General features: G+C 26.3%; 57 protein-coding genes, 3 tRNA genes and 1 other RNA gene (1 of these 61 running past the window's edge). 48 read left to right on the top strand and 13 right to left on the bottom strand.

Features of this window, described 5'->3' with window-relative positions:
• The first annotated feature begins 36 nt into the window (after positions 1–36).
• The 13 genes from ACLGL0_RS06190 to ACLGL0_RS06130 all read left to right on the top strand — a co-directional run bounded on the left by ACLGL0_RS06190 (position 37) and on the right by ACLGL0_RS06130 (position 8,580).
• A tRNA-Leu gene (locus tag ACLGL0_RS06190) sits at positions 37–125 on the top strand.
• Between the two features lie 16 nt (positions 126–141).
• Positions 142–218 (top strand) — tRNA-Met (locus ACLGL0_RS06185).
• 122 nt (positions 219–340) lie between these two features.
• Positions 341–982: an epoxyqueuosine reductase QueH gene (locus ACLGL0_RS06180; RefSeq protein ID WP_411014031.1), complete on the top strand. Its 642-nt coding sequence runs from the start codon at positions 341–343 to the stop codon at positions 980–982.
• Positions 983–996: 14 nt separating this feature from the next.
• Positions 997–1,071, top strand: a tRNA-Arg gene (locus tag ACLGL0_RS06175).
• A 59-nt stretch (positions 1,072–1,130) separates the two neighbouring features.
• Positions 1,131–2,675: a cardiolipin synthase gene (gene cls, locus ACLGL0_RS06170; RefSeq protein ID WP_411014030.1), complete on the top strand. Its 1,545-nt coding sequence runs from the start codon at positions 1,131–1,133 to the stop codon at positions 2,673–2,675.
• A gap of 116 nt (positions 2,676–2,791) precedes the next feature.
• Positions 2,792–3,535 carry a tRNA pseudouridine(38-40) synthase TruA gene (gene truA, locus ACLGL0_RS06165; RefSeq protein ID WP_411014029.1) on the top strand — a complete coding sequence of 248 codons (744 nt, stop codon included), beginning with the start codon at positions 2,792–2,794 and terminating at the stop codon, positions 3,533–3,535.
• Positions 3,522–4,031 (top strand): nucleoside-triphosphatase, encoded by a 510-nt coding sequence (locus tag ACLGL0_RS06160; RefSeq protein ID WP_411014028.1) that lies wholly within the window; start codon positions 3,522–3,524, stop codon positions 4,029–4,031. The genes truA and ACLGL0_RS06160 overlap by 14 nt, the downstream gene beginning before the upstream one ends.
• Positions 4,024–4,491, top strand: a complete 468-nt coding sequence (tadA, locus tag ACLGL0_RS06155) for a tRNA adenosine(34) deaminase TadA (protein WP_411014027.1) — start codon at positions 4,024–4,026, stop codon at positions 4,489–4,491. Before ACLGL0_RS06160 ends, tadA begins: the two co-directional genes overlap by 8 nt.
• Positions 4,488–4,898, top strand: coding sequence for a hypothetical protein (locus ACLGL0_RS06150; RefSeq protein WP_411014026.1), 411 nt, complete (start codon positions 4,488–4,490; stop codon positions 4,896–4,898). Before tadA ends, ACLGL0_RS06150 begins: the two co-directional genes overlap by 4 nt.
• A gap of 1 nt (position 4,899) precedes the next feature.
• Positions 4,900–5,628 (top strand): DNA/RNA non-specific endonuclease, encoded by a 729-nt coding sequence (locus tag ACLGL0_RS06145; RefSeq protein WP_411014025.1) that lies wholly within the window; start codon positions 4,900–4,902, stop codon positions 5,626–5,628.
• Positions 5,629–5,631: 3 nt separating this feature from the next.
• The gene (locus ACLGL0_RS06140; protein ID WP_411014024.1) at positions 5,632–6,066 is read left to right on the top strand and encodes a DUF5301 domain-containing protein; all 435 of its coding nucleotides are present in this window, start codon (positions 5,632–5,634) and stop codon (positions 6,064–6,066) included.
• Positions 6,067–6,161: 95 nt separating this feature from the next.
• A complete protein-coding gene (locus ACLGL0_RS06135) occupies positions 6,162–6,887 on the top strand; it encodes an ABC transporter ATP-binding protein (protein WP_314556992.1) in 726 nt (241 codons plus the stop codon).
• Complete coding sequence (locus ACLGL0_RS06130) at positions 6,880–8,580, top strand: hypothetical protein (protein WP_411014023.1); 1,701 nt, start codon at positions 6,880–6,882, stop codon at positions 8,578–8,580. The genes ACLGL0_RS06135 and ACLGL0_RS06130 overlap by 8 nt, the downstream gene beginning before the upstream one ends.
• Positions 8,581–8,603: 23 nt before the next feature.
• Here ACLGL0_RS06130 and ACLGL0_RS06125 read toward each other — a convergent pair whose 3' ends face one another.
• Together ACLGL0_RS06125 and ACLGL0_RS06120 are read right to left on the bottom strand one after the other, a co-directional pair.
• Positions 8,604–10,070: a nicotinate phosphoribosyltransferase gene (locus ACLGL0_RS06125; protein ID WP_411014022.1), complete on the bottom strand. Its 1,467-nt coding sequence runs from the start codon at positions 10,068–10,070 to the stop codon at positions 8,604–8,606.
• A gap of 17 nt (positions 10,071–10,087) precedes the next feature.
• Positions 10,088–10,867, bottom strand: coding sequence for a hypothetical protein (locus ACLGL0_RS06120; RefSeq protein WP_411014021.1), 780 nt, complete (start codon positions 10,865–10,867; stop codon positions 10,088–10,090).
• Positions 10,868–11,125: 258 nt separating this feature from the next.
• On the opposite strand from ACLGL0_RS06120, the gene ACLGL0_RS06115 reads away from it, so the two are divergent.
• The 16 genes from ACLGL0_RS06115 to ACLGL0_RS06040 all read left to right on the top strand — a co-directional run bounded on the left by ACLGL0_RS06115 (position 11,126) and on the right by ACLGL0_RS06040 (position 27,545).
• Positions 11,126–12,247 (top strand): metal ABC transporter substrate-binding protein, encoded by a 1,122-nt coding sequence (locus ACLGL0_RS06115; RefSeq protein WP_411014020.1) that lies wholly within the window; start codon positions 11,126–11,128, stop codon positions 12,245–12,247.
• Entirely contained in the window at positions 12,247–12,918 is a 672-nt protein-coding gene (locus ACLGL0_RS06110; protein WP_347714522.1) for a metal ABC transporter ATP-binding protein, read from the top strand. The genes ACLGL0_RS06115 and ACLGL0_RS06110 overlap by 1 nt, the downstream gene beginning before the upstream one ends.
• Positions 12,911–13,729, top strand: a complete 819-nt coding sequence (locus ACLGL0_RS06105; protein ID WP_411014019.1) for a metal ABC transporter permease — start codon at positions 12,911–12,913, stop codon at positions 13,727–13,729. Before ACLGL0_RS06110 ends, ACLGL0_RS06105 begins: the two co-directional genes overlap by 8 nt.
• On the top strand, positions 13,722–14,372 hold the full coding sequence (locus ACLGL0_RS06100; RefSeq protein ID WP_411014018.1) for a TIGR03943 family putative permease subunit: 651 nt from the start codon (positions 13,722–13,724) through the stop codon (positions 14,370–14,372). Before ACLGL0_RS06105 ends, ACLGL0_RS06100 begins: the two co-directional genes overlap by 8 nt.
• Before the next feature lie 274 nt (positions 14,373–14,646).
• Positions 14,647–15,147, top strand: a complete 501-nt coding sequence (locus ACLGL0_RS06095) for a dihydrofolate reductase (protein WP_411014017.1) — start codon at positions 14,647–14,649, stop codon at positions 15,145–15,147.
• A 5-nt stretch (positions 15,148–15,152) separates the two neighbouring features.
• Complete coding sequence (gene srtB, locus ACLGL0_RS06090) at positions 15,153–15,935, top strand: class B sortase (protein ID WP_411014016.1); 783 nt, start codon at positions 15,153–15,155, stop codon at positions 15,933–15,935.
• 114 nt (positions 15,936–16,049) lie between these two features.
• The gene (locus ACLGL0_RS06085) at positions 16,050–17,027 is read left to right on the top strand and encodes a glycosyltransferase family 2 protein (RefSeq protein ID WP_411014015.1); all 978 of its coding nucleotides are present in this window, start codon (positions 16,050–16,052) and stop codon (positions 17,025–17,027) included.
• Complete coding sequence (locus ACLGL0_RS06080) at positions 17,027–17,836, top strand: LicD family protein (RefSeq protein WP_427189503.1); 810 nt, start codon at positions 17,027–17,029, stop codon at positions 17,834–17,836. The genes ACLGL0_RS06085 and ACLGL0_RS06080 overlap by 1 nt, the downstream gene beginning before the upstream one ends.
• 9 nt (positions 17,837–17,845) lie before the next feature.
• Entirely contained in the window at positions 17,846–18,658 is an 813-nt protein-coding gene (locus tag ACLGL0_RS06075; protein WP_411014014.1) for a LicD family protein, read from the top strand.
• 16 nt (positions 18,659–18,674) lie between these two features.
• Positions 18,675–20,189 carry an oligosaccharide flippase family protein gene (locus ACLGL0_RS06070; protein WP_411014013.1) on the top strand — a complete coding sequence of 505 codons (1,515 nt, stop codon included), beginning with the start codon at positions 18,675–18,677 and terminating at the stop codon, positions 20,187–20,189.
• A gap of 98 nt (positions 20,190–20,287) precedes the next feature.
• A complete protein-coding gene (locus ACLGL0_RS06065) occupies positions 20,288–22,066 on the top strand; it encodes an NTP transferase domain-containing protein (protein ID WP_411014012.1) in 1,779 nt (592 codons plus the stop codon).
• 189 nt (positions 22,067–22,255) lie between these two features.
• The gene (locus ACLGL0_RS06060) at positions 22,256–23,101 is read left to right on the top strand and encodes an energy-coupling factor transporter ATPase (RefSeq protein WP_313962558.1); all 846 of its coding nucleotides are present in this window, start codon (positions 22,256–22,258) and stop codon (positions 23,099–23,101) included.
• On the top strand, positions 23,101–23,955 hold the full coding sequence (locus ACLGL0_RS06055) for an energy-coupling factor transporter ATPase (protein ID WP_233055211.1): 855 nt from the start codon (positions 23,101–23,103) through the stop codon (positions 23,953–23,955). Before ACLGL0_RS06060 ends, ACLGL0_RS06055 begins: the two co-directional genes overlap by 1 nt.
• On the top strand, positions 23,955–24,773 hold the full coding sequence (locus ACLGL0_RS06050) for an energy-coupling factor transporter transmembrane component T family protein (protein WP_411014011.1): 819 nt from the start codon (positions 23,955–23,957) through the stop codon (positions 24,771–24,773). Before ACLGL0_RS06055 ends, ACLGL0_RS06050 begins: the two co-directional genes overlap by 1 nt.
• A gap of 17 nt (positions 24,774–24,790) precedes the next feature.
• On the top strand, positions 24,791–26,524 hold the full coding sequence (locus ACLGL0_RS06045) for an Rqc2 family fibronectin-binding protein (RefSeq protein WP_411014010.1): 1,734 nt from the start codon (positions 24,791–24,793) through the stop codon (positions 26,522–26,524).
• A gap of 64 nt (positions 26,525–26,588) precedes the next feature.
• Entirely contained in the window at positions 26,589–27,545 is a 957-nt protein-coding gene (locus ACLGL0_RS06040) for a heterodisulfide reductase-related iron-sulfur binding cluster (protein ID WP_411014009.1), read from the top strand.
• A 40-nt stretch (positions 27,546–27,585) separates the two neighbouring features.
• Here the strand turns inward: ACLGL0_RS06040 and ACLGL0_RS06035 are convergent, their stop codons facing one another.
• Genes ACLGL0_RS06035 through ACLGL0_RS06025 form a run of 3 tightly spaced genes read right to left on the bottom strand, consistent with a single transcriptional unit; the run spans position 27,586 to position 29,601 of the window.
• A complete protein-coding gene (locus tag ACLGL0_RS06035; protein ID WP_411014008.1) occupies positions 27,586–28,299 on the bottom strand; it encodes a TIGR04283 family arsenosugar biosynthesis glycosyltransferase in 714 nt (237 codons plus the stop codon).
• Positions 28,300–28,301: 2 nt separating this feature from the next.
• Positions 28,302–28,946: a TVP38/TMEM64 family protein gene (locus ACLGL0_RS06030; protein ID WP_411014007.1), complete on the bottom strand. Its 645-nt coding sequence runs from the start codon at positions 28,944–28,946 to the stop codon at positions 28,302–28,304.
• A complete protein-coding gene (locus ACLGL0_RS06025; protein ID WP_411014006.1) occupies positions 28,936–29,601 on the bottom strand; it encodes a TIGR04282 family arsenosugar biosynthesis glycosyltransferase in 666 nt (221 codons plus the stop codon). The genes ACLGL0_RS06030 and ACLGL0_RS06025 overlap by 11 nt, the downstream gene beginning before the upstream one ends.
• Before the next feature lie 173 nt (positions 29,602–29,774).
• On the opposite strand from ACLGL0_RS06025, the gene ACLGL0_RS06020 reads away from it, so the two are divergent.
• The 5 genes from ACLGL0_RS06020 to ACLGL0_RS06000 all read left to right on the top strand — a co-directional run bounded on the left by ACLGL0_RS06020 (position 29,775) and on the right by ACLGL0_RS06000 (position 33,823).
• Positions 29,775–30,116, top strand: a complete 342-nt coding sequence (locus ACLGL0_RS06020) for an arsenosugar biosynthesis-associated peroxidase-like protein (RefSeq protein ID WP_233055220.1) — start codon at positions 29,775–29,777, stop codon at positions 30,114–30,116.
• A 156-nt stretch (positions 30,117–30,272) separates the two neighbouring features.
• The gene (arsS, locus tag ACLGL0_RS06015) at positions 30,273–31,211 is read left to right on the top strand and encodes an arsenosugar biosynthesis radical SAM (seleno)protein ArsS (RefSeq protein WP_313962211.1); all 939 of its coding nucleotides are present in this window, start codon (positions 30,273–30,275) and stop codon (positions 31,209–31,211) included.
• A gap of 38 nt (positions 31,212–31,249) precedes the next feature.
• Positions 31,250–31,954, top strand: a complete 705-nt coding sequence (locus ACLGL0_RS06010) for a TVP38/TMEM64 family protein (RefSeq protein WP_411014005.1) — start codon at positions 31,250–31,252, stop codon at positions 31,952–31,954.
• 8 nt (positions 31,955–31,962) lie between these two features.
• Positions 31,963–32,928 carry a phosphotransferase gene (locus ACLGL0_RS06005; RefSeq protein ID WP_411014004.1) on the top strand — a complete coding sequence of 322 codons (966 nt, stop codon included), beginning with the start codon at positions 31,963–31,965 and terminating at the stop codon, positions 32,926–32,928.
• Between the two features lie 58 nt (positions 32,929–32,986).
• Complete coding sequence (locus tag ACLGL0_RS06000; protein ID WP_411014003.1) at positions 32,987–33,823, top strand: sulfurtransferase; 837 nt, start codon at positions 32,987–32,989, stop codon at positions 33,821–33,823.
• Between the two features lie 75 nt (positions 33,824–33,898).
• On the opposite strand, the gene ACLGL0_RS05995 is transcribed toward ACLGL0_RS06000, so the two are convergent.
• The 6 genes from ACLGL0_RS05995 to ACLGL0_RS05970 form a co-directional block, all read right to left on the bottom strand.
• Positions 33,899–34,408, bottom strand: coding sequence for a hypothetical protein (locus ACLGL0_RS05995; protein WP_347714285.1), 510 nt, complete (start codon positions 34,406–34,408; stop codon positions 33,899–33,901).
• Positions 34,409–34,505: 97 nt separating this feature from the next.
• Positions 34,506–35,069 (bottom strand): hypothetical protein, encoded by a 564-nt coding sequence (locus tag ACLGL0_RS05990; RefSeq protein ID WP_411014002.1) that lies wholly within the window; start codon positions 35,067–35,069, stop codon positions 34,506–34,508.
• A gap of 24 nt (positions 35,070–35,093) precedes the next feature.
• Positions 35,094–35,735 (bottom strand): DUF4352 domain-containing protein, encoded by a 642-nt coding sequence (locus tag ACLGL0_RS05985; RefSeq protein ID WP_411014001.1) that lies wholly within the window; start codon positions 35,733–35,735, stop codon positions 35,094–35,096.
• Positions 35,736–35,765: 30 nt separating this feature from the next.
• Positions 35,766–36,257, bottom strand: a complete 492-nt coding sequence (locus ACLGL0_RS05980) for a sunset domain-containing protein (protein WP_411014000.1) — start codon at positions 36,255–36,257, stop codon at positions 35,766–35,768.
• 178 nt (positions 36,258–36,435) lie between these two features.
• Positions 36,436–36,784: a transfer-messenger RNA gene (ssrA, locus tag ACLGL0_RS05975) on the bottom strand.
• 57 nt (positions 36,785–36,841) lie between these two features.
• On the bottom strand, positions 36,842–37,228 hold the full coding sequence (locus tag ACLGL0_RS05970) for a hypothetical protein (protein WP_411013999.1): 387 nt from the start codon (positions 37,226–37,228) through the stop codon (positions 36,842–36,844).
• A gap of 200 nt (positions 37,229–37,428) precedes the next feature.
• Between ACLGL0_RS05970 and ACLGL0_RS05965 the strand changes: the two genes are divergently transcribed.
• The 12 genes from ACLGL0_RS05965 to ACLGL0_RS05910 all read left to right on the top strand — a co-directional run bounded on the left by ACLGL0_RS05965 (position 37,429) and on the right by ACLGL0_RS05910 (position 47,908).
• Positions 37,429–38,313 carry a YicC/YloC family endoribonuclease gene (locus tag ACLGL0_RS05965; protein ID WP_411010564.1) on the top strand — a complete coding sequence of 295 codons (885 nt, stop codon included), beginning with the start codon at positions 37,429–37,431 and terminating at the stop codon, positions 38,311–38,313.
• A 13-nt stretch (positions 38,314–38,326) separates the two neighbouring features.
• Entirely contained in the window at positions 38,327–38,899 is a 573-nt protein-coding gene (gene gmk, locus ACLGL0_RS05960; protein WP_411013998.1) for a guanylate kinase, read from the top strand.
• Between the two features lie 12 nt (positions 38,900–38,911).
• Positions 38,912–39,109 (top strand): DNA-directed RNA polymerase subunit omega, encoded by a 198-nt coding sequence (rpoZ, locus tag ACLGL0_RS05955; RefSeq protein WP_068473103.1) that lies wholly within the window; start codon positions 38,912–38,914, stop codon positions 39,107–39,109.
• A 1-nt stretch (position 39,110) separates the two neighbouring features.
• Positions 39,111–40,292 carry a bifunctional phosphopantothenoylcysteine decarboxylase/phosphopantothenate--cysteine ligase CoaBC gene (gene coaBC / locus ACLGL0_RS05950; RefSeq protein ID WP_314557064.1) on the top strand — a complete coding sequence of 394 codons (1,182 nt, stop codon included), beginning with the start codon at positions 39,111–39,113 and terminating at the stop codon, positions 40,290–40,292.
• A complete protein-coding gene (priA, locus tag ACLGL0_RS05945) occupies positions 40,286–42,682 on the top strand; it encodes a primosomal protein N' (RefSeq protein ID WP_411013997.1) in 2,397 nt (798 codons plus the stop codon). The genes coaBC and priA overlap by 7 nt, the downstream gene beginning before the upstream one ends.
• Positions 42,683–42,691: 9 nt before the next feature.
• Positions 42,692–43,186, top strand: coding sequence for a peptide deformylase (gene def, locus ACLGL0_RS05940; RefSeq protein WP_314557068.1), 495 nt, complete (start codon positions 42,692–42,694; stop codon positions 43,184–43,186).
• Positions 43,186–44,109: a methionyl-tRNA formyltransferase gene (gene fmt / locus ACLGL0_RS05935; RefSeq protein ID WP_411013996.1), complete on the top strand. Its 924-nt coding sequence runs from the start codon at positions 43,186–43,188 to the stop codon at positions 44,107–44,109. Before def ends, fmt begins: the two co-directional genes overlap by 1 nt.
• Entirely contained in the window at positions 44,109–45,413 is a 1,305-nt protein-coding gene (gene rsmB, locus ACLGL0_RS05930) for a 16S rRNA (cytosine(967)-C(5))-methyltransferase RsmB (RefSeq protein ID WP_411013995.1), read from the top strand. The genes fmt and rsmB overlap by 1 nt, the downstream gene beginning before the upstream one ends.
• A gap of 261 nt (positions 45,414–45,674) precedes the next feature.
• A complete protein-coding gene (locus tag ACLGL0_RS05925; RefSeq protein ID WP_004832955.1) occupies positions 45,675–46,064 on the top strand; it encodes a bleomycin resistance protein in 390 nt (129 codons plus the stop codon).
• 128 nt (positions 46,065–46,192) lie between these two features.
• Positions 46,193–46,957 (top strand): class I SAM-dependent methyltransferase, encoded by a 765-nt coding sequence (locus ACLGL0_RS05920; protein WP_411013994.1) that lies wholly within the window; start codon positions 46,193–46,195, stop codon positions 46,955–46,957.
• 191 nt (positions 46,958–47,148) lie between these two features.
• Positions 47,149–47,412 (top strand): DUF2087 domain-containing protein, encoded by a 264-nt coding sequence (locus ACLGL0_RS05915; RefSeq protein WP_411013993.1) that lies wholly within the window; start codon positions 47,149–47,151, stop codon positions 47,410–47,412.
• Between the two features lie 16 nt (positions 47,413–47,428).
• Positions 47,429–47,908, top strand: coding sequence for a GNAT family N-acetyltransferase (locus ACLGL0_RS05910; RefSeq protein WP_411013992.1), 480 nt, complete (start codon positions 47,429–47,431; stop codon positions 47,906–47,908).
• Between the two features lie 53 nt (positions 47,909–47,961).
• Here ACLGL0_RS05910 and mnmL read toward each other — a convergent pair whose 3' ends face one another.
• Complete coding sequence (gene mnmL / locus ACLGL0_RS05905) at positions 47,962–48,876, bottom strand: tRNA modification radical SAM protein MnmL/YtqA (RefSeq protein WP_411013991.1); 915 nt, start codon at positions 48,874–48,876, stop codon at positions 47,962–47,964.
• A 1-nt stretch (position 48,877) separates the two neighbouring features.
• A complete protein-coding gene (locus ACLGL0_RS05900; RefSeq protein ID WP_233055249.1) occupies positions 48,878–49,936 on the bottom strand; it encodes a rod shape-determining protein in 1,059 nt (352 codons plus the stop codon).
• A gap of 252 nt (positions 49,937–50,188) precedes the next feature.
• Here ACLGL0_RS05900 and ACLGL0_RS05895 point away from each other — a divergent pair, with 252 nt between their 5' ends.
• The gene (locus tag ACLGL0_RS05895; RefSeq protein WP_233055250.1) at positions 50,189–51,481 is read left to right on the top strand and encodes an NAD(P)H-dependent oxidoreductase; all 1,293 of its coding nucleotides are present in this window, start codon (positions 50,189–50,191) and stop codon (positions 51,479–51,481) included.
• A gap of 8 nt (positions 51,482–51,489) precedes the next feature.
• On the top strand, positions 51,490–52,099 hold the 5' portion of the coding sequence (locus tag ACLGL0_RS05890) for a hypothetical protein (protein WP_411013990.1). Its footprint extends 407 nt past the window's final position; only the first 610 of its 1,017 coding nucleotides appear in the window; the start codon lies at positions 51,490–51,492; its stop codon lies beyond the right edge, outside the window.

Below are 52,099 nucleotides of genomic sequence, written 5' to 3'. Positions count from 1 at the left end.
GGTTGTGGGTTCGAGCCCCACCCTGGGAGCCAATGTGCCGGGGTGGCGGAACTGGCAGACGCACAGGACTTAAAATCCTGCGATGTTAACTCATCGTACCGGTTCGATTCCGGTCCTCGGCACCAGTCTTTTTTTTTATATCGCGGGATGGAGCAGTTTGGTAGCTCGTCGGGCTCATAACCCGAAGGTCGTAGGTTCAAATCCTGCTCCCGCAACCATAAGAATAATCGAAAGATTATTCTTTTTTTATTGTATAAATTAGTAAATAACTATATTTATGGAGTTTATAATTTGATTTTAGAGATTATTTATGGTAAAATTAAACAGTAAGGAGGCAGATATGAAAGAGAATTATCAGTTATTATTGGACAATATAATAAAAGAAAATGAAAAAAATAATTATGCACCAACTCTTCTACTACATTCTTGTTGTGGACCTTGTAGTAGCTATTGTCTTGAGTATTTGTCAAATTATTTTAGAATTACAATTTTTTACTATAATCCAAATATTTATCCAAAGGAAGAATATTTTTTCAGAGTTGAAGAACAAAGAAAACTTATAGAAAAAATTAACGGAAAGTATCCAATAGATATGGTTGTTGGTAAATATGATGTAGATAGATTTTATAAAACTGTTAAGGGAATGGAAAAGATGAAAGAAGGATCTGTTCGTTGCCATAATTGTTATGAACTTAGACTTAGAGAGGCTGCAATTTTAGCAAAAATAGAAAATTTTGATTATTTCACAACTACTTTAACTATAAGTCCTCATAAAAATTCACAAATTTTAAATGAAATTGGACAAAGAGTTGCTGATGAAGTTGGAGTGAAACATCTTCCATCTGACTTTAAGAAAAAGAATGGATACAAGAGAAGTGTTGAACTTTCATTAATGTTTGGAATGTATAGGCAAGATTATTGTGGTTGTATTTTCTCTAAGATGGAAAGAGAAGAATTTAAAAAGTTAAAAGAAAGCTCATAGCATTCTTTTCTTATGTTCTTGTAGTTAAATGGATATAACAGTCCCCTCCTAAGGGACCGTTGTGGGTTCGATTCCCGCCAGGAACGCCAAAAAAGTACATTTAAGAATGTACTTTTTCTTTATAAATTTATTTTACATAGGAGATATAATGAAAAAATTTTTTAATTTTATTTTTAGTAGGATTTTTTTCATATTTTGTATGGTATTACTCCAACTGGGTTTCTTAGCAGTATTCTTAATGTATTTTAGTAGATATTTTATTTACTTGTACAGTTTGAATTTAATAGTTGGAATGATTTTTACTTTTATGATAGTAAATGATAATATAAATCCTGCTTTTAAAATAACCTGGATATTAATTGTAATTGTAATACCATTTTTAGGTGGATTTATATATTTAACTTTTGGTGAGAAAAGACTTTTGAAATCTATTAAGAAGAGACTTTACGGATTTTCAATTAAGTTTAAAGATTCTATGGATTTGTCAAAAGATTATGATATTGAAAACTTAAATGATTCTGATATGAATGTTTATAGGCAAGCTAAATACATAAATAGTGCAACAGGTAGTCCTATATTTTTTAATACAGATACTAAGTACTATGGTTCTGGTGAAGAAAGTTTTGAAGATTATTTGAATGATTTAAGAACTGCTGAAAAATTTATTTTTATGGAATATTTTATAATATCAGAAGGTTTTTTCTTAGATTCAATTTTAGAAATTTTTAAAGAAAAAGTTGAAAAGGGTGTAGATGTAAGAATTATTTTAGATGATGTAGGAAGTATATTAACATTATCTAATAAAAAAATTGAAGAAATTAGAAGTTTTGGTATAAAAGTTGTAGAATTTAATCCTATAAAAGGAATTATTCTACCAAAACATAATAATAGAACTCATAGAAAAATGACAATAATTGATGGAAGAATTGGATATACGGGAGGAATTAATATTGCTGATGAGTATATTAATTTAATTGAAAAATATGGTTATTGGAAAGACTCAGTATTAAGAATTGAAGGTCATGCGGTTTGGCAATTTATAAATATGTTTATATCTCTTTGGGATTATTCAACAGGTGAGAATACAGATATTGCAACTTTGTATGATAAGAATAAAAGCGAAGAAACAGCTACTATAAAGAAAGAATTGGGAGTTGTTATTCCATTTACTGAAACACCTATACAAGAATCTATAGGTGAAAATATGTATATAAATATGATTAGACGTGCTAATAGATATATTTATATTACATCCCCATATTTAATCATAACTTGGGAAATGGAAAAAGCTTTAATAAGTGCTGCAAAATCTGGTGTTGATGTAAGAATCATAACTCCTCATATTCCTGATAAAAAATATGTTCATTTACTTACAAGGTCTTTTTATAAAAATCTTGTTGAAAATGGTGTTAAGATTTATGAATTCGAAAAAGGATTTATACATGCGAAAAACTGTATTTGTGATGATGAATTTGTAGTAATTGGTAGTATCAATCTTGATTATAGAAGTTTGTATCTTCACTTTGAATGCGCTGTTTGGACTTATGGAGCACCAATAATTACTGATGTAAAAGAAGATTTTGAAAATACATTAAAACAGTCATTAAAGATAACACCTGAGTGGGTTAAATCTAGAAATTTAATAACAAGAATCTTACAATCACTATTGAGGTTATTTGCACCACTTATGTAAATTTAGACTTTTACTTTTTAGTAAAAGTCTTTTTTTATTACAACTAAATAATTGTACTTATCAATAATATTATGATAAAATAATATTCTAGAAGAATATAGTAATGGAGTTGAATTATGAGAAATATAATGCTCACAGTTAGTTATGATGGAAGTTTGTTTTTCGGCTTTCAAAAGCAAGAAGATGTTGTAACTGTTCAAGGAGAGATTGAGAATGCCTTGAAAAAAATAACAGGCGAGGATATAAATATTATTTCAGCAGGACGAACTGATAGAGGAGTTCATTCTCTAAGACATATTATTAATTTTTATACTGATAGCAATGTTGGAGTTTTGAATTTTAAAACTGCATTAAATCACTTTTTACCAATTGGAGTAAGAGTACTGGATTCAAAAGAGGTTTCTGAAGAATTTCATTCAAGATTTGATGCAAAGATGAAGACATATAAATATATTTTAAATTTGGACGAAGTTATGGATCCAATATACTATAATTATAAAGCTAATTTTCCATATCCTTTAGATATTGAAAAAATGAAAAGAGCTAAAGAATATTTTATTGGTAAAAAGAGTTTTAAAGCATTTATGGGACCAAGAACTGGTAATACTAATCCTGTTAGGGAGATTAAGTCTTTTGAAATTTATAAAGAAAATAATGATTTAATATTTTTAATTAAAGGACAAAGCTTCATTAGAAATCAAGTTAGAATAATGGTAGGAACTTTGGTTGATATTGGTAGAGGATTGATTAGAGAAGATGAACTTGAAAGAATTTTAGATAGCGAAGATAGGACTAAAGCAGGAATAACGTTAAGTCCAAATGGTCTATATTTAATGGAGATTTTATATGATGAATTTTAAAGATTTAGATTTTCTTGTCGAAAAATTGAGAGAACTAGATAACGGAAAAAATCACATTTTAATAACAGGAAATATAAAGGTAGGTAAAAGTACTCTTTTAGATGCTTTTATCAAAAAATACTATAAAAATTCGAAAATAGACGGTATTATGACCGAACTTGTCATAACAGATAAATTTAGAATTGAACTTTTTAGATATGGAACTGATAAGAGATTTATTATTGGAGAAAGAGTAAGTAATATGAAATTTTATGATGATGTTTTCTTAAAAAAAAGTTATGAGTTCATGGAAGATTTCAAAAATAATGATATTTTAGTATTTGATGAAATAGGAAACAAGGAAGGACATTTAATTGATTATTGCAAAAAATTAATTTCTCTTTTTGAAGAGAATAGAATTTTTGCTGTATTAAAAAAAGCAGGTAATCCAATAGTTGATAATTTGGATAAACTTGAAAATTATGTAATTTTTGATTTGGATAAGTTTTATGAATAGAGATGAATATTTTATGAGTTTTGCTTTAAGAGAAGCAAAAAAAGCGTATGATAAGGGTGAAGTTCCAGTTGGTTGTGTTATTGTAAAGAATGATAAGATAATTTCAAGAGGACACAATCAAGTTTTAAGCAAAAAAAGTGGAGTATATCACGCAGAAATTATTGCAATTAATAAAGCGGGGAAAAAACTCGGTGATTTTAGACTTGAAGATACTGAAATTTTTGTAACTCTTGAGCCATGCTGTATGTGTGCAGGGGCAATTGTAAACAGTAGGATTAAGAGAGTGGTTATAGGTACAATGGATCCAAAAAGAGGTTTTTGTGGTTCTATAGAAAATGTACTTGATAGACAAGAAATGAATCATAAGTCAATTATAGAAACCAAAGTTTTAGAAAAAGAGTGTTTAGAAATACTGCAAGAATTTTTTAAGATTTTAAGGAGTGAGAAGAAAAATAAATGAAATTAGTAGTTTGTTTAGATAAAAATAACGGAATTAGTTTTTTTGGTAAAAGGCAAAGCCAAGACGAGTTACAAAGAAAAAATCTTTTTGAACTAATAGAAGATAAAAAACTTTATGTAGTTGAAAACAGCTATGATTTATATAAAGATTATGCATTTAATTTTGAAATAGTAAATGAAAATACTGAAATAGATAATGATGCAGTATTTTTATATGAAGGTGATTATTTAGATAAGTTTTTACCATATACTGACGAAATAATCTGTTATTTTTGGAATAGAGATTATCCTTTTGATGAAACTTTTGAAGAGCATTTAAAAAATATTTGGAAAGAAAAAGAAAAGGTTGAATTTAAAGGAAAAAGCCATGATGAAATTACAAGAATAAGATATGTAAAGGAAGATTGATATGAATTATACTATTAAAATTAATAATAAAAATTTAAGGATAATCCTAACTATACTATTAGCAATTATTACCGTTGTGGCTGGATATCTTTATTATAAAGAGATATCAAATAAGAATAAAACTACAAATAATATAGTTGGACTTGATGTAAATAATTTACCAGAATATACTGGGAAGCCTTATGTAGTTATAAATAATAATGAACCTAATTTTGATAAAAGTGAGTTAGTACCAAAATCTTTTGAAAAATATGCGGAATTAGATAACTTAAAGAGATGTGGTACTGCTGATTCTATAATTGGTCAAGATCTTATGCCAACTTCAAAAAGAGAAAATATTTCTTCAGTAAAGCCGACTGGATGGAAGTCTGTAAAGTATAATGGAATAGAAGGTGGAAATTTATATAATCGTTGCCATCTTATTGGATTTCAACTTGCAGGTGAAAATGCTAATAAAAGAAATTTAATAACTGGAACTAGATATTTGAATACAAAAGGCATGCTACCTTTTGAAAATATGGTTGCTGACTATGTAAAAGAAACAAATAATCATGTTAGATATAGAGTAACCCCAATCTTCGTTGGTAATGAATTAGTTGCTAGAGGTGTTCAGATTGAAGCAATGTCAATTGAAGATAACGGAAAAGCTATTAAGTTTAATGTTTATTGTTTCAATGTACAACCTAATATAGAAATAAATTACAAAACTGGAGATTCAAGGAGTAAGTAGTATATGAAAAAATTAAAAAAATATTCAATTTTTATTTTAATTTTGATAGGATTAACTGCCTGTAGTAAGGAAAAAATTGAATTGCCAAAATCAAAAGATTTAGAGAGTATTAAAGTAACTGAAGTAATAAAAGAAAAAAAAGAAGAACAAGATATTGTTAATATAAACAAAGAAGAAGATATAAATAATTTTATAGATTCAGTATCATCTGCAACAAAGACTAAGCAATCATCTATTTCAGATACTCCTACTAATGTAGATAAATATTTTATAATAAGTTTAAATCATAAAGACTCTAAAAATAACGATTCAAAATTTTATATTTATAAATCAAAAAAATATTCAGATGATAAATATGTATATTTGGAACAACCATATAGAGGAATTTTTAGAATAAAGAAAGAAAAATTAAAAAATATTAATTGGTTAAATGATTAAATTTGATTTTTTATTAAATAATATGATAGAATTATAACAGATAGTTTTTATTAAATAATGTAAAAAGTATTGAAATATAGAAGGAGGAAATTTAAATGATTGAGTTTAAAAACGTTACAAAAGTTTATTCTAAAGGTGTTAAAGCTGTTGATAATATTAGCTTTAAAATTGAAGAGGGAGAAATTTTTGGATTTTTAGGACCTAATGGTGCTGGTAAGAGTACTAGTTTAAAAATGCTAGTTGGTATTTTAGAACAATCTGAAGGAAAAATTACAGTTAATGGAGTTGATACTTTAGAAGATTCTATAAAAGTTAAAGAAATGATAAGCTATGTTCCTGATAATCCAGATATCTATACAAAAATGACAGGCATAAAGTATTTGAATTTCATAGCAGATATTTATGGAATAGATGAAAAAGTAAGAAAAGAAAAAATTGAAGAATACAATAGAAAATTAGAGTTAGGAGATGCAATTTACAGTACAATTGAAAGTTATTCACATGGTATGCGTCAAAAATTAGTTTTGATTGGAGCGTTAATTACTTCTCCTAAGGTATTAATTCTTGATGAACCAATGGTTGGTTTGGATGTTAAAACTTCTTTTAATTTAAAGACAATTTTAAGAGAATTTGCAGATGCAGGAAATACAGTAATTTTTTCAACACATGTAATGGAAGTTGCTGAAAAAATCTGTGATAAATTAGTAATCATTAATAAAGGAAAAATTGCGTTTTGTGGAAAATTATCTGAATTAAAAACTGAAGATAATTCAAATGAAGATTTAGAAAAAATATTCTTGGAGTTGACAGAAAATGAATAAATCTAAATTATTAACTTTAATAAAATATTTTGTTTCAATTGATTTTTTTGCAATTTTATCTATAAAACAAAATTTAAAAACAAAAGGTAAAAAAGCTGCAAGTTTTCAAGGAATTGCAGGCGTACTAGTATTTCTAGCATTATTTATTTATGGAGCTCCTAAAGTGGGAGAATTTATAGCTAGGAATTTTCAAAGTCCACTTGGAAGAGCTAGTATTACAAGTATATCAGTAGGTGTTTTTATATTTACATTATTTTTATCATTGGCAACAGCATTTGTTTTTATTGAAAAAAATAATGAAACAGAAATATTATTATCATTACCTATTTCAGGTAGTGACATCTTCTTAGCCAGAATATACTCATTAGCAATAACATTTTATGTATCATTTTTTATAATGTTCTCAATAGCTATTGGAGTAACTGGATATACTGTTGGAAAGGGATTAGACTTCTATATTTTTAGTTTCATAGGTTTAATGATTTTAGATTTAGAAACAATTTTAATAACAGGAGTTATAATAATATTTTTTGGAAAACTATTAAAAACAAGTAAATTATTTAATAGATTTTTAAAACTAATCTATGGTATATTTATGGTTGGTATATTTGTAATCTATATGATATTTACACAAGCTGCATCAAATCCAGCTTTAGGAATAAATATCAGTAAGTTTGTTGTAGATTTTGAAAATAAACTTTCATCAATTTTCTTCTTTGTAATCTGGATAAAGAAAATTATACTTTCAAATGATTTAATAACATCAATTACAAATTTATCAATAGGATTAGCTATTTGTATTGTATTAGCACTATTATTAAAATTCTTAGCTGAAAGAAATTATTTATCTATTTTAAGAAGTGTAAATGTTGTTTCAAAAGAAAGTAAATCAGTTATTGAAAAGAGAAAAAAACAAGGTGTTGCACAATCTAGACAATATAAATGGTTTGTGTTATTTAAAAAGGAGTTAAAAGAAATTATAACTACTCCAACATATTTTATGCAAATATTTTTAATTGATTTAATGTTAGTGATTTTTGGAGGAGTTGGAATTTATTATGGAATTCAATATAAATCACAATTAGTTTTAGCTATAAATGTATTTGTTTCAAATAATACATTAACTAACTTATTAGCTATTGCACTTGCTGCTGGTGCTGTTTTAGGATTGTTTTTTGGACTTTCTTCACTTACAACAAGCTCAGTTTCAAGAGAAGGAAAAGCGTTCTGGGTATTAGCATCTGCGCCAATAAGTGTGGATACACATTTAATATCAAGAATATTTGCTTGCCAAGTATTACATTTTTCAACAGCAACTATTGTAATATTACTTTCAATGATTATTTATGTTTTTAATCCTCTTGTTTATGTAGCGATTATATTAGGAATGATGTTAACTTTCTTTGTAAGTGGTAGTTTAAATATGATTTTAGGATTAGTGAATCCATATTTTGATTGGAAAACACCTAAGGAAGCATTAAATGGTGGTTCAGGTCAAATTAATATATTTGTTTCAATTTTAATAAATTATGGATTATATGGAATACTGATATTTTTAACTGTAAAAATGGTAAAGATGAACCAAAAATTGGTTCCAATAGTTTTAGCTAATTTAGGATTGATTATACTTACAGGAATAATTTCATATATCATAGATAGAATATTATTTAAGAAACTATTAAAAAGATTATAAAAAAATAGAGTGAATAAATCACTCTATTTTTTTTTAGATATTTTTACAGTTTCATTTAATAAATTATTTTTTAATTCCCAAAGATTTTTAGAAAGGTCAACTTTGTAAATATGAGGGTTATCAAATCTTTTAAACTCATCCCAAAGACTTTCAACTTCACTTTTACAATATTCTCTAATTTCTTCTATATCAGGTAATTCATAAACTAATTCTCCAGACTTGAAGATTTGTTTTGACATAGGTCTTAAAATATAGTCTTCATAAGTCGTTGTCTTCCATGTATAAATTGGATGGAAAATTGAAATAGGCTTACTTTCATCAATTTTTTCATTAAATAATGTAATTAAATCAGCTTCAGCTTTCATTGTTTTTTTATCATATATTCTATATAATTTTTTAACTCCAGGAGTTGTTATTTTATCAACATTTTCTGAAACTTTAATTTTTGGAATTATTTTTCCGTCTTCTTCAACTGCAACTAATTTATAAACACCACCAAAAACTGGATTAGTTTTTGATGTTATAAGTCTTTCTCCAATACCAAATGAATCAATCATTGCACCTTGATGTAATAGATCTCTAATAGTATATTCATCAAGTGAATTTGAAACTACAATTTGGACATCTTCATAACCAGCTTCATCTAGCATAATTCTAGCTTGTTTTGAAAGATATGCTAAATCACCACTATCAAGTCTAATACCTTTCGGTCTAATTCCCATAGGTTTTAAAACTTCATCAAAAGTTTTTATTGCGTTTGGAACACCGGATTGTAAAGTGTTATAAGTATCAACAAGTAAAACACAATTATTAGGGAATGATTTTGCAAATGCTTTAAATGCATCTAATTCGGTATCAAACATTTGAACCCATGAATGAGCCATTGTTCCAAGTACTGGAATATTAAATAATTTTCCTGTTAGAACATTCGAAGTTCCATCAACACCGGCAATATATGCAGCTTTTGCTCCATATACAGATGCATCAACTCCTTGTGCACGTCTTGCACCAAATTCCATAACAGCTCTACCTTTTGCGGCCCTTTTTATCCTATTTGATTTAGTAGCTATCAAACTTTCATGATTGATAACTAATAGTGCAATAGTTTCAATTAATTGTGCTTGTACAGATGTTCCTCTAATTGTCATAATTGGTTCGTTAGGGAAGATAACACTTCCTTCAGGAACAGACCAAATATCACAATTAAATTTAAAATTCTTTAAAAAATCTATAAATTTATCGTCAAATGTATTTAATGATTTGAAATATTCTATATCTTCTTCATTGAATTCCATTGATTTAAGAATTTTTACTAAATGCTCTAGTCCAGAAAAAATTGCATAACTTGCACGATCAGGATTATTTCTATAAAAAATATCAAAATATGTAATTTTATTTTCCAAATTTTCATTGAAATAACCTTGAGCCATTGTGTATTCGTAAAAATCTGCTAATATTGAAATATTGTATTCCTTAAAATTTCTATTCATAAAGTTCCTCCTTAAAATTAAAATTTTGATATATTTGTTAAGTCATAATAATATGACTTTATTCTTTCATAAACTTGCTTTTGCCATTCTTCAGAAAAAGTATCATCTTCATTTATAAAAATGCTAGAATCCATGTAACGTTTTATAATAAATTCAGAATTTTCTTGGTCAAAACCATTACCACGCGAAAAGTCAATTCCTTTTCCAGTATTTCTAGTAACGATACATTCAATCAAAGGCAATGTAACTTCATTACAAGGAATTTTCATATCAGGAAAATTCCAAAATGTCTTTTTCTCACTTTTATAAATTAAAAGGTCTGAAATTGTTCCATTTGTAAAACATTGTACTCTGCGAATTTCATTGATATTTATACTATGTTTCGCTCCGGAAATAACACCATTAGAAATATGAATAGTTTTTTCCCTTAATGTATGTGCTAAATCAATATCTAAGCTATCAATATTATTAGGGAAATTTTTTGTAAGCTTGCTTGCAGCATAAGCGATTAGTATTGATTTTGTCTCTAAAATATTATGGCGATCATTGATAATTGTAGGATCGGTTGTAAAGTCTATTTGTGGAGACTTATCCTTATTTACAAATATTAGGTTATAGCTTGAATTTGAATTACAATATCTAAGAGCCAATATGTACGAAATATTATCAAATGAAATATTAAGATTTTTATTTTCATTTTTTGAATCTTCATAGGAGAAACCATCTTTCTTAATAGTTAGAGTACTACCATTGTTACGAGTAAATCTCATGTGTTGTTTTTCAAATAAAGTTTTCATAAAACCTCCTTATTTTGGAAATGATATTTCCATGACTATTATATCACTTTTAATATTTTTTTGCTATTAGCATAAGAAATTATTAAAACTGTAAAATCATCAAGCTTACTATTTATATGCATTATAACAAAAAATATAAATGGAAATAAAAATTATTCTTATTTAGCTAGTTTTTTTTTATTTTTTGTGATACAATATAAAATAATTAGAGAAATTCTAATTTTTAAGGATATAAATTTTTCAAATAGGGGGTAAAATATGAAAAATATTTCAAAAAAAGTTTTTGGTTTAGTTTTAGCAGGAGCGGTATTTTTCACAGGCTGTAGTGCTAAAACTGAAAAAACAGATAAAGTAGAAAATAATAAAAATAAATTAAAAGTTGTTACAACAATTTTTCCAGAATATGATATAACAAGAGCAATTGCAAAAGATAAAATAGACTTAGAATTATTGATTAAACCAGGGGTTGATGTGCACTCTTTTAGTCCTACTCCTCAAGATATAAAAACTGTTGAAAGTTCAAATGTTTTTATTTATGGTGGAACAGACCATGATACATGGGTTGAAACTTTAACAAAAAGTATAGATATGACAGACAAAAAAGTTGTTAAATTAGTTGACGGAATTGAACAACTTAAGGAAGAAACAGTTGATGGTATGAAACATGAACATGACCATGATCATGACCATGACGATAAAGAAGAAAAAGACGACCACGATCACGACCATGATGAAAAAGATGAGAAACATGACCATGATCACGACCATGATAAAAAAGATGAGAAACATGATCATGATCATGATGAAAAAAATGAAAAAGAAGAAAAACATAATCATGACCATGATGACGATGAATTAGATCCTCATTATTGGACTTCACCTAAGAATGCTATAAAAATGGTTAATACTATAACTAATGCATTGGTAGAAAAAGACCCTGAAAATGCAGAATTCTATAAAGAAAATGCTAAAAATTATATAAAACAATTAGAAGAAGTAGATAAAGAACTTCATAATGTAGTTGATAATGCAAAGATAAAAAAAGTAGTAGTTGCTGATAGATTTCCATTTAGATATTTATTCGCAGACTTAGGATTAGAATATCGTGCACTATTTTCTGCGTGCAGTGTTGAATCAACAGCTAGTGCAGGACAAATCAAAAAAATGGTAGATTATGTAAAAACAAATAAAATTCCTGTGGTATATCGTATAGAAATGGGTAAAGGAGAAATGGCGGAAACTGTTGCAAAAGATTCGGGAGCAAAAGTTAAACTTTTACATTCAATTCACACAGTAACAAAGGATGAATTTGATAAGGTTGTAACTTATATAGATCTTATGAAGCAAAATATTGAGGCGCTAAAAGAAGGACTTAATTAATGAAAGACAAAATATTAGTTTGTGAAAATTTAGAAATTTTTTACAAAAATAATAGAATTATTGATAATCTTAGTTTTTCCGTAGATGAGGGAGATTTTTTCCTCATTCTAGGGAAAAATGGTGTTGGAAAGTCAACACTTTTAAAAGGAATTTTAGGTTTAAAAAATATTTCTTCGGGAGAAATAAAAAAGGACTTTAAAATTTGTGGATATATGTCTCAAGAGGTTTTATTAAAAAAAGAATTCCCATCAACAATATGGGAATTTGTTTTATCTTCTAGAGCAGTATATTCTAAATTTTTCTATAATTCAAAGGATAGAGAAATTGTTAAGGAAAATTTGAAAAAATTGGACCTTTGGGATATTAAAGACAAGAGTATAAGCTCACTGTCAATTGGACAAAGACAGAGGGTTTTACTTTGTAGATGTCTTTGTGTATCAGATAAAATTATATTTTTAGATGAACCAACAAATTCTTTGGATATTAAAGTTAGAAAAATGTTGTATGAAATTTTAGAAAAATTAAATAGAGAAGGACTTACTATTGTGATGATAAGTCATGATGAAGAGGCTTTTAAATATTCTAATAGAGCTTTAATTTTAGGAAAAGAAAATAAAGTTATTGAGAATGTTTTAGAAAACTTTGAAAAGGGGGAAATAAAATTTGATTAGTTTAATTTCAGAAATGTTAAGTTATCCCTTTATGGTAAAAGCCATCATAGTTGGACTTTTAATTTCAATAAGTTCTGCATTACTTGGAATAACTTTGGTTTTAAAGAGATACTCTATGATTGGAGTAGGACTTTCAAATGTTTCATTTGCAGCACTTTCGATAGCACTTTCTTTTGATATTTCTCCAATGGAATTTACAATGCCAATAGTAATTTTTGCAGGGGTTATACTATTAAAATATGGCGAAAAATATAATATAAGTAGTGATACATCTATTGCTATTTTAAGTTGCATTTCCGTTTCAATAGGAGTAACATTTACGGCAGTAACAAAAGGTCTAAATGTAGATGTTTGTAATTACTTATTTGGTAGCATATTGATAATGAAAAGAAGTGATATGTATATTAGTTTTGTATTAGGAATAGTTGTATTAATTTCATATATTTTATTGTATAATAAAATATATACTATTACTATTGATGAAGACTTTGCAAAAGCAAGTGGAGTAAATGTAAGTCTTTACAATACTTTAGTTACAATTTTAATATCTGTGACAATAGTTATTGGAATGAAATTTATGGGAAGTATGCTTATTTCATGCCTAATTATATTTCCAGCTTTGACTTCGATGAGAATTTTTAGAAGTTATAAAGTTGTTGTAATATCCTCAGTGATAGTTTCAGTAACAGCATTATTTATAGGGATAACTCTATCATATATCTATTCAACACCAACAGGTGCTAGTGTTGTATTAGTGAATTTAGTATTTTTTATTTTATCTTGTATAGTAAGGAGGTTTATTAGTGAATAAAAAATTATTGAGTTTAATTTTATCTTGTCTATTATTATGTTCTTGTGCGAAAACAGAAAATAATAATTTTGTAAAAAGCAAGGAAAATAAAAATGATTTAAAAACTGCTTTAAAAGAAGATCCAGAAAATGCAGGAACAAACAAAAATCAAAATCCAGATGATTATAAGATAGAAAGACATCAAAATAAAAACGATACAAATAACGAATATAAACAACCTGAAAAAAAAGAAGAACTAACTAAGGATGAATTGAATGAAAAAAGAGATTCAGAGTCAAAAGATGGTATAATTAATATCTCTGACGGAATATTTTTGGCTCTTGTAAATGATATATATGTAAATAAAGATGAGTATATCGGAAAAAAGGTTAGAATATCAGGTCAAAATGTTAGATTTGAAGATAAAGATACAGGAGAAGTTATATATGCTATATTAAGAGAAGGACCTGGATGCTGTTATAATGATAGTGTAATAGGTTTTGAATATATAACTGATGGCAAATATCCAGAAAAGGATAAATGGTATGAAATGGTTGGAGAAGTAATAACTGACAATTATAAAAGTGGAAAAGTTGTAAAACTAAAACTTATAGAGATAAAAGAAATAGAAGCAAAGGGAAAATTAATTCATATACCAAATTAAGAATTGGAGATTAAAATCTCCAATTTTTTTATAGTGAGATAGTAAAAAACTGGGGTATAAAATATCCATTATATCTTATATAAATTAGATAAAATAAAATAATTATGATATAATTAATATAACTTTATGCCTTGTGATAAAGTTGTATTAATTTCACCATAACAACCATAAAAAGATTATCAAAAGGTAGTTATGGTATAATTATATACAATTATGCCTTGTTATAAAGGTACAATAATTTTAAATAATAATAAAAAATAAAAAGGATAAAAATATGGTTTTAGATAATTTGTATTTAATAGTAGCAATTACAGAAAAGAGTAATGCGATTGGTAAAAATAATGATTTGTTGTATTTTCTAAAAGAAGATATGAACTTTTTTAAAGAAAAGACTTGTGGAAATTCTGTTATTTGTGGAAGAAAAACTTTTGATGGTTTTAAAATTAAGCCTCTTCCAAAGAGAAACAATATAGTTTTAACAACAAGTGATTTTTCTTTTGAAGGAGTTAAAGTATTCAATAACATAGAAGATTTAATTGAGTTTGTAAAAGAAAATCCAGATGAAAAGTTCTTTGTATGTGGTGGGATGAGTATTTACAAACAATTGATAGGTTATTGTTCTAAAATGTATATTACAAAATATGAGGAAAAAGAAATAATAGAAGCTGATAGTCATTTCCCAGAAATTGACGAAAAGTTATGGAAAGTAACTGAAAAAGTAGAAGGTAAAAATGAAAATCCTAAATTAACTTTCTATACTTATGAAAGGATTTAACATAGATGAAAAAAGAAGATATTGTAGTAAAGAAACGTAAGAAAAAACAAAGTAAAGCTAAAAATTGGTTTTGGAATATACTATTTGTAATATGTTTAGGAGTATTTATATATTCCTCTGCCAATATAATTAAAGACTATTATGGTTCATATAAAGCAGGTAAAGATTTAAGCAATCTTAAAGAGTCAGTATTCAATGTGAGTGAAAAGAGTGCTGATGCTAAAAAAGAAGTTAATTTAGAAGAATTAAAAAAATTAAATTCAGATTCAATAGGTTGGTTGGAAGTACCAGGGACTAATATTGACGAACCAGTAGTACAGGGAAAAGACAATGATTATTATCTATGGAGAGATTTTAAGAAAAACACTTATCCTGTAACTGGAACATTTTTCCTAGATATGTATAATAAAGCTGATTTTACTGATAGAATTAGTTATATATTTGGACATAATATTTGGGATAAAACAAAATTCTATGACTTAAGAAAATTTGAAGATAAAACATTTCTAGAAAATAATAAGACAGTTTATGTTTATACAGAAAAAGGAAAATTGGAATATGAAATTTTAGGAGTTGACTTAGTTGATCCAGATACTTCGCTGTATGAATTAACTTCTAAAAGAAACGAAGATGTAGAAGCGATGAAAAAAGAATTGACAAAACATATTCCAAAATCTGAAGTTGACAAAATAGACAAAAATTCAAAAATTCTAATGCTTGTAACTTGTAAAACACCTGATGATAATACAGCAAGAAGAATTTTATTTGCAAAATTAAAAGAGAAGTAAATTAACATGGAGATTTTACATCTCCATTATTTTTTTGAAAAATTGTAAATATTGTATATTTATAGTATAATTTACATTAACATTGAAATATAATTTTAATATATAAGGAGAGTTATGGACAAGATAAGTATTATAGTGCCCGTATACAATGTAGAAAAGTACGTAAAAAAATGTCTTGAATCTATTTCAAATCAGACATATAAAAATATAGAAATAATTATAGTAAATGACGGAGCTACAGATAGTAGTGAGAGTATATGTAAAGAATTTGTTGAATTAGAAGATAGGGCAAAACTTTATACAAAAGAAAATGGTGGACTTTCAAGTGCAAGAAATCATGGAATTAAATTTGCAACTGGAAAATATGTATTATTCATAGATTCAGATGATTATATTGATGAAGGCATGGTTGAAGAGCTTTATACGAATATAAAAAAAGAAGAAGCAGATGTTTCAGTTTGTGGCGTTATTAATGTTTATTCAGATAGGCAAGCTCCACAATGTAGCGAGGAACTTTATTTTTGCTGTGAAAAAGAAGAATTCTTAAAAGAATATTTTATTGGGCAGAAAATTCCAGGAACAATTTGTAATAAGCTTATTTCTTATGAGATTGCAAAGAATATTTCTTTCCCAGTTGGGAAGATTTACGAAGATGCATTTTACCATTTTGAACTTATAAAATATGCAAAAAAATATGTAGTTACGACAAAATCATATTATCATTATTTCCATAGAGAAAATAGTATTACAACAAAACCATATACTATTAAGAATATGGATTGTATTGAAATATATTCTAAATTCTATGAATATATTAAAGAGGAGATACCTTCTCTATTAGATTATGCATTTTTTAGAAAATCTTACTCATATTTTGTAGTATTTGATAAGATGTTAATTAGTGAAAATTATAAAAGAATTTCTGAATATGGACAAGTTTTATGTTTTCTTAAAAGAAATTTTTGGAGAATTTTCAAAAATACAAATTTTAGAAAAGGAAGAAGATTGGCAACCTTAGCATTAAAAATAAATGTTAAATTGTATAGATTTTTGCTTATAAAAGATTTAAATAAAAAAGGAGCAAATAAATAATGGAAATAAAATATCTTTCTATGGACGAAATAAAATCTGTAGAATTAGAAATTTTAAAATATGTACATGAATTTTGTGAAAAAAATGATATAAAATATTTTATAAATTATGGTACTTTAATTGGAGCGGTTAGACATAAAGGCTTCATTCCATGGGATGATGATATAGATATATGTATGTTTAGAAAAGATTATGAAAAATTTATTGAGCTTTTTTCAAAAGATGAAGGAAAATACAAGATATTGTCTTTAGAATCAAGCGATAAGTATTATAATAATTTTATAAAAGTTATTGACTCAAAAACAAAAATAGAAGATGAAAGAAATTATAAAACTTATGATTCAGGAATTTTTATAGATATTTTTCCTATGGACTTTTTTGATGATTTAAGTTTGGTTGAAAAAACATATAAATTGGAAAGTTTTAAACTTTTATCTTTTTCAAAAAAAGAGAATATTCAATATGGAGATAGCAAATTGAAAGATTTTATAAGATTGTTTTTCTGGGTAATATTAAAACCTGTATCTCCAAGATTTTTTGCAAAAAAAATTAAAAAAGCTGTTGAAAGTTATTCCAAAGAAAATGGAAAATATTTAGGACTTGTAGGTTGTTCAAAGTGGAAATATGATGATGTGTTTGACTATAATCCGTTTGAAGAATTAATAGAGCTTGATTTTGAAGATTGCAAATTCTTTGCTCCAAAGAATTATGATGAAATTTTAAGAAAATATTATGGAGATTATATGGAATTTCCACCTGAGGAAAAGAGAGTATATCCTCATGAAATCAAAGCTTATTATATAGACTAGGAGATTAAGATGAAAGAGAGACTTACGGTTGATGAGCTAAAAAATTATGAATTAAATATTTTAAAGTTTATAGACTATGTTTGTAAAAAGTATGATATAAAATATTTTGTAAGTTATGGAACATTACTTGGAGCAGTAAGACATAAAGGTTTTATTCCATGGGATGATGATATTGACGTTGCGATGTATAGGGAAGATTATGAAAAATTTCAAAGAGCTGTAATCGAAGAAAATAATGAAAGATATACAATTTTATCTAAGGACAACAGTGATTGGTATTTTCAAAACTTTTTTGTAGTTATAGATAAGCACACTTTATTGGAAGATAGTGTAAAGAGAAAGCGAATAGATAGTAATGTTTTTGTTGATGTATTTCCAATTGATAGATTTAATGACTTAAATTTTGTGAAAAAAGCACATTTGATGGTAACTTTGAAACATATTTGTTTCATAAAGAAAAAATATATAATTCATAAAGATAGTAGAATAAAAGACTTTTGTAGAGTTGTCTTTTGGTATTTATTGGCATTTGTAAATCCGAGATATTTTACAAAGAAAATTCAAAAACTTGTAGAAAGATATTCTAATGAAAATGGGATTTATGAAGCAGCTGTAGGAGTTGATAAAACAGGAATGAAAGAAGTTTTTGAAAAGGGAACTTATGAAGAATTAATAGAGTTGCCTTTTGAAGATATGATGGTACCAGCTCCTAAAAATTATGATAAGATTTTAACTCAATTTTATGGAGATTATATGCAAAAGCCTTCTGATGCAGAAATTGAGTATAAATCACATCTATTAGATGCTTATAGAATAAAATAAGGAGAATATTTTAGATATGGCAAAAAATATAAAAGTAAATGCTTTAGCCAGTATTTTAGTTAGAGTATTTAATATACTATTCCCACTAATTACAGGACCTTATCTTGCTAGAATTTTGAGCAAGGAGGCTTATGGGGAATTCAACATTGCGAACTCTATATTAAACTTATTTATTCCTTTTGCTGCTTTTGGAATTTACAGCTATGGGATACGTTCGATAAGTAGAGTTAAAAATAATATAAAAGAGATCAATAAGAATTTTACAGCACTTTTTACAATAAATTTAATTAGCTCGTTAAGTATTGGAATTATGTACATTGGATATATGCTTTTAAATGTAAATTCTAATATGTATATGCTATATATTGCACTTAGTATTCAAATTTTTACGCAATTCGTAACTATAGAATGGATGAATGAGGCTTTTGAAAATTACGGTTTTATACTTTTTAAGACATTATTTATCCGTGTACTAATGCTTGTTTCGATTTTTGTATTTGTAAAAAAAGCTGATGATATTGTTAATTATGCTTTTATACTATCAATTACAAATCTTATTAACTATTTAATAAGTTTTTATTTTATAAAAAGAAAAGTAAATTTTGTAAAAATAGAATTAAAGGACATTCTAATTCATATAAAACCATTATTAGGAATGTTATTATTGGCTAATTCATATATGTTCTATACGGCTTTGGATAGAGCTATGCTTTCATTATTAGATGCTAAAATTTCAGTTTCATATTATACATTTTCATTGTCGATTGCACAGCTTATAACAAGTGTAGTTTATTCAATAATTATGGTAAGTATTCCAAGACTTTCATATTATTATGGAAGTGGAGATGAAAATAATTATAGAGATTTATTAAATCAAGTTGCTAGGACATTTTTATTCCTAGTAATTCCAATGGGAATAGGATTGTGTTGTGTTTCTGATGAAGTAATGTTAATATATGCAGGTGAAAAATATTTAGAAGCTGGTTTTATTTTAAAACTGTTTTCTCTTAGAATAGTTATGTGGGCTTTGGATCAACTTCTTGCAAATCAAGTTTTATTTGTAAGAGGCTATGAAAAAAATATAACTGCATTCTATTTTATAGGTGGATTTATGAACTTAATTTTAAATATAGTTTTATTTAAATTGAAAGTTATTCAACCTGAATATTATGTATATACCACATTGATTTCAGAATTTGTAGTATTGGTAATTCAAATTTACTTTATTCTTAAAAAGAAGATTATTCCTATTGATGAAATATTAAAATCATATATGAAATATGTACTATGTGCATTACCATTCTTTGGAATAACTTATGGAATAAATCATTTATTAAAATATTCATTGGTCATAAATTTACAATTATTAATTAGACTATTCGCAATAATTGTATCTTGTGTACTATATTATTTTGTGATTATGTTAATTACAAAAGACAAGATTTTATTTGATACACTTAATGCTATGAAGAGTAAATTAAGATCTATTAAATATAAATTAAAAGCTAAAAAATATAAAGAACAACAATAGCAAACTGTAAAAAAGTTCTAAATAATATTTAGAACTTTTTTCTTGTTCGTTTGAATATTGTATGTTATAATTGAAGTCGAAGTATTAAGGAGGCATTTATGTTATCATTACAGGAATTTGATATTTTAAATTTTTTATTTAAAAATCAAGATAAAGAATATACTCAAGAGGAAATTTCAAATAATACAAAAATTTCTTTAGAAAAAGTTGAAGAAATTTTAGAAAAATTAAAAAATAATAAAATTATAGATAAAGATTTTAATATTACAGATAAAGGTTTTGTTGAATTAGAGCCATATAAGGTTGATAATGCAATTATAATGGCTGCAGGAATGAGTTCAAGATTTGCTCCTCTTTCTTATGAGAGTCCGAAAGGCCTTTTAAATGTAAAAGGAGAAAGATTAATCGAAAGAGAAATTTTACAATTAAAAGAAGCAGGAATTGAAGATATCACTTTAGTTGTAGGTTATATGAAAGAGAAGATGTTTTATTTGGCTGAAAAATTCGGTGTAGATATAGTAGTTAATGAAGATTATTACAGATTTAATAATACTTCTTCTCTAATTCTTGTTACTGAAAAATTAAAGAATACATATATTTGTTCTTCAGATAATTATTTTCCAAAAAATCCTTTTGAAAAATACGTTTATAGAGCATATTATTCCGCCGTATATCAAAAGGGAGAAAGTGATGAATACTTTGCAGAATGTGATAAAAAAGGAAGAATTAAAGGCATTACTATTGGTGGAAAAGATGATTGGATAATGCTTGGACATGTGTATTTTGATAGAGATTTTAGTGATAAATTTGTAAAACTTTTAAAAGCAGAATATCACGAACAGTCAGTTAAAGAAAATTTATGGGAAACTTTTTATATGCGTCATTTAAAAGAATTAGATAATATGTATATTAGAAGATATGATATAGAAGATATAAAAGAATTTGATTCTTTAGATGAATTAAGACTTTTTGATGAAAAATATGTTACTAACTCAGATTCTAAAATTTTCCAAAATATTTGCTCTGTACTAAAATGTAATGAAGAAGATATAAAAGAAATTAAACCTATAAAGATGGGAATGACTAACACTTCTTTCAAATTTAGTTATAATGGGAATTCCTATGTTTATAGACATCCGGGTCCCGGAACTGAATTAATTATAAATAGAAAAAGTGAGTTCGATTCAATGAAAATTGCAAAAGAATTGGGTTTAGACGACACTTATATCTATATGGATAAGGACAGTGGTTGGAAAATTTCCAAATTTATTGATGAAGTAAAAATTCTTGACTATGCTGATAAAAAGAATGTAAAAAGAGCTATTTCTATGTTAAAGAAATTGCATACAAGTGGTAAAAAAACAGATTTTAAATTTAATATCTTTGATGAGATTGAAAATTTTAAAATTAAAATAAAAAATTCACATAGAGACGATTTTGAAGATATGAATTTAATGAGTGATAAAATTTATAGATTAAAATCATTTATTGAAAAAGATAGTGTAAGCGAATGCCTTTGTCATCGTGATAGCTATGATATGAATTTTTTAATAGATAAAAAAGATAAAATGTATTTAATAGACTGGGAATATTCTGCAATGTCAGATCCCGCGGGAGATATTGGTTGTTTTATTACTTGCTCAAATTACTCTTTTGATGAAGCTATAGATGTAATTAAAGAATATTTTGACGGAAATCCTACAGATGAAGAATTAAGACATTACATTGCTTATCTTGCAGTAAGTTCGTTTTATTGGTTTTTATGGGCAATTAATCAAGAGATTCAAGGAAAGAGCATTGGTGAATATTTATATATTTGGTATAATAACACTAAAGTATATGGTGATTATGCTTTGAAACTTTATGAACTAAGATAAAATTATTAGAAATCCATAAATAAAAAGTTTATAATGAAATATAATGTGATTTGGAAATAGTATAGAATATTTTAAGACAACTTTATAATAAGTTGTCTTTTTTTGTTTGATTTTTGGGTATTCAATACTTGTTATTATTGAAAAAAAGTATTGTTTATGTTATCATAAGTTGTTAGTGGGTGATAAATTTTGAGTGAAAAAATAATAGATATAAAAGATTTAAGATATGAATATTCTGGAGAAGACGATAAGAAAAGTATCGCATTAGACGGAATAAGTTTTTCTGTGAATAAAGGTGAATTAATTTCTATTTTAGGACATAATGGAAGCGGAAAATCAACATTGGCAAAATTATTAAATGCACAGATTATTCCTACCGATGGAGAAATTGAAATATTTGGAATAAATACTAAGAATGAAGAAAGAGTATGGGATATAAGGCAAAAATGTGCTATGGTTTTTCAAAATCCTGATAATCAACTCGTTGCGACAGTTGTTGAAGAGGATGTTGCCTTTGGCCCTGAAAATTTAGGAGTTCCTTCAGAGGAAATAAGACAAAGGGTAGATGAAGCTTTAAAAATTGTAGAGATGGAAGAATATAAAAAACATTCACCTCATATGCTTTCAGGAGGACAAAAGCAAAGAGTTGCAATAGCAGGGATTCTTTCAATGAAACCTGAAGTAATCATTTTTGATGAATCAACTGCAATGCTTGATCCTATCGGAAGAAAAGACATTATGAATACTATTTTAAAATTAAATAGAGAAGAAAATAAAACTATAATGTATATAACTCATTATATGGAAGAAGCAGTTCTTGCTGACAGAGTTATTGTTTTAAATGAGGGAAAGATAGAGTTTGATAATTGTCCTAAAAAAGTTTTTTCAAATGTTGAAACTTTAAGAGAATTAGGACTTTCAGTGCCACAGGTTACAGAACTTGCATATCTTTTAAAAAAAGATGGAATAGAAATTCCTTCTGACATTTTAACTAATGATGAAATGATAGAATTTTTGGAGAGAATTTTAAAATAATGGATATAAATTTTAAAAATGTAAGTTTTATCTATGGAGAGAAAACTCCATTTGAAAAACTTGCTTTGGATAATATAGATTTAACTATAAAAAAGGGTGAATTTGTTGGGATTATAGGACATACTGGAAGTGGAAAATCAACATTGATTCAACATTTTAATGGTATATTAAAACCAACAAGTGGAGATGTTTTTATAGGGGATATGAATACAAAAGATAAGACACTAGCAAAAAGTGGTTTAAGATATAAGATTGGTCTTGTTTTTCAATATCCTGAATATCAACTTTTTGAAGAGACAATTGAAAAGGATATTGCTTTTGGACCTAGAAATATGGGGCTTAGTGAAGAAGAAGTTACTGAAAGAGTAAAAGAAGCGATGGAGCTTGTAGGACTTGATTACGAAACTAAAAAAGATAAATCTCCTTTTGAAATTTCTGGTGGTCAAAAAAGAAGAGTTGCAATAGCGGGAATATTAGCTATGAAACCTGATATTTTAATCCTTGATGAGCCAACTGCTGGACTAGACCCTAAGGGTAGGGATGAGTTGTTCTTTCAAATAAAAAATCTTTATGAAAAAAATAATATTACAATAGTTTTGATCTCTCATAGTATGGAAGATGTTGCAAAACTTGTAAATAGAATAATAATAATGAAAGACGGACATATTCATTTAGATAAAAAAACAAAAGAAGCTTTTAGTGATGTTGATGATTTAAAAAAGGTTGGACTTAATGTTCCACAAATTACAGAACTTATGGATGTTTTAAGAAAAAATGGACATAATTTTAGTAAGAATATTTTAACAGTTGATGAAGCTTTTAGTGAAATCAAAAGAGAATTGAGGAATAATTAATGGTAAAAAATATATCAATAGGTAGATTTTTTCCGGGAGATAGTTTAATTCACAAACTAGATCCTAGACTTAAACTATATTTTATTTTTATGTTTATACTTTCTATATTTTTTATAAAAAGTTTCCTTGTATTTATACCACTTGCAATATTTTTATTTGCAATTATAAAAATAGCAAAATTGCCAATTATGATGGTCTTAAAAGGATTAAAAGGAATTTTTTATATCGTATTATTTACAGTAATTTTAAATATAATATTAACACCTGGAGAGGTTTTATTTAGAATATGGATTATAAATATAACCAAAGAAGGTATTGAATTAAGTGCATTTATGAGTGTTAGAATAATTCTTTTAGTTATAGGAACAAATCTTTTAACTCTTACTACAAGTCCAATTGTACTTACTGACGCTTTAGAATATGTTATGAAACCATTTGAAAAGATTAAGTTTCCAGCACATTCTGTAGCAATGATGATGACAATTGCACTAAGATTTATTCCTACAATTTTAGATGAAATGGATAAAATTACAAAGGCTCAAACTTCAAGAGGAGCAGATTTTGAAACGGGAAGTATAGTAACAAGAGCTAAGAGCTTAATTCCACTACTTGTACCACTATTTGTAAATGCTTTAAAACGTGCAGATGAACTTGCAGTAGCGATGGAAGCTAGATGTTATAGAGGTGGAGACGGAAGAACTAGAATGAATGTTCTAAAATATTCAAGAACAGATTATCTAGTTATGGCATTTATAACAGTAGTTTTTGCACTTGTAATAGCATCCAGATTTTTTGTTAATATTTGGATTTTTAATTAGATAGAAAAGGAATAAAAATGAGTTTCGATGGAATTTTTACAAAAGCGGTTGTAGATGAAATATATCCGCTTTTATTAAATGGAAAAATAAATAAAATAAATCAACCAGATAAAAATGAAATAAATATACAGATATACAATAAAGAAAATTATAAATTATTAATGTCTTGTGCTAATAATCTTTCAAGAATTCATTTGAGCGAAAAAAACAAGAAAAATCCGATAACTGCATATAATTTTTGTATGTTACTTAGAAAACATTTAGTTGGGGGAACTATAAAAAATATATATCAACATAAAATGGATAGGGTTGTTTGCTTTGAAATTGAGAACTTAAATGAGTTAAAAGAACTTAGTAAAAAACTTTTAATTATTGAAATTATGGGAAAACACTCAAATATAATTCTTGTTGATAAAGAAAGCAATAAAATTATTGATTCTATAAAACATATAGACTCAAGACAAAGTAGCATTAGAGAGGTTTTTCCAAACAAAGATTATTTTTTTGTTAAAGATGAAAAAGAGAATATTTTAGAAGAAAACTATAAATTACCTTCTGAAATACTAAAAGTTTCTGAACCAATTTTAATGAAAAAGTTCTTTTATACAAATTATTTAGGATTTTCTCCAATTATTTCATACGAATTATTACATAATTCAAATGTTGATTCAGATACTAATTCTGCAAACTTAGATGCAGAGAGTATAAGAAGAATAGATGAAAATTTTGTAAAATTAGTAGATAAGATAAAAAGTGAAAATTATTTTCCGATTTTTATAAAAGATGATGCGAATAACAATAAAGATTTCTATTGTTTTGATTTGAGTTTATATGAAAATAAAGAAAAAGTTGAAAGCATTTCTAGTTTAGTAGAAAACTTTTATCATAATAATTCTCTAAGAGATAGAATAAATCAAAAAGCATCAGGATTTAAAAAGATTTTAACTACAAAGTTAAACAGACTTACCAATAAGTATTTGGCAATGAATGATGAACTATTGAATAATCAAAGCAAAGAGGATTTAAAGATTTTTGCCGATTTACTATCTATAAATATCTATAAACTTCAAAAAGGAATGGAAAAAGTAACAGTTGAAAATATTTATGATAATATGCAAGAAATAGAAATTTCACTTGATGAAAAGAAATCTCCAAGAGAAAATATTGAAGCATATTATAAAAAATATAAAAAATTAAAAACTGCTGACGAAATAATAAAGGCTGAATTACCAAAAATTGAAGAAGAAATGAAGTATATAAAACAAATTTTGGAAACTATTGAAATAATTACAGAATTAAATGAGCTTTCAGAAATTGAAGAAGAACTTATTTCCTTAGGTTATGTAAAGAAAAATAAAAAGAATAAACAAAAACTTGAAAAGTCAAAACCTTATGTTTTTGAGACTGATTCAGGAGCATTGATTTATGTAGGAAAGAACAATCTACAAAATGAAAATTTAACATTAAAATTTGCAAATAAAAATGACATATTTTTCCATGCTCAAGATGTACCTGGAAGCCATGTAATCTTAAGAGGATCAAACTTGACAGAAGATGATTATAAAATTGCAGGATTTTTAGCAGGATATTATAGCTATTTTAAAAATGAAGGATATGCAAATGTAGATTATACAGAAAAAAAACATATTAGAAAAGCAAAGGGAACAGGACTTGGAATGGTTTATTATGATAATTTTAAAACCTTATTTATAGACTTTAAAGATAAATTATTTGATAAGTATAAAAAGTAAGTATTGAGGGTATAACATTAAAATAAGTAGAATTATTTTGAAATTATAATAGTTAGGAGAAAATATGAAGGAATACCTAAACAAGGTTGGAGATGAGTGTATTCATTGTTCTGCCTGCACAAAAAAATGTCTCTTTTTAACTAAATATAAAATGGATTTAGGTGAGTTTGCAAAAAGACCTGAACTTGCAAAGGGTTGCTTTATGTGTGATAGCTGTTTAAGGGCTTGTCCAATTGATTTAGATGGTGCAAAAGTAGCAATTAATCATAGAGAAGACTTAAGTGGATATGGTGCTGTAAAATTTATGAAATCACCATATAAGTTTAGAAATAACTCAAAGATTAAAACAAAAGATATTTTAATGTTTGGTTGTGCTTTCCCTGGACATTATCCTGAAACAACAAAATATTTAATTGATATGTTTGAAGGGAAAATGGATTTTTCTATAGATTGTTGCGGTAAACCTTTAGAAGATAGTGGGCTAATCTCTGATTTTGAAAAAAATTTAGAAAGATTGAAAGAGATGTATAAAGAAAAAGGTGTAGAGAGAATTGTAACAATGTGTCCAAATTGTTTTTACTTTTTTAAAGAAAAGTTGGATATGGAAGTTATTTCAATATATCAAAAATTAGAAGAAGAAAATTTACTAAATGTAATAGAAGATGAAGCTGAAATTTTCATGCCTTGTCCTGATAAAAAATCTAAAGAATTATTAAATCAAATAAAACCTTATGTTCCAAATGGTAAAGTAAAATTTAAAAATGTAATGTGTTGCGGAATGGGTGGAGGAGCAAAGTCCAAAGAGCCTGAATTAGCTAAAGAAATGATGAATACAGTAAAATCTGAGATTAATGAAAATATTTATACATACTGTGCTAGTTGTTCTGCAAGTTTTGGAAAATCAGAAGTAAAAAATGTAAAGCACATTTTGAGTGAAATGCTAGGAGTTAAAGAAAAAGTAGATTTAGGATATTTTAAAAATTCTTTAAAACTTAAGTATTATAAGAGAAATAGAAAGTAATATTGAAATGTTAAAGATAGCCATCTAGTAAAATAGATGGCTATCGGTCTTTCATATTATTATAAATTTCATTTAATTTATCAGGACTTTCACCTTTAAAATACATTATTTTTAGTTTATGCATTTTAAATATAGTTCTTAAAGTACCATTTTGTTTAAATCTTCTTGATGAAGAAATTATTTTATCATTAAGTAATTTAAAGTATTTGGAATTATTTTTATGATTTTTTATATCTATAAAAAATTGCAAATCTTCCATTATTGGAATATCCCTAAAACCATTTATTTCATCAAAGAGTTTTTTTGTTACAAAAATGCTCTGATCACCAAAACATATTTTAAATATTTTAGCTCTAAAGTTAGATAAACAAGCTATTAAAGATAGTAATATAGAGTTTGGATAAAATTTTATTTTCAATCCACCACATTCGATATTTTCTTTTTCTATTAAATTTTTTATTTTTCCATCTACTGTATAATCTAAAAATTCAGAGTCAGAATGAATGAACCACAATATATCACAATCCGTATATTTAACAGCTGAATTCATTTGTTTACTTCTACCTTTTTCAGATATTAGTAGCTTATAATTGATATTGTTAAAAGACTTTTCAAATATTTCATTTTTTTTGAAATTATCAACTGCCTTAGAAATAATAATTTCATCAATGTTCGTAAAATTATTTAATTTTGTCAATAAATTTTCTATCATTTTATCATCATTGTAGATTGGTATTATAACAGCTAGTTTCATATTTATTCCTTATCATATTTTTTAATTAAAACAAATGATATTACAGTAAGTAATACAAATCCAATAAGTGAAATTATAAATTCTATACTATATACATTAATGGCTTTATCTCCAACATTCAAAAAAACAAATGTTCCTGGAATTATTCCTAAAAATGTAGCCATTGAATATTTTATAAAAGAAATTTCTGTAAGACCGGATAAATAATTTATTACATTGTAAGGAGCTATAGGTAATAGTCTCATTAAAAATATAATAAAAATACCATTGCTTTTTTCTGCATTAATAATCTTGTTATACCATTTTTCACTTATTTTTTTTCTAAAAATTTCTAAAACTTTATCTTTTGCAAATTTTTTAGCCATTAAAAACATTATTGAACTATTTATCATTGCACCAATCATCGTATATATGACTCCTTCGAACAGTCCAAAAGAAATTCCTGCAGCTAAAGCAAGAATTGGAACAGGGAAGAAAAAAATAGGTAGTATTGAAAATAACAATATATAAATTAAAGCAGCATTTTTTCCGTATCCTTGAATTATATTTCTTATTTTTTCTGGAGTAAATATTTTAAAGATAAAATACGTAATCACGACAAGAAGTATAATAGAAATAATAGTAATAATTTTCTTCTTATTTTTCATTGTAAAACTCCATTAATAATTTATTTAAATTTGAATATTCTGAATATTGCATTTCATTTTTCACATAAAAATCTAAATCACTTTTCTCATCAATATCCATCAATGTTCGTCCAGTTGAGTATTTTAAATTTTCGTTTTTAAATATTTCTACAGTATTTTCAAATACTTTTTCAGATTTAAAAATATTTTCATCAAAAACTTCATCAACTATATTTTTCAAACCTATTAAGTAATACCCTTTATCAAATGTTTTGTGAATACAAACATCAAAGTTATCTAAACTCTTTAAAGCAAAACTAATATCCTCTTTTCTCAAAGTAGGAATATCAGTGCCAATTAAAATCACTTTTTTGTATCCCATTTCAAAAGTTTTCTTAAAGGCATTTTTCATTTTTTCTCCAAAAGAAAAATCACCTTGTGGATATATTTTATTTTCAAAATTGAAAAATTCTCTGGTATTATCATTTAGTTTTTCATATTCTGTTATAAATAAAATAACATCAGCAAAGTCATTTTTACAAACATTAATAGTATCTTTAATCATTGCTTTATGTATTTCTAAAACTAAATTTGAATTTAAGTTTTTACTTAATCTTGTTTTTACCTTATTTATAGAAGGAAATCTTGTAAAAATTATTATTGCATTATCTCTCATATAAATCACCATAATAACTTTAACATAAAATGAATAATATTAAAAGCTATTTATCGACTTATTAGAAAATTCTATTAATAGGCGTTGATTTATAAGTTAATCTTATTTGATATAGACTTATTAATATTGTATAATTTATTTGTTAAAAAATATAAAAAATAAGGAGAAAAATTATGAGTAACAATTATTTTGAAAAGAAAGATTTAGGATGTTTTGCTAATGGAGAATTAGGAGAAGAAGCAAAAAAATTATGGGATGAATTTTTAACATATTATGGAGATAGCACTTCTGAAGGAGCTTTAACTAAAAAAGAAAAAGCACTTTGTGCATTAGCTGTAGCATTTGCTACTCGTTGTCCATACTGTGTAGATGCTTATACTCAAACATTAGTTTCTATGGGAGTAACTGAAGAACAACTTACAGAAGTATTACATGTTGCGTCTTCAATGCAAGCGGGTATAACATTAGTTAATGGATTTACAATGAAAAATACTGTAAAAGAAATTAAATTATAAAAAGTTTTCTTTAACTATTAAATTAAAGAAGCTTTAAAATTTTGTATAGAGGGTGATATTATCTTTAATTTAATAAAAAGAAATTTTGAAGAAGAAAAAGAAGAAAAGGAAGAGAAAATTTCCTTTTCTAACGGAATAGAATTTTCTAGAAAAGTTTTGGAATATATAAATTATATTCCAAAATTTTTTGAGAGAGTAGAAAATAAAAATAATCTATATACAACAAATATGGATATCATGCAACTTAATATCGGTAAAATTTGCAATTTAGCTTGTAAGCATTGTCATGTTGAAGCTGGTCCTCATAGAAAAGAATATATGAGTAAAGAAATTATGGATGATTGTTTATATGTTTTTAAGAAACACGGATTTAAAGTTATGGACATAACAGGAGGAGCTCCTGAGATGATGCCTAATTTTGAGTATCTTGTTGAAGAGTCAAGTAAGATAGCTAAAGAGGTTATAGTAAGAACTAATCTATGTATTTTATTAGACGAAAAATATAAGCATTTAATAGATTTTTATGCAAAAAATAAAGTAACTATATTTTGTTCATTACCTTTTTATACTAAAGAAATTACTGATGGTGTTAGAGGTGAAGGAGTATATGAAAGTTCCATCGAAGTTTTAAAAAAATTAAATGATGTTGGATATGGAAAAACTTTAACTTTGAATTTAGTTTATAATCCGGATGGAGCATTTTTACCTGATGCACAAGAAAGTTTAGAAAAAGAATATAGAACTAAGCTTCTTGAAGAATACGGCATTGTTTTTACAAATTTATTTGCAATTACTAATAATCCGATAGGCAGATTTGGTATGAGTTTATACAAAAAAGATAAATTAAAGGCATATATGACAAAGCTCTATAATGCCTATAATGAAGATACTGTTGAATTTTTGATGTGTAGAAATGAAATAAATGTATCTTATGATGGATATATTTATGACTGCGATTTTAATCAAGCACTTGATTTAAAGATTAATTCAAGTAGAGTTCATATTTCAGATTATAAAGAAAATAACTTTGAAAAAAGAAAAATTGCACTAGGAAACCATTGCTATGGATGCACAGCTGGAGCTGGCAGTTCCTGAGGTGGAGAAATCGGTTAGACGTGTTCTAAGGAGGAAAAATGAAATTAAAAAAATCTACGATTATTAAAATAGTAGCAGTTTTAGCTGTTGTTTTAATTTGTATTTTTGTAAAACCTGTAAATGATAAACTTAAAGAGTTTGTTGTGCTATTTAAAGGTTCTAGTACTGACGAGGTATTAGAAAATGTAAAGAAATATATTTTATCTTATGGAAAGTGGGCTATTGTTATTTCGTTTTTATTAATGGTATTTCAATCAATTGCTGCACCAATTCCAGCATTTTTTATTACTTTTGCAAATGCAGCTATTTTTGGATGGCAATTTGGAGCATTTTTATCTTGGGCAAGCGCAATGGCTGGAGCAATTTTATGTTTCTATATTGCTAGATTATTAGGAAGAGATGTTGCTGAAAAATTTGCAACTAAATTTGCTCTTAATGAAGTTGAAGTATTTTTTGATAGATATGGTAAATATACAATTTTGATAGCGAGACTTTTACCTTTTGTTCCTTTTGATCCAATAAGTTATGCAGCAGGACTTACATCTATGAGTGCTTGGAGTTTTATTTGGGCAACAGGATTAGGACAATTACCTGCAACTATAATTTATTCATATATTGGTGGAGCATTAACAGGAAGCTCAAAAACTTTTGTTACAGGATTATTTATTTTATTTGCAGTTTCAATTCTTGTATTTTTAATTAAAAAAGTTTATACAGAAAAACATAAGAATAGTGCTAAATAGGAGTTGTTTTGAAAGATATTTTAACATATATTGACAAAAATAAAGATATTTTAGGGATAGATGAATATAAGATTGATTTTTTACAACAAGGTGAATATAATATAAATTATTTAATTACAACTAAAGATAAAAAGTTTGTCTTAAGATTAAACTCTAAAAGTCAGATGAATTTACCTAATCAAATTAGATATGAATATGATACATTAAAATTTTTAGAAAAATCAGGTGTAACACCAAAAGTTTATTATGTTGATGACTCAGATAGTAAATTACTTAATGGTGTAATATTAATGGAATATCTAGATGGTAGATCATTAATCTATGAAGAAGATAGAGAAAAAGCGGCATATATTTTTTCAAAGATTCATTCAATAGATGCTTCAAAAGCTAATAATTTTATAGTTGAAAAGAATTTATTTCAAGACAGAATATCTGAAGCTAATTTTTGGCTAAAAGAGGTTTTTGAGAGTAAAAAGGTAAGCAAAGAGCATAAAGAATTTTTTGAAAAATTCTTAAACTATCTTGAAAATAATAAGTATAAAGAAAAATATTTTGAGGAAAATAGGATATTATGCTTAAATAATACAGAAGTTAACTCAGGAAATTTCATTATAGGAGAAAAACCTTACTTGATTGACTGGGAAAAAGCTGTAATCTCCGATCCTTGCCAAGATATAACACATTTTTTAGTTATTACAACTACAAAATGGAAAACAGATTTTATAGCAAGTAAAGAATATGAAGATAAATTTTTTGAAGAATATGAAAAGTTTTTAAATAAAAAAATAAATATTAAAGAAAGAGTGCATTTATATAAACCATATATGTATTCTAGAGCTTTAAGTTGGTGTATGAATGCATATTTAGAATATCTTAAAGAAGATAAACTAATAAAGAATGAAGATACATTTAAAAAAATTAAAGAATTTACTGATTTAGATTTTATGGAAAATTTAATTAGAGATTATTTTTAAAATAAGTGCTATTTTTAGCACTATTTTCTTATAAAATATTTTTAGGAGGAATTTATAAATGTTTGAAAATAAATTTATTGTAAGAAAAGAATTTATTCTTGAAAACAGAGATAATGAAAATTTTGTAGTTATTGACGCAAGGGGAGATATGCTAAAGGCTGGAGACTTTGTTTACGATAGAGCTATTGTTTTGGATTGGAAAGAATTTACTTTTTTAACTGGAAAAGATAATGAATATGTTGGATTACCATTTGCTAGGGAAGTTTTACTTGAAAAATTTTCAAAATATGGAATTACTCCTAATAAAAAGGTTCTAATATATATTAACACTTGTCCAGGATTTGGAATGGGTGAAGACGGAAGATTTAAGTTTTTATTAAATTTCTGTGGAATTGAAGCATATATTTTAGATGGTGGAATAAGTGAAATTTTAAAAATAGACTTTTATAAAAAAGTAGAAGATGATAAAGAGCTTAATAAAGCAAGTATAGATATTGATAATAAACCATTTTTATCTTATGAAAAATCAATCTTAACTGATAAATTAAAAAGTATATGTAAAGATGAATCTGTAAAGATTTTAGATGTAAGATATGAAGAAGAATACAATGGTAAAATTATTTTTGGAGAAAAATTTGGTGGACATATAAAGAGATCAAAAAGTTATCCTTATACAAAACTATATGACGAAAATGGTTATTTACTAAACAATTCTGATATAGAAAAAGATATATTAAATCTTGGTGTTTCAAAATCTGATTTGATAATTGTTTATTGTACAACAGGAATTAGAGCTTCAATAGTTTATGAAATACTTAGTATGTTAGGATTTAATGTAAAAGTTTATGATGAATCATTTGGAAGATGGTGTATTACTGAAGAATTTGAAGTATAATATATAATAAAAAAAGAACAGATTTCTGTTCTTTTTTGTTTGCTATTTTAAAACTAAATTATAAAATATGATTTATTATTTTAATTCGTTTTTAACTACTTCTCCACCTTTTACTTCAAGTATAATTTTATCATCAACTGGAGATTTTACTATTACTGTAATATCACTACTAACGTTTTTTGAAACTTTTACAGCAGGATCAAGAACGTATTTTTTCCAATTTTCACGGTCTTTATCAGTAACTTTGCCATCTTTTAGATTGCTAAGAGCTCCATTAATATCAGTTGCAGCAGGATTGTCAAGTTTAAATCTAATTCTTTTTTCATTTTTTTCATAAATAGCTTTACCAAAATCTTTTATAGTATTATTGAAACTTTCAAGGTATTTTTCAATTTTTTGTCCTGATTCATTACTAATAAGTTCCTTTTGATATTGACTAAGTTTTTCCTTTAATTCTTTATTTTCTTTTTCCAATTCTGCAATTCTTTCTTGTGCACCATTTTCAACATTTTTAGCTGTATCATTTTTTCCTGAACAACTAACTAGTGTAAATCCAACTAGTAACAAAGCAATAATTTTTTTCATAAAAATTCTCCTTAAATAAAAAATTTGTAAATGTTTAATTTACTTATTAGTATTATAAAACATAAATATATAATAATCAATAATTAAAGGTGAAATATTATTTATTATTAATAACATCTTTAATAACTTCTCCACCTTTTACTTCAACTATCGTTTTAGTTTTATCTGTTGGTTGTAAAATTTTTACTGTTATACTTTTATCAAGATTTTTTGAAATAGTTAAAGCGGTTCCGGTAACTTCTCTTTTCCATAAATCTCGAATATTCTCGTTAGCTCTACCTTCATTTTTAGCATCAATCATTCCTGACACATCAGAGGCAGCTTGTTCAACTAATTCAATATTAACTATATTATTTTTTTCATCTAATGTAGCCTTGGCAAAATGCTTATTAGAATTATTAAATTCTTGTAAATATTTATTAATTTTTGCAATAGATTCACTTGAAAGAGTTTCATTTCCTAAGCTTCCTTGTTTTTCTTTTAATTCTTTATTTTCTTTTTCCAAAGAATTAATTTTTTCTTGTAATTCATTATTTTTCTTTTCTAAAGAGTCTTTTTGTTCTTGTAATTCTCTGATAGCTTTATTCTCTTCGTTATTATTTTTACTAGAACAACTAACTAACATAATACTTATTAATAGCATAATAACAACTTTTTTCATAATTATTTTTCCTTAATATTGTTTTTAGTTAGGTATATCTATGGTAAATTTAATATCTTCTCCTAATTTATTAAAATTTTTATCAGTAGGAGCTGATATTCTGATTTCAACTGATTTTATATCTTCAGCTTTTGAATTTTTTAGTAGATATACATTAGTTCCATTTTTCTTAACAGCTCCTAAAAATTCTCCATCTATATATGTAGAAGCAATCATATCTGGTTCAACTTGCTCTTTTGTATTTGAAATTAATTTAGCTTGTGATATGTAAAAAGATACATCTTTATCAGAAGTGTTTTCAACCTCAATATCGAATACTACTATAGCGAACTCTTTTCCTTTTTCAACTTCAAACATTTGAGCTGTATCTTCAGTAGTAGCAGTTATCTTTGAAACTTGAATCTTTGTAAAATTATACTTTATAGATCCAGATTCTCCAGTTTTATTTAATTCCTTATTTGTAAATATAACTGTTTTCTTTAATCCATTTTGTTCTGTAGTTTCTCCTTCTTTCATTTCTTTCTTTTTATTTTCCTTTTTATCTTCCTTGTTTTCTTCTTTTTTTACTTCACTTGTATTAGTTTCTGTTGTGTTCTTTTCTTCTTTTTTTGATGAACAACTAACTAACATAAGACTCATTAATAGCATAATAACAATTTTTTTCATAATAAATTCTCCTTAATAAATATAATGATACTATTTTTTAGCTTTTCTATAACCTGCATTAATTGCTTCTTGTTCGCTATGAAATATAACTAAATTTTTACTTGAAATTCTATCATAGTGTGCTTGACCGGGCATGTGATAAATCTTAGATTTTCTATTTGCATGTATTTCTATTGACTCATTAGCTTCTTGTTCTTGTCTTTTCTGTTCTTCATTCTTTCTTTGCTCTTCTTGCTTTTTTTGTTCTTCCTCTCTTTTACGCTTTTCTTCTTCTAATTTTTTCTTTTCCTCTTCCTCTTTTTGTTTGGCTTCTTCTTCTAATTTTTTCTTTTCTTCTTCTTTTCGTTTAGTTTCTTCTTCCTCTAATTTTTTCTTTTCCTTTTCCTCTTTTTGTTTAGCTTCTTTTTCTAATTTAGCTTGTTGCTCAATTTTTTGCTGTTCTGATTCTTTTTTAGAACTACAACTTACTAAAATAAATGATGTTATAAGCAGTAGTAACAATCGTTTTTTCATAATTTTCATAAAAACTCCTCCTAAAAATAAGTATATTTTACTGTTTATAAGTCTATTATTATATAACTTTATACGTAAAATATCGTTTGCTTAAATTATACATTTAGCAAATATAAAAGTCAATAAATATTTTATAAGATATTATAATTAAAAAAACTCTTGTAAGCAAATTCTTTACAAGAGTTTTTGGTGGAGATGGTGGGTGTCGAACCCACGTCCGAAAAGGCATTCATATCACTTTCTCCGAATACAGTCAATTTTAAATTTCCCAATAACCTATAAATTAACAAAATCAGTTAAAGGTATCTTATAAATACAATTACAAATCTAAGAACTTTTGTAAAGGTTGCCCACGAATTTAATGATAGAGTTTAGTCTTTTGTGGGAAAAGAATAGACTCCAAATAGCTGTCTTAAGCAGCTAATGCAAAATTATTATTTTCTGCGTTTATATTTAATTTACCACTTTTTATGTTGATTGGATACAACAATTCGCTTATGATACTGCAACCTCCCCGTCGAAGCCAGTTCATCCCCATATCTTTTAATAGTATACCCATATTTTTATATCATGTCAAATTAAAAAAAGAAATATCAATTAGATTTTTTATAAATTCTTGAAATTAATATAAAAATTGTAGCTATTGAAATAATTGCAAGTAAAAATAAAATCATAGTTATTGTATCGTCAAATAATCTTCTATAAAATCTATAAAAGTTATAAATTCTTAATATAAAAAATAAAATTATTCCTACATTTATTGTTAAAAGATATTTTGTATTTTTAGTTACCGATAATAAAACAAAAATGAATATAAAAATTAGAGAAATACTCAATGGAATATTTTTAAATATTGTTAAACTATGCATATATGGTTCATCAGAAGGATAAGCTCCGGCTGATAATTCTAAGGTTATTAGATAAAATAAAAATATTAAAAAACTAAATATTGAGTAAATTTTTTCTTTTAGTATTGTCATAGACTCCTCCTTTTTATATGAACATTAGCAATTTACAACTTTATTATAAGATTTTAAAGCCTTTTTGTAAAGTATTTTTTATAGCAAATGTATTCTTAAAGAAAATTATTAAATTTTCGTAATAAAGTATTGTAAAAATTTTTTAATACAAATATAATAGATAAATATAAAAAATAATATAAATTTTTAAGGAGAAAAATATGTTAAAATCAATGACTGGTTATGGTAGAAGTGAGTTCGTTGATGAAAATTATGATTTGTCTTTTGAGATGAAAGCTGTAAATCATAAATTTTTGGATATTCAAGTTAAACTACCATATTTTTTAAATTTTTGTGAAGAAGATATTAAAAAAGTTGTAAGAAAAAAATTATCAAGAGGACGGGTTGATATTTTTATAAGAGGAAAACAAAAGTTTTCTGAAAATAACTCAGCTTTAGATGTTAATTACGAATTGGCTTCTGCATATTTTGAAGCATATAAAAGTATTTCAACTAAACTTGGAATAGATGCTTCTGTTGGTATTGGACATATTGTTAGAAATGACAATGTGGTTGAAGTTAAGACTTCCGAAATAGATGAAGAATATTTAAAAAATAATGTTCTTGAGTCAGTTGAAAAAGCTGTAGATGAACTTGTATCAATGAGAATAGTGGAAGGTGAAAATCTGAACAAAGATTTACTAGATAATCTTTCTGCTTTTGAAAATAATTTAGGGAACATTATTGAAAGAAAAGAAGATGTTTTAAATAATCAAATTGATAGATTAAAATTAAAACTTAATGAGTTTTGTGGCGAATTATCTGAAAGTGAAGTTAATAGATTAAATCTTGAAGTGATTTTTTATACTGATAAGCTTGATATAAGTGAAGAAATTACAAGACTTAATTCACATATTCAAAACTTTAAAAAGTTTTTAAATCTTGAAAGTCAAGTTGGTAAAAAAATTGAATTCTTATTACAAGAAATGAATAGAGAAATCAATACAATTGCAAGTAAATCAAATAATTATGCGATTTCAACTTATGTTATTGAAATGAAGGTCATTATAGAAAAGCTTAGAGAACAAATTCAAAACGTTGAGTAATTTTGGAGGCAATATGAAAAAGGGATTTTTGATGGTTGTTTCAGGCCCGTCAGGAGTTGGCAAAGGTACTATTTGTGATATTTTATTAAGAGATAATAAAGATATTAAGTATTCAATTTCTGCAACAAGTAGAAACAAGAGACCTAATGAAGAACATGGTAAGAATTATTTTTTCGTATCAAATGATGAGTTTGAAAAAATGATTGAAGATGGAAAACTTTTAGAGTATGCAAGAGTTCATGGAAATTACTATGGAACACCTAAGGATTTTGTTTTAAATTCTATTGATAACGGAGATGTTGTTATTTTAGAAATTGATGTTCAAGGTGCATTACAAGTAAAGAAAAATTACCCAGATGCAGTTTTAGTTTTTATTTTACCACCGGATTTTGAAGAGTTAAAAAGAAGACTTGTAGAACGTGGAACAGAAGATGAAGAAACTGTAAATTTAAGAATGAACAATGCAAAAAAAGAAGTTGAATTTTTAAATGAATATAATTATTCCATAGTGAATGATTTTATAGATGAAAGTGTTGATAAAATGAAGGCTATTATTGAAGCCGAAAGATTAAAGATTAAAAAATAGGAGGAATGAAAGATGATAAATCCATCATTTAAAGAATTAGAAAAAATTGATAAGAGTAGATATGCATTAGTAGTAATGACAAGTAAGAGAGCTAGAAGAATTGTAAACGGATCTAAAAATTTAATGGAAACAGATGCTCAAAAACCAATTACTCAAGCACTTCAAGAAATTGTAGCTGAAAAGGTAACTAAGAAAGAAAAGGAAGATTAAGATGAAAAAAAATATTTTAGTTGGAGTAACTTCTGGGATTGCGATTTACAAGTCTTTAGACTTAGTAAGCATGTTAGTTAAGGCTGGATATGAAGTTAATGTTGTTATGACTGAAAACGCAACTAAACTAATTAATCCTTTGATTTTTGAAACAATTAGTCAAAATAAGGTGTATAGTGATGTGTTTGAAAGAGATATGGACAGTGAAGTTAAGCATATAAAACTTGCAAAAGAAGCTGACTGTATTGTTCTTGCGCCACTTACAGCTAACACCATGGCTAAAATTGCCTACGGAATTGCAGACAATTTAATCACAAATATAGTACTTGCTCATACTAAAAAAATGATTTTAGTACCAACTATGAATGTTAATATGTATGAAAATCCAGCAACTCAAAAAAATATTGAGACTTTAAAAGAAAGACATATTGTTTTAAGTCCTGATTATGGTCGTCTTGCTTGTGGAGATTATGGTAAGGGAAAATTCCCAAAAGTTGAAAGAATTTTTGAAGAAATAGAAAGCTATTTTGTGCAAAAAGATTTGCAAGGAAAAAAGATTTTAATTGGAAATGGTGCTACAATTGAAGATATTGATCCTGTTAGATATATCTCAAATTACAGTAGTGGGAAAATGGGAAATGAGTTAGCTCTTTGTGCAAAAAGACGTGGAGCTGATGTAAAAGTAGTATGTGGCAAGGTTAATAGTGATTATAGAAACTTTGGTATTGAATACATTGATGTAAAAACAAATGAAGATATGTATAATTCACTAAAAGAAAATTTTGATGATTCGGATATTTTAATTATGCCTGCAGCACCAGTTGATTTTAAGGTTAAAAACAAAAAAGATTTTAAAATCAAAAAGACGGAAAATTTTGAAAATATTGAGCTTGAAAACAATCTTGATATTTTAAAAAGTATTTCAGAGTATAAAAAATCACAATTTGTTGTAGGCTTTGCGGCTGAAACAAATTCAGTTAAAGATTATGCAATTTCAAAGATGAATAATAAAAAATTAGATATGATAGTTGCAAATGATGTTTCATTAAAAGATAGGGGCTTTGGCTCTGATTTTAATAAGGTTACTATTATTACAAAAGATAGTGAGCTTGAAACTGAAGTTTTAACTAAAAGAGAAATTGCAGATAAAATTTTAGATGCTATTTTGGAGAAAATATGTTAGCAGAAGTTGTTGTTAAGTCTTTTTTACTATCAAGGGCTGAAAATATATTTACCTATAAAATACCTAAAAGTATTGAAGAAGAAATACAAATAGGTAAGAGGGTAATTGTTCCTTTTGGTAAAGGAAATAAGGGAACTGTTGGCCTTGTTATAAATATATTAGATGAAAAAGAAATTCAGTCAGATATAAAATTCAAAGAAATAAATATGGTTTTAGACGAGAAGGAAATTGTAAGTAAAACACAGATTAAACTTGCAAAGTTTATGAGTGAAAAGTACATTACAAATATTTCTTATTGTCTAAATTGTGTTTTGCCTCCTGGAGATTGGAGTAAAATTGAAGAATTTTTTGTACTAAATAAAGAAAAGTCTGATGAAATTTCAGTTGTTGAGGCAGAATTTTTTTCAAAGAGAAAAAATATTTTAGAAATCAGGGAATTTTATAATGACGACAATAAAGTAAATTATTTAATTGAAAATGAAATTATAGTAAAAAAGTACAAATATAACAACTCGGAAAATAAATTTTTAGAAAAATTTGTTAAACTAAATGAAGATTTTGATTTTTCAAAAATTCGCAAAAACGCTGTAAAACAATTAGAACTTATAAATTTTTTAAAGGGAAAAGATTTTGTAAGTGTTAAAGATTTAAGAGAAAATAACTTTTCTAAATCTGTTGTAGATTCTCTACTTTTAGTAGACGCTCTTATCCAAACTGAAGATAAAGTTTATAAAACTTCTTTTGAAGATACAAATAGCTATAAAAAATTAAAGTTAAATAAAGAACAGCAAGATGTATTAGATAGTATTTTAAGTTCTAAAAATGATAAATTTTTAATTCATGGAATTACTGGAAGTGGAAAGACTGAAATTTATTTACAGCTTGTTGAAAATATGTTGGAACAGGGAAAAAGCAGTATAATTTTAGTCCCTGAAATTAGTCTTACACCACAGACCATTGAACGTTTTTCAGGACGTTTTGGAAATGATATCGCAATTATTCATTCCAGACTTACAATGATTGAAAAACTAAATCAATGGAAACAAATTCAAGATAAGGATATAAAGATTGTTGTAGGAGCTAGATCTGCAATTTTTTCTCCAGTAAAAAATTTGGGACTTGTTATTATTGATGAAGAGCATGAGTCAAGTTATATAAGTGATCAAAATCCGAAATATTATACTCATGAAGTTGCTGAGTATTTAGTTGGATTGACAGATGCAAAACTTGTTTTAGGTTCTGCAACTCCATCTGTAAATATTTATGCAAGAACGAATAGTGATGACATAAAGCTTTTGGAACTTAAAAATAGAGCTACAAAAAATTCTTTACCCGAAGTTGAAATTGTTGATATGAGAGAAGAATTGTTACTTGGGAATAAAAGTATTTTAAGTAATAGTCTATTTGAAGAAATACAAAAAACTTTGGAAAGAAAAGAACAGGTAATTCTATTTTTAAATAAAAGAGGAAGAAGCTCTTTTGTTTTTTGCAGAAGTTGTGGTTATGTTCAAAAATGCGATTACTGCGATATTTCTATGACTTATCATAAGGATAATAGAAAAGATATTTGCATTTGTCATATGTGCGGAAGAACTAAACCAAAACCTAAAATATGTCCAAATTGTTTTAAACAATCCATAAAAGAATTTGGTTTTGGAACTGAAGCATTAGAAGACTATATTAAAAATACTTTTAAAGATGCGAAAGTTTGTAGAATAGATGCAGATACCTCTAAGGAAAAAGGAGTCTATGAAGAAGTTTATCAAAAGATGAAAAATAAGGAAATTGATATTTTAATCGGTACTCAGATGATTTCAAAAGGACTCGATTTTCCGAATGTAACTTTGGTTGGAGTTGTTCTTGCAGATATAAGCTTGAATATTCCGTCTTTTAGATCAGCTGAAAAAACATTTCAGCTTTTGACTCAAGTTGCAGGTCGTTCTGGACGTGGAGATAAAGAAGGAAAAGTAATAATTCAAACATATAAGCCAAGTCATTACAGCATTGTTAATTCTTCAGACCATAATTATGAAGATTTTTTTAAAGAGGAAATTAATTTTAGAAGAAGTTTTCTCTATCCGCCAAAGGCACATATTATAAATTTTCAATTTAGAAGTAAAAATGTTGAAAATTGTATGGAAGAATTGAAAAAAATAAGAGATTTAATTTTTGATAAATTTAAAAAAGAAATAAATTTAAAAGATATAATTATTCTAGGACCTAATCCGGATGCAATAAAATGGGTAAATATGGTGTATAGATATAATTTAACAATAAAAATTCTAAAAGACTATGATGTCTTTAGACAATTTTTAATGGAATTAATTTTTAATAAAAAGTATTCTTTCAATACTGAAAAAAATGGAAAATTAATTTTGACAATAGATTAAGGAGGAAAAATGGCATTAAGAAATGTTAGAATTGATGGCGATCCTGTTCTTAGAAAAAAAGCAAGGGTAGTCGAAGTTATAGATGATAAAATAAAAGATTTACTAGAAGACATGGTAGAAACAATGTATGATTCAGAAGGTGTTGGACTTGCATGTCCTCAAATTGGAATTTTAAAAAGACTTGTAACAATAGATGTTGGAGATGAGCATGGATTACTTAAAATGATAAATCCTGAAATTTTAGAAATTTCCGGAGAACAAGTTGGACCTGAAGGCTGTCTTTCAATTCCTGATTTTAGAGGTTTTGTTAGAAGACCTGAAAAGGTAAAATTCAAATATACAGATATAGATGGAAATGAACAAATTATTGATGCAACAGGACTTTTAGCTGTTTGTATTTGTCACGAAATAGATCACTTAAATGGAATTTTGTTTACAGATTTAGTTTTAGATGGAGAAGAAGCTGAAATGTATGAAAAATTGTATTACGGTGAGGAAGAATAATGAAAAAAATAATTTTTATGGGAACTCCTGATTTTGCAGTTCCACCTTTAGAAACTTTAAATGAAAATTTTGAAGTTTCTTTAGTTGTTTCCCAAAAAGACAAACTTAGAAACAGAAAAAAATTATTACCAACACCTGTTAAAGAAAGGGCATTGGAGCTTGGGCTTGAAGTTATAACTCCTGATAGTGTAAAGAGTGATGAATTTTTTGAAATTGTAAAAAAAATAAATCCAGACTTTATTGTCGTGGTAGCATTTGGACAGATAATTGATAAGAGATTAATCGACTATATGCAAGGAAAAATTTTAAATATCCACGCTTCAATTTTACCGGAACTTAGAGGTTCTGCGCCGATAAATTGGGCTATTGTAAATGGATTAGAAAAGACAGGTGTAAGCATTATGTCAATAGATGTTGGGCTTGATACCGGAGATGTTTTGGATATTGAAGAAACTGAGATTTCTGATTTAGATAATGCTGAAACACTTTATGAAAGACTTTCAAAAATGGGTTCAAATTTGATAGTTAAAACTATTAATGACTTTGAAAACAAATACAAAAACAGAGTTAAACAAGGAGATAATTTTTCCTATGCTCCTATGATTAAAAAGGAAATGGGAAAACTTGATTTTAATGATACTTCAAGAAATATTTTCAACAAAATTAGAGGTTTTTATAATTGGCCTAGTACATTTTGCGAATATATGGAAGAGAATATAAAAGTTCATAGAGCTGAAATTTCTAAAGAAAATCCTAATGAAATTGTAGGAACAATTTTTAAAGTTTCAGATGATGCAATTTTTGTTAAAACTATGGATGGAAGTATAAAACTTTTAGAAATACAATTTTCAGGTAAAAAGAGAGTTTTAGTTAAAGACTATCTTCGTGGTAACTCTATAAAAGTTGGAGAAATTTTAAAATAATGAGAAAACTTGCAGTTGAAATTCTTTGTGAAATCAAAGATGAAAATTCAAATTCAACAAATTTATTAAATAAAAAAACAAAAAATATTTCTGATTTAGATAGCAAATTTTTAAGAGAAATTGTATATGGCACTTTGGAAAACAGAATTTATCTTGATTATATAATCAAAAAGCTCTGTAAATTAAGAATTAAAAAGTTCAATCCATATATTTTAAATATTTTAAGAGTTTCTATTTATCAGATTATTTTTATGGATAAAATTCCTGAATTTGCAATAATAAATGAGGCTGTTAATCTAACAAAAGTTTTTAAACTTAAAAAATTTTCCTCTTTTGTTAATGGATCTTTAAGAAATTTTTTAAGAAATAAAGAAGACTTTATGAAGATTGAAGTTGAGAGTGAAGATGAAGCTATCTCTATAAAATACTCTGCAAATATGGATATTGTAAAGATATTGCTTTCCGATTATGGCAGGGAAAAAACTATAAAAATTCTTGAAGATTCCATGTCCAAACCTCATTTTGCAATAAGAATTTCATCTTTTGAAAAGACAGAAGAACAAGTTGTTAAGGACTTGGAAAAAGACGGATATAATCTTAAAAAATCTGAAATTTCAAAACTTACTTATTTTGTAGAAAATCCGACTAATATATTGGAAACTGAAAGTTTTAAAAGTGGAGATTTTACAGTTCAAGATGTTGGAAGTATCTTAACGGGAGAAATTTTAGCTCCAAGTGAAAATTCAAAAGTTTTAGATATTTGTTCTGCACCAGGTGGAAAAACTTGTCATCTAGCTTTTCAGATGAAAAATACAGGAGAAATTTTTGCAAATGATATTGTAAAGAGTAAATTAAAAAAGATAGAAGAAAATTGTAAAAGACTTAATGTAAAAAATGTAAAATTACTAAATTTTGACGCGTCAATTTACAAAGAGGAATATAAAGAACAATTTGACTATATACTCTGTGATGTAATTTGTTCAGGAATTGGAGTTATGGACAGAAAGCCTGAAATAAAATTATTCAGAAGCAAAGAAACTATTGATGAAATAATCAAATTGCAGAGAAAAATTTTTGATAATGCAGTAGAATATCTAAAAGATAAAGGAGAGATAGTTTACAGCACTTGCTCTGTTTTGAAATGTGAAAATGAAGAAAATGTCAAATATTTTTTAGAAAAACATAAAAATTTAAAAATAAAAGAAGTTGAATTTTTTGGTAAATCAGAAAAATTTATAAAATTATTACCTGAAAAACATAAACATAATGGATTTTTTATAATAAAATTTATTAAAGAGAATTAAGGGATTGAAGACTAGTCTTCAATCCTTTTTTTATAAGAAAATTATCCTAATCAAAAATCAGTAAATCGAAATGAAATGAGTTAAGATGATGAACTATTTGAGGATAAAATAAGGCAAAAAAAACCTTAAAAATTTATAGTGGATTAAAAAAATATAGTTAGAAAAATGAATATTCAGCTTGAGTGAATGACAATATGTGTGGGAAATGGTATAATAAAATGAATGAAAAATTGGCAAATTAGAATTTTATGAGGAGTTTATATGGAGTTTAATAGTTTGATTCCTGAATTATCAGTTTTTGATATTGTTCAGACTAAAAATTTTTATGAAGAATTAGGATTTAAAATAGAGTACGAACGACCGGAAGTGAAATTTGTTTTTATGTCTTTTCAAGATAGTCAGTTTATGTTTGAACAAATTCATGATGATGGCTGGAATACAGGGGAACTAATCTATCCTTTAGGAAGAGGAATAAATTTTTCAATATCAGTTGATGATATTGAGAAACTATATGAATTAGTGAAAAGCAAACAATTAGAGATTTACAGAGAACTGATTAGAAGTGTATATAGGGTTAACGGAATTGAAGAAATACAAATGGAGTTTCTGATTCAAGATCCTAATGGATATTTATTGAGATTTACAAACTGATGACTCTTGATTTGAAGGGTAGGTAAACTCAGACTTGTCGCTCTAAAACAATTAAATAAAATGACAAAAAGAAAGTGCTGATATTCAACTTAAATCGAAATAATATAAAATTACGAGGAAATTATAAGGTGAGCAATTATATAAAATTAAATGAAGATAGATGGAATAATGTAAAAAATGACTATACTGAGCCATTGACACATGAAGAATTAGAAGAAGTTAGAAAAAATCCGATTTCTGTTGCATTAACTGTTGGGAAAAAAGTTCCAAAAGAATGGTTTGAAAAAGCAAATGGAAAAAAGATATTAGGTTTAGCTTGTGGTGGTGGACAGCAGGGGCCAGTTTTTGCTATAAAAGGTTATGATGTAACCATAATGGATTTTTCTAAATCACAATTACAAAGAGATGATATGGTTGCTAAAAGAGAAGGCTTAAAAATCAATACAGTTCAAGGCGATATGACAAAACCATTTCCATTTGAAGATGAAACTTTTGATATTATTTTTAATCCAGTTTCAAATGTATATATAGAAGATTTAGAAAATATGTATAAAGAAGCCTCTCGAGTATTGAAAAAGGGTGGACTGTTAATGGTCGGATTTATGAATCCTTGGATATACATGTATGATGCTGACATTGTATGGGACAAACCCGATGAGGAATTACTTTTAAAGTTTTCAATACCTTTTAATTCAAAAGAGCTTGAAGAGGAAGGCAAAATAACCATAAATCCAGAATATGGATATGAATTTAGCCATACCTTAGAAACTCAGATTAGAGGACAACTTAAAAATGTTCTCGCTATGATAGATTTTTATGAATCGTGTGATAAAAGAAATAGATTATCACGTTATGGAAATGACTATATAGCTACACTTTGCATTAAATTATAATGTTATAGAACATACTTCAGGAGAATATCCGTTTTGTTTTTCGTAAGGGTTAAAATCTAAATTTCAGTTTGTTGAAGTAAAACAATAAGTAAATTATTTAAGAGTAATTTTATTAGGAAAAGAAATATTGCTTTTAGACGAGCATTTTTCTGCGATAGACAAAAACTATATTAAATATTTGGAGAGTATTTATGGAATTTAATAAAGATAAATGGATAAAAGACGGCAAGATTTTAAATATGCCAAAAAAACAGAAAGATAAATATGAACTTTTTGCTTATTTAGCTTCAGTTTGTTTTGATGAAAGAAAATATAAAGAAAAAGAAATTAATGAAATTTTAAAGAAATACTATGCAGATTTTTGCTATTTAAGAAGGTCTATGGTTGACTTTAAACTTTTAAAAAGGACTGATGATGGAAGCGAGTATTTCTTTGATAAGTCGGTATTAGATTGAATTTAGTGGGAGAGATATGATAGATATTAGAGAAATTTCTGTTAATGAAACAAATGTGTTTTGGGATAAACATATTAAGTATTTAGTTGAAGATGAAATTGTTACAGATAAGGAAGATATAGAATACTTTTTAAGTAGCGAGTATAGAGATTTTTTAGAAAATCGTATGATTGTTGATAAAGATAGACATTATATTGCATACTTTTTTGAAAATGATGTAGAAATAGGAGCAGTTCAATTTACAATTTATAACAACAAAGATGGAAAATATTTTGGAGAATGTTTTATACTTGATTTTTGGATATATCCTGAATTTAGAAATAAATCTAAAGGTTTAGAATGTTTTAAGAAGTTAGAAAAATATACAAAGCCACTTGGAGCAACGCATTATGTTTTAAATTCAATGAAAGAAAATTCAATTCGATTTTGGGAAAAATTAGGATTTGTAGAAAATGGAGTTGATGAATGGGGTATGAAATTGTTTAGATTGTATTAGATTTTCAACATTTTTATGGCAAATTAATTTAATAGAGAAATGTTAAAGGAGCTTTATAAAGCTCCTTTATTTTTATGGTTTATTCCTTGGTATGAATTTCTTTGTTTTAGAATTTTACTAATTTCTCCAATTGTTTTAATTTTATCTTTTGACCATAGGGGAGCAACAAGTTTTTCTTTATCGCCATCTCCTGTAAGTCTATGAATTATTATATCTTTGTCTAAATTTTCTATTGACATAATTAAAGCATCTATATATTCATCCCAAGATATTACTTTGAAACTATTTTTTAGATATTCTTCATATAGTTCACAATCGTTCTGAATATAAAGACTGTGAATTTTAATGCCCCAAGGCTTTTTGGTATTTACATAATCAATAGTATTTTTATAATCTTCTTTAGTTTCGTTTGGAAGACCGAAGATTATATGGAAAATAGTTTTTATATTTAATTCTTTTAATCTTTTCACACAATTTTCAAATGTTTCAGTACTATAACCAATATTCATACTATTCCTTGTCTTTTCATTTGAGCTTTGAAGTCCAAGTTCAATCCAGATTTCAATTTTTTCGTTTAGTTCTGCAAGTAAATTATAAATATCTTCATTAAAACAATCAGCTCTTGTAGCAATGGATAGCACTTTGACATTAGGAAAATTTATTGCCTCATAGTACATTTTTCTAAGTTCTTCCACTGGTAAGAATGTATTTGTATAGCTTTGGAAGTAGGCTATATATCCATTGTATTTATCTTTAACTTTTAAAAAATTGATTTGAGCGTTTAATTGTTCGGTAATTGATTTTCTTCTAGTTGTAAATTCACCACTTCCACTTTCTGAACAGAATTTACAACCTTTTTTTCCATTTTTTCTATTTGGACAAGAAAACCCTCCATCAATGGAGAGTTTTAATAGTCTTGAACCGAATTTTTCTTTTAGATAAGAACTTAAATCATTATATCTTTGCATATTATCTCTTTCTTAATTGTTCTTTTTGTTCTAAAACATGACGTTTTAATTCGTCTAAATATTCTATTTCATCATTTGAGAAATCAACATTCTTCAAGAATCTTCCTGCACCTTTAATTACCATTAATTCAGGAGTTTCAGGATTGATTACTTCTAGATTTGTTCTATCTGTTATTAAATCAACTAGACCAGGTATTTGAGATGTACCACCAGTTAAAATTAATCCCTTTTCAGAAATATCTGCAATTAGTTCAGGTGGAGTTTTTTCCAATGTTTCAGTAATTGCATTTAAAATTTTATTTAATGTCATTCCAATAGCATGAGAAATATCTGAATCATTTACAAAAATATGCATTGGAAGACCATTCATAACATTTCTTCCTTTAATTTCATACATTGAGCCATCATTTGTTGGATATGCTCTTGCGGCTGATAATTTAATAAGTTCAGCAGTATTTTCTCCGATTAACATATTGTATCTTGTACGAATAAAATCTGCAATTGCTTGGTCAATTGAATTTCCACCAATATTTAAACTTTTTGCAATTATTATTTCTCCGTTAGAAATTACTGAAATATCTGTTTTGCCTGCTCCTATATCAACTACTAAAGTTCCTGATGGATCATTTACATTTATTCCACAACCTATAGCAGCTGTAATTGTTTGTTCTAAAAGAACAACATTGTTTGCACCTGCAAGTTTAACCGCTTGAGTTATTGCTCTTTTTTGTACTTGAGTCAATTCACTTGCAATACAAACTAAAACATTAGGTCTAAAGAAATTTTTTCCTACAGATTTTTTAATAGCCCTTTTAATAATAGCTTCAGTTACGTTAAAATCTACTATATTTCCCGCAACTACTGGTCTTTTAGCAACTACATTTCCAGGAATTCGTCCTAATAATTTTTTTGCAGTTTCTCCATAAGATAATATTTTATTTTTATAAGTATCCATTGTAACAACTGATGGTTCATTTACAACTATACCTTTGTTTTCAACGAAAGTTACGACCTTTGATGTTCCAAAATCAATGGCTAGAGTTTTTCTAAAATACTTCATAAAATCTCCTAAAAATCTTCTATATATTTTTTTGAAAAAATTACCTTTTAATTTAGTTAAAAGTAATCTTATTGTTTTTAAAATTTAAGTTAAAATTTAGTTTAATTATCATAAACCAAACCATACTACTATAATTTTACACTAAAAATTACATATAGTAAAGGGAAAATTGAATATTAAAAAAATTTGATAAAATTTATGTAGTGTAGTAAAATAAGAATGATAAAATTAATATTAATATGGAGGCCTTTTATGTTTAGAATGAAAAATAAACTTAATAATTTATATAATGCAAATAAAGAAGTTAAGTTTGCTCTTGTTGGAGCCGGAAAAATGGGAAAAGGACTTGTTAATCAGCTTTCAAGAATTAAAGGTCTTACAAGTTCTGTTGTAATAGATGAAAAACCTGAAAAGGCTATGGAAGCTCTTATTTCATCTGGCGTTAGAAAGTCAGATATAACTACAAGTGATAATATAAAAATAATTGAAAATTCTATAAAAAATGGAATGTATGTTGTTTCAGATGATTATTCCATTGCATGTAAATTACCTGATATAAAAGGAGTTGTTGATGCTACAGGAAATCCTCCTTTTGGGGCAATTTTAGCTATGGAAGCTATTGAAAACAGAAAGCATACAATTATGTTAAATGTTGAATGTGATGCCGTAATTGGACCATATTTATACAATTTAGCTAAAAAGAAAAATGTAATATATACAGGTTCTGCAGGAGATGAACCTGGTGCGATTATGGAACTTGCAGATTTCGCATTAGGAGCGGGTTTTAAACTTCTTGCAGTTGGTAAGGGTAAAAATAATCCACTTAATTATTATATAACTGAAGATGATGTTAGAGAAGAGGCACTTTCAAAAGGACTTTATCCAAAAATGCTTGCTGGTTTTATTGACGGAACAAATACTATGATTGAACTTACAAGTGCAGCAAATGCTTTAGGTTTTGTTCCTGATGTAATTGGATGTCATGGTCCAACAACAACAGCAAATGAGCTTGGAAAGTTATTTTCATTAAAAGAACAAGGCGGAATTTTAAATAATTATAAGACAGTAGATTTTGCTTTTGGAGTTGCACCAGGAGTATATGCTATTGTTACAAGTGATTCTGATGAAGTTCATGATTTAATGAAATATCTAAAAATGGGAGATGGTCCAAACTATGCGATTTACAGACCTTATCATCTTACAAGTTTAGAAACACCTATAACAATTTATAATGCGATTGTAGAAAAAGAATCAACAATTGTTCCTGCTTGTGGACAAGTTTCAGATACAGTTACAGTTGCTAAAAGAGATTTAAAAGCCGGAGAAATTTTAGAAGGAATTGGTGGAAAGTCAGTTTTTGGAACAATAACAAGTCATGCTGATCAAAAGAATAGGAATCTTTTACCAATAGCTATGATTACTAAGAAAACTAAGTTGAAAGTTGATGTAAAAAAAGACGAGCTTATAACTCTAGATATGGTAGAACTAGATGAAGATCATATAATAACTAAACTTAGAAGAAAACAAGATAAATTAGGCTTATAGGAGAAAAAATGGAGATAATTTCAAAATATAAAAATAAAATAGTAATGGGAATTTCAGCTCTATTAGTATTCTTATTTATTGTTTTTATGATCATAAAATTTACTGGTAATTCTAATAAAGAAGTATCATTTGATTTTTCAAAACCTTATAACAAAATTGCTTTTATTAAGGATGAGATGTATACTTTTGAAAAAGATAAATTTTCTAGATACAATAAGAATGGAAAACTAAAAGTTGAAAAAGAAATTGCTAATAATGGTAAAATTGCAGTATCAAATGATGTTATTTATTCTTTAATGAATAATGAAGTAATCATGTATTCTAAAGATTTTGACGAAGTAAAAAAAATTTCATTAGAAAAAGAAAGCAAGGATATATTTATTGAGAATAACAAATTAGTTCTTATAAATAATGCTAGTTTTAGAATTTTAGATGAAAATTTAACTGAAATTTATGCTAATGAGGATGTTCAAAATCCAGGATATGTAAAGTTTTCAAAGAGCAATAATAACTTTGTTTATACTGATTATATTAAGGCTGATAATTCAATAAAATCAAGATTTCATATTTTAAATTCTAAAGATAAGACAACGGTTTGTGATTTTACATTTTTTAATG

It is taken from the genome of Parvimonas pharyngis (assembly GCF_046569675.1).
GTDB lineage: Bacteria > Bacillota > Clostridia > Tissierellales > Peptoniphilaceae > Parvimonas.
Note: the sequence above shows the minus strand (reverse complement) of the source record. Positions and strands in the feature narration are given on the sequence as shown.

Coding starts and splice junctions, on each gene's coding strand:
- ACLGL0_RS06180 (WP_411014031.1), top strand. CDS start 341: ATGAAAGAGAATTATCAGTTATTATTGGACAATATAATAAAAGAAAAT.
- cls (WP_411014030.1), top strand. CDS start 1,131: ATGAAAAAATTTTTTAATTTTATTTTTAGTAGGATTTTTTTCATATTT.
- truA (WP_411014029.1), top strand. CDS start 2,792: ATGAGAAATATAATGCTCACAGTTAGTTATGATGGAAGTTTGTTTTTC.
- ACLGL0_RS06160 (WP_411014028.1), top strand. CDS start 3,522: ATGATGAATTTTAAAGATTTAGATTTTCTTGTCGAAAAATTGAGAGAA.
- tadA (WP_411014027.1), top strand. CDS start 4,024: ATGAATAGAGATGAATATTTTATGAGTTTTGCTTTAAGAGAAGCAAAA.
- ACLGL0_RS06150 (WP_411014026.1), top strand. CDS start 4,488: ATGAAATTAGTAGTTTGTTTAGATAAAAATAACGGAATTAGTTTTTTT.
- ACLGL0_RS06145 (WP_411014025.1), top strand. CDS start 4,900: ATGAATTATACTATTAAAATTAATAATAAAAATTTAAGGATAATCCTA.
- ACLGL0_RS06140 (WP_411014024.1), top strand. CDS start 5,632: ATGAAAAAATTAAAAAAATATTCAATTTTTATTTTAATTTTGATAGGA.
- ACLGL0_RS06135 (WP_314556992.1), top strand. CDS start 6,162: ATGATTGAGTTTAAAAACGTTACAAAAGTTTATTCTAAAGGTGTTAAA.
- ACLGL0_RS06130 (WP_411014023.1), top strand. CDS start 6,880: ATGAATAAATCTAAATTATTAACTTTAATAAAATATTTTGTTTCAATT.
- ACLGL0_RS06125 (WP_411014022.1), bottom strand. CDS start 10,070: ATGAATAGAAATTTTAAGGAATACAATATTTCAATATTAGCAGATTTT.
- ACLGL0_RS06120 (WP_411014021.1), bottom strand. CDS start 10,867: ATGAAAACTTTATTTGAAAAACAACACATGAGATTTACTCGTAACAAT.
- ACLGL0_RS06115 (WP_411014020.1), top strand. CDS start 11,126: ATGAAAAATATTTCAAAAAAAGTTTTTGGTTTAGTTTTAGCAGGAGCG.
- ACLGL0_RS06110 (WP_347714522.1), top strand. CDS start 12,247: ATGAAAGACAAAATATTAGTTTGTGAAAATTTAGAAATTTTTTACAAA.
- ACLGL0_RS06095 (WP_411014017.1), top strand. CDS start 14,647: ATGGTTTTAGATAATTTGTATTTAATAGTAGCAATTACAGAAAAGAGT.
- srtB (WP_411014016.1), top strand. CDS start 15,153: ATGAAAAAAGAAGATATTGTAGTAAAGAAACGTAAGAAAAAACAAAGT.
- ACLGL0_RS06085 (WP_411014015.1), top strand. CDS start 16,050: ATGGACAAGATAAGTATTATAGTGCCCGTATACAATGTAGAAAAGTAC.
- ACLGL0_RS06080 (WP_427189503.1), top strand. CDS start 17,027: ATGGAAATAAAATATCTTTCTATGGACGAAATAAAATCTGTAGAATTA.
- ACLGL0_RS06075 (WP_411014014.1), top strand. CDS start 17,846: ATGAAAGAGAGACTTACGGTTGATGAGCTAAAAAATTATGAATTAAAT.
- ACLGL0_RS06070 (WP_411014013.1), top strand. CDS start 18,675: ATGGCAAAAAATATAAAAGTAAATGCTTTAGCCAGTATTTTAGTTAGA.
- ACLGL0_RS06065 (WP_411014012.1), top strand. CDS start 20,288: ATGTTATCATTACAGGAATTTGATATTTTAAATTTTTTATTTAAAAAT.
- ACLGL0_RS06055 (WP_233055211.1), top strand. CDS start 23,101: ATGGATATAAATTTTAAAAATGTAAGTTTTATCTATGGAGAGAAAACT.
- ACLGL0_RS06050 (WP_411014011.1), top strand. CDS start 23,955: ATGGTAAAAAATATATCAATAGGTAGATTTTTTCCGGGAGATAGTTTA.
- ACLGL0_RS06045 (WP_411014010.1), top strand. CDS start 24,791: ATGAGTTTCGATGGAATTTTTACAAAAGCGGTTGTAGATGAAATATAT.
- ACLGL0_RS06040 (WP_411014009.1), top strand. CDS start 26,589: ATGAAGGAATACCTAAACAAGGTTGGAGATGAGTGTATTCATTGTTCT.
- ACLGL0_RS06035 (WP_411014008.1), bottom strand. CDS start 28,299: ATGAAACTAGCTGTTATAATACCAATCTACAATGATGATAAAATGATA.
- ACLGL0_RS06030 (WP_411014007.1), bottom strand. CDS start 28,946: ATGAAAAATAAGAAGAAAATTATTACTATTATTTCTATTATACTTCTT.
- ACLGL0_RS06025 (WP_411014006.1), bottom strand. CDS start 29,601: ATGAGAGATAATGCAATAATAATTTTTACAAGATTTCCTTCTATAAAT.
- ACLGL0_RS06020 (WP_233055220.1), top strand. CDS start 29,775: ATGAGTAACAATTATTTTGAAAAGAAAGATTTAGGATGTTTTGCTAAT.
- ACLGL0_RS06010 (WP_411014005.1), top strand. CDS start 31,250: ATGAAATTAAAAAAATCTACGATTATTAAAATAGTAGCAGTTTTAGCT.
- ACLGL0_RS06000 (WP_411014003.1), top strand. CDS start 32,987: ATGTTTGAAAATAAATTTATTGTAAGAAAAGAATTTATTCTTGAAAAC.
- ACLGL0_RS05995 (WP_347714285.1), bottom strand. CDS start 34,408: ATGAAAAAAATTATTGCTTTGTTACTAGTTGGATTTACACTAGTTAGT.
- ACLGL0_RS05990 (WP_411014002.1), bottom strand. CDS start 35,069: ATGAAAAAAGTTGTTATTATGCTATTAATAAGTATTATGTTAGTTAGT.
- ACLGL0_RS05985 (WP_411014001.1), bottom strand. CDS start 35,735: ATGAAAAAAATTGTTATTATGCTATTAATGAGTCTTATGTTAGTTAGT.
- ACLGL0_RS05980 (WP_411014000.1), bottom strand. CDS start 36,257: ATGAAAATTATGAAAAAACGATTGTTACTACTGCTTATAACATCATTT.
- ACLGL0_RS05970 (WP_411013999.1), bottom strand. CDS start 37,228: ATGACAATACTAAAAGAAAAAATTTACTCAATATTTAGTTTTTTAATA.
- ACLGL0_RS05965 (WP_411010564.1), top strand. CDS start 37,429: ATGTTAAAATCAATGACTGGTTATGGTAGAAGTGAGTTCGTTGATGAA.
- gmk (WP_411013998.1), top strand. CDS start 38,327: ATGAAAAAGGGATTTTTGATGGTTGTTTCAGGCCCGTCAGGAGTTGGC.
- rpoZ (WP_068473103.1), top strand. CDS start 38,912: ATGATAAATCCATCATTTAAAGAATTAGAAAAAATTGATAAGAGTAGA.
- coaBC (WP_314557064.1), top strand. CDS start 39,111: ATGAAAAAAAATATTTTAGTTGGAGTAACTTCTGGGATTGCGATTTAC.
- priA (WP_411013997.1), top strand. CDS start 40,286: ATGTTAGCAGAAGTTGTTGTTAAGTCTTTTTTACTATCAAGGGCTGAA.
- def (WP_314557068.1), top strand. CDS start 42,692: ATGGCATTAAGAAATGTTAGAATTGATGGCGATCCTGTTCTTAGAAAA.
- fmt (WP_411013996.1), top strand. CDS start 43,186: ATGAAAAAAATAATTTTTATGGGAACTCCTGATTTTGCAGTTCCACCT.
- rsmB (WP_411013995.1), top strand. CDS start 44,109: ATGAGAAAACTTGCAGTTGAAATTCTTTGTGAAATCAAAGATGAAAAT.
- ACLGL0_RS05925 (WP_004832955.1), top strand. CDS start 45,675: ATGGAGTTTAATAGTTTGATTCCTGAATTATCAGTTTTTGATATTGTT.
- ACLGL0_RS05915 (WP_411013993.1), top strand. CDS start 47,149: ATGGAATTTAATAAAGATAAATGGATAAAAGACGGCAAGATTTTAAAT.
- ACLGL0_RS05910 (WP_411013992.1), top strand. CDS start 47,429: ATGATAGATATTAGAGAAATTTCTGTTAATGAAACAAATGTGTTTTGG.
- mnmL (WP_411013991.1), bottom strand. CDS start 48,876: ATGCAAAGATATAATGATTTAAGTTCTTATCTAAAAGAAAAATTCGGT.
- ACLGL0_RS05900 (WP_233055249.1), bottom strand. CDS start 49,936: ATGAAGTATTTTAGAAAAACTCTAGCCATTGATTTTGGAACATCAAAG.
- ACLGL0_RS05895 (WP_233055250.1), top strand. CDS start 50,189: ATGTTTAGAATGAAAAATAAACTTAATAATTTATATAATGCAAATAAA.